This window comes from Gilliamella sp. B3023 (assembly GCF_026536845.1).
GTDB lineage: Bacteria > Pseudomonadota > Gammaproteobacteria > Enterobacterales > Orbaceae > Gilliamella > Gilliamella apicola_E.
Window position 1 is genome coordinate 1 of the sequence record NZ_JAFNNH010000007.1, and the last position, 57,671, is coordinate 57,671.

Annotated in this window: 50 protein-coding genes, 1 pseudogene, 3 CRISPR repeat arrays and 1 riboswitch (1 of these 55 running past the window's edge); of the genes and pseudogenes, 22 read left to right on the forward strand and 29 right to left on the reverse strand. The window is 35.4% G+C overall.

Going from position 1 to position 57,671, the window contains the following annotated elements; all coding sequences use genetic code 11:
• Positions 1 to 200 precede the first annotated feature (200 nt).
• Positions 201 to 1,511, reverse strand: a complete 1,311-nt coding sequence (locus tag J3U16_RS05660; protein ID WP_267338948.1) for a hypothetical protein — start codon at positions 1,509 to 1,511, stop codon at positions 201 to 203.
• Between the two features lie 635 nt (positions 1,512 to 2,146).
• Positions 2,147 to 2,654: direct repeats of the CRISPR family, unit length 28 nt; unit sequence TTTCTAAACTGCCTACTCGGCATGAACC.
• 281 nt (positions 2,655 to 2,935) lie between these two features.
• On the opposite strand from J3U16_RS05660, the gene J3U16_RS05665 reads away from it, so the two are divergent.
• The 3 genes from J3U16_RS05665 to J3U16_RS05675 are packed head-to-tail and all read left to right on the forward strand — an operon-like array spanning position 2,936 to position 4,667.
• On the forward strand, positions 2,936 to 3,292 hold the full coding sequence (locus tag J3U16_RS05665; RefSeq protein WP_267342614.1) for an ArsC family reductase: 357 nt from the start codon (positions 2,936 to 2,938) through the stop codon (positions 3,290 to 3,292).
• 13 nt (positions 3,293 to 3,305) lie between these two features.
• The gene (gene dapE, locus J3U16_RS05670) at positions 3,306 to 4,433 is read left to right on the forward strand and encodes a succinyl-diaminopimelate desuccinylase (protein WP_267342616.1); all 1,128 of its coding nucleotides are present in this window, start codon (positions 3,306 to 3,308) and stop codon (positions 4,431 to 4,433) included.
• A 48-nt stretch (positions 4,434 to 4,481) separates the two neighbouring features.
• Positions 4,482 to 4,667 (forward strand): YpfN family protein, encoded by a 186-nt coding sequence (locus J3U16_RS05675; RefSeq protein WP_065563328.1) that lies wholly within the window; start codon positions 4,482 to 4,484, stop codon positions 4,665 to 4,667.
• Between the two features lies 1 nt (position 4,668).
• Here the strand turns inward: J3U16_RS05675 and cysZ are convergent, their stop codons facing one another.
• From cysZ to J3U16_RS05710, 7 genes are all read right to left on the reverse strand, one after another.
• Positions 4,669 to 5,454, reverse strand: a complete 786-nt coding sequence (gene cysZ / locus J3U16_RS05680; protein ID WP_065563329.1) for a sulfate transporter CysZ — start codon at positions 5,452 to 5,454, stop codon at positions 4,669 to 4,671.
• 105 nt (positions 5,455 to 5,559) lie between these two features.
• The gene (locus tag J3U16_RS05685) at positions 5,560 to 7,425 is read right to left on the reverse strand and encodes a tRNA(Met) cytidine acetyltransferase TmcA domain-containing protein (RefSeq protein WP_267342617.1); all 1,866 of its coding nucleotides are present in this window, start codon (positions 7,423 to 7,425) and stop codon (positions 5,560 to 5,562) included.
• 3 nt (positions 7,426 to 7,428) lie between these two features.
• Positions 7,429 to 7,884, reverse strand: coding sequence for a DUF441 domain-containing protein (locus tag J3U16_RS05690; RefSeq protein WP_065563331.1), 456 nt, complete (start codon positions 7,882 to 7,884; stop codon positions 7,429 to 7,431).
• Positions 7,884 to 8,594, reverse strand: a complete 711-nt coding sequence (gene purC, locus J3U16_RS05695; RefSeq protein ID WP_065733895.1) for a phosphoribosylaminoimidazolesuccinocarboxamide synthase — start codon at positions 8,592 to 8,594, stop codon at positions 7,884 to 7,886. Before purC ends, J3U16_RS05690 begins: the two co-directional genes overlap by 1 nt.
• A gap of 251 nt (positions 8,595 to 8,845) precedes the next feature.
• The gene (bamC, locus tag J3U16_RS05700) at positions 8,846 to 9,595 is read right to left on the reverse strand and encodes an outer membrane protein assembly factor BamC (protein WP_267342618.1); all 750 of its coding nucleotides are present in this window, start codon (positions 9,593 to 9,595) and stop codon (positions 8,846 to 8,848) included.
• A gap of 34 nt (positions 9,596 to 9,629) precedes the next feature.
• Positions 9,630 to 10,508: a 4-hydroxy-tetrahydrodipicolinate synthase gene (gene dapA, locus J3U16_RS05705; protein ID WP_065563334.1), complete on the reverse strand. Its 879-nt coding sequence runs from the start codon at positions 10,506 to 10,508 to the stop codon at positions 9,630 to 9,632.
• 96 nt (positions 10,509 to 10,604) lie between these two features.
• Complete coding sequence (locus J3U16_RS05710; protein WP_267339319.1) at positions 10,605 to 11,363, reverse strand: Nif3-like dinuclear metal center hexameric protein; 759 nt, start codon at positions 11,361 to 11,363, stop codon at positions 10,605 to 10,607.
• Between the two features lie 426 nt (positions 11,364 to 11,789).
• Between J3U16_RS05710 and rnt the strand changes: the two genes are divergently transcribed.
• Entirely contained in the window at positions 11,790 to 12,437 is a 648-nt protein-coding gene (rnt, locus tag J3U16_RS05715) for a ribonuclease T (protein WP_065563336.1), read from the forward strand.
• Between the two features lie 56 nt (positions 12,438 to 12,493).
• On the opposite strand, the gene J3U16_RS05720 is transcribed toward rnt, so the two are convergent.
• Together J3U16_RS05720 and J3U16_RS05725 are read right to left on the reverse strand one after the other, a co-directional pair.
• Positions 12,494 to 12,817: a Grx4 family monothiol glutaredoxin gene (locus J3U16_RS05720; RefSeq protein WP_416380745.1), complete on the reverse strand. Its 324-nt coding sequence runs from the start codon at positions 12,815 to 12,817 to the stop codon at positions 12,494 to 12,496.
• Between the two features lie 246 nt (positions 12,818 to 13,063).
• Positions 13,064 to 13,331: a CRISPR direct-repeat array (repeat unit 28 nt; unit sequence TTTCTAAACTGCCTACACGGCATAAACC).
• A gap of 357 nt (positions 13,332 to 13,688) precedes the next feature.
• Positions 13,689 to 14,894: a hypothetical protein gene (locus J3U16_RS05725; protein WP_267342620.1), complete on the reverse strand. Its 1,206-nt coding sequence runs from the start codon at positions 14,892 to 14,894 to the stop codon at positions 13,689 to 13,691.
• A gap of 702 nt (positions 14,895 to 15,596) precedes the next feature.
• A CRISPR array of direct repeats spans positions 15,597 to 15,924; the repeat unit is 28 nt; unit sequence TTTCTAAACTGCCTACACGGCATAAACC.
• Between the two features lie 312 nt (positions 15,925 to 16,236).
• Here J3U16_RS05725 and J3U16_RS05730 point away from each other — a divergent pair.
• From J3U16_RS05730 to J3U16_RS05750, 5 genes are read left to right on the forward strand one after another with little or no spacing between them, the layout of a single operon-like run.
• Entirely contained in the window at positions 16,237 to 17,412 is a 1,176-nt protein-coding gene (locus tag J3U16_RS05730; protein WP_267342621.1) for a pyridoxal phosphate-dependent aminotransferase, read from the forward strand.
• The gene (locus tag J3U16_RS05735) at positions 17,397 to 18,209 is read left to right on the forward strand and encodes a MetQ/NlpA family ABC transporter substrate-binding protein (protein WP_065733890.1); all 813 of its coding nucleotides are present in this window, start codon (positions 17,397 to 17,399) and stop codon (positions 18,207 to 18,209) included. Before J3U16_RS05730 ends, J3U16_RS05735 begins: the two co-directional genes overlap by 16 nt.
• A 2-nt stretch (positions 18,210 to 18,211) precedes the next feature.
• Complete coding sequence (locus J3U16_RS05740; protein WP_267342622.1) at positions 18,212 to 19,225, forward strand: methionine ABC transporter ATP-binding protein; 1,014 nt, start codon at positions 18,212 to 18,214, stop codon at positions 19,223 to 19,225.
• Positions 19,225 to 19,896: a methionine ABC transporter permease gene (locus J3U16_RS05745; protein ID WP_065562588.1), complete on the forward strand. Its 672-nt coding sequence runs from the start codon at positions 19,225 to 19,227 to the stop codon at positions 19,894 to 19,896. The genes J3U16_RS05740 and J3U16_RS05745 overlap by 1 nt, the downstream gene beginning before the upstream one ends.
• Before the next feature lie 13 nt (positions 19,897 to 19,909).
• On the forward strand, positions 19,910 to 21,262 hold the full coding sequence (locus J3U16_RS05750; protein ID WP_267342623.1) for an FAD-binding oxidoreductase: 1,353 nt from the start codon (positions 19,910 to 19,912) through the stop codon (positions 21,260 to 21,262).
• Between the two features lie 116 nt (positions 21,263 to 21,378).
• On the opposite strand, the gene J3U16_RS05755 is transcribed toward J3U16_RS05750, so the two are convergent.
• Entirely contained in the window at positions 21,379 to 22,176 is a 798-nt protein-coding gene (locus J3U16_RS05755) for a Cof-type HAD-IIB family hydrolase (RefSeq protein WP_065733887.1), read from the reverse strand.
• Between the two features lie 467 nt (positions 22,177 to 22,643).
• Complete coding sequence (clpB, locus tag J3U16_RS05760; protein WP_065562591.1) at positions 22,644 to 25,214, reverse strand: ATP-dependent chaperone ClpB; 2,571 nt, start codon at positions 25,212 to 25,214, stop codon at positions 22,644 to 22,646.
• Positions 25,215 to 25,483: 269 nt separating this feature from the next.
• Positions 25,484 to 25,529: riboswitch (PreQ1 riboswitch) on the forward strand.
• Between the two features lie 2 nt (positions 25,530 to 25,531).
• Between clpB and queD the strand changes: the two genes are divergently transcribed.
• Together queD and J3U16_RS05770 are read left to right on the forward strand one after the other, a co-directional pair.
• A complete protein-coding gene (gene queD, locus J3U16_RS05765) occupies positions 25,532 to 25,960 on the forward strand; it encodes a 6-carboxytetrahydropterin synthase QueD (RefSeq protein WP_065733885.1) in 429 nt (142 codons plus the stop codon).
• The gene (locus tag J3U16_RS05770) at positions 25,957 to 26,571 is read left to right on the forward strand and encodes a 7-carboxy-7-deazaguanine synthase QueE (RefSeq protein WP_267338917.1); all 615 of its coding nucleotides are present in this window, start codon (positions 25,957 to 25,959) and stop codon (positions 26,569 to 26,571) included. The genes queD and J3U16_RS05770 overlap by 4 nt, the downstream gene beginning before the upstream one ends.
• A gap of 33 nt (positions 26,572 to 26,604) precedes the next feature.
• Here J3U16_RS05770 and pgeF read toward each other — a convergent pair whose 3' ends face one another.
• Positions 26,605 to 27,354, reverse strand: coding sequence for a peptidoglycan editing factor PgeF (gene pgeF, locus J3U16_RS05775; RefSeq protein ID WP_416380746.1), 750 nt, complete (start codon positions 27,352 to 27,354; stop codon positions 26,605 to 26,607).
• Between the two features lie 9 nt (positions 27,355 to 27,363).
• A complete protein-coding gene (gene rluD / locus J3U16_RS05780; RefSeq protein ID WP_267337387.1) occupies positions 27,364 to 28,338 on the reverse strand; it encodes a 23S rRNA pseudouridine(1911/1915/1917) synthase RluD in 975 nt (324 codons plus the stop codon).
• Between the two features lie 92 nt (positions 28,339 to 28,430).
• Between rluD and bamD the strand changes: the two are divergent.
• Positions 28,431 to 29,153 (forward strand): annotated as a pseudogene (bamD, locus tag J3U16_RS05785) (outer membrane protein assembly factor BamD); the annotation flags it as partial.
• 161 nt (positions 29,154 to 29,314) lie between these two features.
• Here the strand turns inward: bamD and J3U16_RS05790 are convergent.
• Positions 29,315 to 29,935, reverse strand: a complete 621-nt coding sequence (locus J3U16_RS05790; RefSeq protein WP_267342626.1) for a hypothetical protein — start codon at positions 29,933 to 29,935, stop codon at positions 29,315 to 29,317.
• Between the two features lie 235 nt (positions 29,936 to 30,170).
• Here J3U16_RS05790 and leuS point away from each other — a divergent pair, with 235 nt between their 5' ends.
• The 5 genes from leuS (at position 30,171) to infA (ending at position 35,378) form a co-directional block, all read left to right on the forward strand.
• Positions 30,171 to 32,753, forward strand: a complete 2,583-nt coding sequence (gene leuS / locus J3U16_RS05795; RefSeq protein ID WP_267342627.1) for a leucine--tRNA ligase — start codon at positions 30,171 to 30,173, stop codon at positions 32,751 to 32,753.
• A gap of 36 nt (positions 32,754 to 32,789) precedes the next feature.
• Positions 32,790 to 33,284, forward strand: a complete 495-nt coding sequence (gene lptE, locus J3U16_RS05800; RefSeq protein WP_065562599.1) for an LPS assembly lipoprotein LptE — start codon at positions 32,790 to 32,792, stop codon at positions 33,282 to 33,284.
• Positions 33,285 to 33,286: 2 nt separating this feature from the next.
• Positions 33,287 to 34,291 carry a DNA polymerase III subunit delta gene (holA, locus tag J3U16_RS05805; RefSeq protein WP_267331648.1) on the forward strand — a complete coding sequence of 335 codons (1,005 nt, stop codon included), beginning with the start codon at positions 33,287 to 33,289 and terminating at the stop codon, positions 34,289 to 34,291.
• Positions 34,285 to 34,941: a nicotinate-nucleotide adenylyltransferase gene (nadD, locus tag J3U16_RS05810; RefSeq protein ID WP_267331649.1), complete on the forward strand. Its 657-nt coding sequence runs from the start codon at positions 34,285 to 34,287 to the stop codon at positions 34,939 to 34,941. The genes holA and nadD overlap by 7 nt, the downstream gene beginning before the upstream one ends.
• Positions 34,942 to 35,159: 218 nt before the next feature.
• Positions 35,160 to 35,378: a translation initiation factor IF-1 gene (gene infA, locus J3U16_RS05815; RefSeq protein ID WP_025315083.1), complete on the forward strand. Its 219-nt coding sequence runs from the start codon at positions 35,160 to 35,162 to the stop codon at positions 35,376 to 35,378.
• 121 nt (positions 35,379 to 35,499) lie between these two features.
• On the opposite strand, the gene J3U16_RS05820 is transcribed toward infA, so the two are convergent.
• Positions 35,500 to 36,963 carry an amino acid permease gene (locus J3U16_RS05820; RefSeq protein WP_267330679.1) on the reverse strand — a complete coding sequence of 488 codons (1,464 nt, stop codon included), beginning with the start codon at positions 36,961 to 36,963 and terminating at the stop codon, positions 35,500 to 35,502.
• 177 nt (positions 36,964 to 37,140) lie between these two features.
• Positions 37,141 to 37,407 (reverse strand): YkgJ family cysteine cluster protein, encoded by a 267-nt coding sequence (locus J3U16_RS05825; RefSeq protein WP_065562604.1) that lies wholly within the window; start codon positions 37,405 to 37,407, stop codon positions 37,141 to 37,143.
• Positions 37,408 to 37,505: 98 nt separating this feature from the next.
• Between J3U16_RS05825 and yeiP the strand changes: the two genes are divergently transcribed.
• From yeiP to J3U16_RS05845, 4 genes are all read left to right on the forward strand, one after another.
• A complete protein-coding gene (gene yeiP / locus J3U16_RS05830; RefSeq protein ID WP_065562605.1) occupies positions 37,506 to 38,078 on the forward strand; it encodes an elongation factor P-like protein YeiP in 573 nt (190 codons plus the stop codon).
• A gap of 14 nt (positions 38,079 to 38,092) precedes the next feature.
• Positions 38,093 to 38,989 carry a tRNA 2-thiocytidine(32) synthetase TtcA gene (ttcA, locus tag J3U16_RS05835; protein ID WP_267331651.1) on the forward strand — a complete coding sequence of 299 codons (897 nt, stop codon included), beginning with the start codon at positions 38,093 to 38,095 and terminating at the stop codon, positions 38,987 to 38,989.
• Positions 38,990 to 39,218: 229 nt separating this feature from the next.
• Positions 39,219 to 40,046 (forward strand): MBL fold metallo-hydrolase, encoded by an 828-nt coding sequence (locus tag J3U16_RS05840; RefSeq protein ID WP_065733871.1) that lies wholly within the window; start codon positions 39,219 to 39,221, stop codon positions 40,044 to 40,046.
• Positions 40,047 to 40,059: 13 nt separating this feature from the next.
• Positions 40,060 to 41,286, forward strand: a complete 1,227-nt coding sequence (locus J3U16_RS05845; protein WP_267330606.1) for an MFS transporter — start codon at positions 40,060 to 40,062, stop codon at positions 41,284 to 41,286.
• Positions 41,287 to 41,317: 31 nt separating this feature from the next.
• Here the strand turns inward: J3U16_RS05845 and J3U16_RS05850 are convergent, their stop codons facing one another.
• From J3U16_RS05850 to rplM, 8 genes are all read right to left on the reverse strand, one after another.
• The gene (locus J3U16_RS05850; RefSeq protein ID WP_267342628.1) at positions 41,318 to 43,486 is read right to left on the reverse strand and encodes an extracellular solute-binding protein; all 2,169 of its coding nucleotides are present in this window, start codon (positions 43,484 to 43,486) and stop codon (positions 41,318 to 41,320) included.
• A 75-nt stretch (positions 43,487 to 43,561) separates the two neighbouring features.
• Complete coding sequence (gene glnE / locus J3U16_RS05855; RefSeq protein WP_267342629.1) at positions 43,562 to 46,402, reverse strand: bifunctional [glutamate--ammonia ligase]-adenylyl-L-tyrosine phosphorylase/[glutamate--ammonia-ligase] adenylyltransferase; 2,841 nt, start codon at positions 46,400 to 46,402, stop codon at positions 43,562 to 43,564.
• A gap of 254 nt (positions 46,403 to 46,656) precedes the next feature.
• Complete coding sequence (locus tag J3U16_RS05860; protein ID WP_267337396.1) at positions 46,657 to 49,113, reverse strand: autotransporter outer membrane beta-barrel domain-containing protein; 2,457 nt, start codon at positions 49,111 to 49,113, stop codon at positions 46,657 to 46,659.
• A 1,359-nt stretch (positions 49,114 to 50,472) separates the two neighbouring features.
• On the reverse strand, positions 50,473 to 51,390 hold the full coding sequence (locus tag J3U16_RS05865) for an inorganic triphosphatase (protein WP_267342630.1): 918 nt from the start codon (positions 51,388 to 51,390) through the stop codon (positions 50,473 to 50,475).
• 371 nt (positions 51,391 to 51,761) lie between these two features.
• Positions 51,762 to 52,166 carry a ClpXP protease specificity-enhancing factor gene (locus J3U16_RS05870; RefSeq protein WP_267337398.1) on the reverse strand — a complete coding sequence of 135 codons (405 nt, stop codon included), beginning with the start codon at positions 52,164 to 52,166 and terminating at the stop codon, positions 51,762 to 51,764.
• 48 nt (positions 52,167 to 52,214) lie between these two features.
• Complete coding sequence (locus tag J3U16_RS05875; RefSeq protein WP_065562614.1) at positions 52,215 to 52,847, reverse strand: glutathione S-transferase N-terminal domain-containing protein; 633 nt, start codon at positions 52,845 to 52,847, stop codon at positions 52,215 to 52,217.
• Positions 52,848 to 53,149: 302 nt separating this feature from the next.
• Positions 53,150 to 53,542 carry a 30S ribosomal protein S9 gene (gene rpsI, locus J3U16_RS05880; RefSeq protein WP_065561853.1) on the reverse strand — a complete coding sequence of 131 codons (393 nt, stop codon included), beginning with the start codon at positions 53,540 to 53,542 and terminating at the stop codon, positions 53,150 to 53,152.
• An 11-nt stretch (positions 53,543 to 53,553) separates the two neighbouring features.
• Positions 53,554 to 53,982, reverse strand: coding sequence for a 50S ribosomal protein L13 (gene rplM / locus J3U16_RS05885; protein WP_034901369.1), 429 nt, complete (start codon positions 53,980 to 53,982; stop codon positions 53,554 to 53,556).
• Between the two features lie 275 nt (positions 53,983 to 54,257).
• On the opposite strand from rplM, the gene J3U16_RS05890 reads away from it, so the two are divergent.
• A complete protein-coding gene (locus J3U16_RS05890) occupies positions 54,258 to 54,878 on the forward strand; it encodes a YrbL family protein (protein WP_065733865.1) in 621 nt (206 codons plus the stop codon).
• Here the strand turns inward: J3U16_RS05890 and pmrB are convergent.
• From pmrB to J3U16_RS05910, 4 genes are all read right to left on the reverse strand, one after another.
• The gene (pmrB, locus tag J3U16_RS05895) at positions 54,850 to 55,947 is read right to left on the reverse strand and encodes a two-component system sensor histidine kinase PmrB (RefSeq protein ID WP_267337399.1); all 1,098 of its coding nucleotides are present in this window, start codon (positions 55,945 to 55,947) and stop codon (positions 54,850 to 54,852) included. The two genes, J3U16_RS05890 and pmrB, sit on opposite strands and share 29 nt — an antisense overlap.
• A gap of 33 nt (positions 55,948 to 55,980) precedes the next feature.
• A complete protein-coding gene (gene pmrA / locus J3U16_RS05900) occupies positions 55,981 to 56,643 on the reverse strand; it encodes a two-component system response regulator PmrA (RefSeq protein ID WP_220225855.1) in 663 nt (220 codons plus the stop codon).
• A gap of 122 nt (positions 56,644 to 56,765) precedes the next feature.
• Positions 56,766 to 57,290, reverse strand: a complete 525-nt coding sequence (locus J3U16_RS05905; RefSeq protein ID WP_176701500.1) for a phosphatase PAP2 family protein — start codon at positions 57,288 to 57,290, stop codon at positions 56,766 to 56,768.
• Between the two features lie 105 nt (positions 57,291 to 57,395).
• Positions 57,396 to 57,671: the final stretch of an amino acid ABC transporter permease gene (locus J3U16_RS05910; RefSeq protein ID WP_267342632.1), read on the reverse strand. The gene runs 417 nt beyond the window's last position; only the last 276 of its 693 coding nucleotides appear in the window; the start codon falls outside the window, past its right edge; the stop codon is at positions 57,396 to 57,398.

Here is a 57,671-nt window from a genome sequence, read left to right on the forward strand (position 1 = left end):
CCTCAAAAACCCCGCTCCTCAACTTTTTTTGCGATAAAATCGCCTCAAAAATAAACCCGCCGAGGCGGGTAATTGAAGTCTCGCTAAGTCACAAAATCGATTTTTTATAGCTCAGCAACATTGAAAGTCAGCTTACTTTTAGTAACTTAATATTATCTTTCCCCACCCTACCCTAAGAATTAAGGTCGAAGAAATAAATACTAAGGATAGGCACAAAGCCCGTAGTCGTTGTTGCTCGACCTCGCATCACCGTAGATTGTACGCACGCTAAACTGGTGACCACTATTATACTGGTCGCTAGTCAAGTAATAACCATCGAGGAAGCCAGCACCAGAATACTGGGGCATAGTGCCCCACTCCGTAAAAAAGCCAGAACCTATATGACGCATAATATGATTACCAGGTGAGGAAGGAGTGGCGCCAGGGATAACTACACTAGATGAAAGAGAAGCGTTGGTTAAATCCTTTACCTTAACAAGACGATAACCAATACTATCACACCAAGATAAAATATTAGAATAATTGTCCCTCTTCGCACCACGATGAACAAACCACTGCTTCAAAGTAAAACCATATTTAATAACTGGATTACCATTATTGTCACGACCAACCAACTCGAATGTCTGAGGCAGAGAAGGAGTAGAAACACTGTCAGGACTAGATGAACTATGCTGGGATGTAGTAGCGTAAGGACCAATTAAAGTAACGCGTACGCTTGTAGCAGTAGAATTAGTCATGGTAGCAGTGATACCACCACGAGAAACAAGAGACCAATACAAAGGTTGATTAACACCACCAATGAGTAAATCAAAGTACAGATTGTTAGCACCAGTAGTAGGAAAGTTTCTACCGTAAGAGGATGGACCAGTTGACTGAGGAATAAAACCATCATAAGGGTCCCACATCGAGGCCGGCCCAGCATAAGGACCTGAAGCGAACACCGTATTAGGTCTGGCAAAACAAACTACAGGTGTAACCTTAGGATTAATGTAATAAGTCACAATACTGGCACTGAAATTACTACGATTAGGAACTCCGTAACGAGTAGATAATGTGCCGTCAGTACTGGATAATGTAACACGATAAGGTGCGTTACAAACTGTTAGCACACTACTACGTGATACAGCTTGATTGTATTTATCAACGATAGATAAACTTAAAGAACCTGTAGCTGTAACACCAGAATCACCATCATCATCCCCCCAATAATTATAAGGAGGACCGATAAGAGAACTTAAAGCGACTGAATTAGTATCAGTGGGAACCAGCATACCAATATCAGCAAAACTCTCACCGGCAGTAGACAACTCAATTGGTCTTGAAGAAGATGAAGTATTGTTTGAAGGTGTGTATCTTGAGCCATTAGATAAAGTAATCCCAAGCAGATCGTTAGTATTAACCACACGAGTACGACCACCGTCGAAAGTCAAATACGGCGCACTACCCTCAATATGATTTTTTGTCGTCTGTGAAGTCAATGCATGACAGGAAAAAGAAAGAAAAAACACCACGAATAGATCTAAATGGATCCGTCGGGATAATTGTAGAAGATATAAGGATCTAAAAAACCATCGAGAAAAGGATCGCGCGAAAATTCGCAGAATTTCACTTGATTGATTAGAAAAATAAGCGTCAGTGAAAAATTTAAGTTGGGAGCTGGACTTAGACGAATTTAAATTATAGGTTGGCCATGTTGCCTGTTGCCTGTTGCCTGTTGAAAATTATAATGCATTTTAGACTGCCCTGTCAAGTAATTTTTTGATTTATTTGCACTTTTGTACTTTTTTATCAAATTTTAGCTTCTTTGCTAAAATTGTTAAAAAAGTATAGTGATTGGAAAAACACGATGCAACACTTTTTTTCACTCAATTGCGTTAACTTTCGTAAAGATGATCTAAAAAGGATCTAGGCGACATTTAGTTAATTACTGTTTTAATTAAATATATTATCATTACAAATCTTTAAAAAATTAAGGTTATTGATCCTCAAAAATTTTATTTTAGTGTTTAAAATCGTGATTGTGATCATTTAAACGTTTTTAAGTAAAATTTAGAACCTCAAAAACCCCACTCCTCAACTTTTTAAGAAACGGGATATTATCTGCACTGAATAAACTGACTGGCATTGATTGATTCGAAAATTATATTTTATTAACTACCTACTCGGCATGAACCATGTGATGCGACTTCGTTTGGTTGGGCTTTTATTTCTAAACTGCCTACTCGGCATGAACCAAACAGCAATCGAACAGAGAACTTGTTATCATTTTCTAAACTGCCTACTCGGCATGAACCTAATTATTTTTGATTTGGTACTTTACATTTTATTTCTAAACTGCCTACTCGGCATGAACCTTTATCTTGTTTCGCTTGCATATTTTTCAAAGTTTCTAAACTGCCTACTCGGCATGAACCAAAACTGTTGCAATCAGCTAATGAAATACGATTTTCTAAACTGCCTACTCGGCATGAACCATAAATATAAATTGGCGGTACCCGGGCCGCGTTTTCTAAACTGCCTACTCGGCATGAACCGATGACGCAATGAATGGTGCATTATCGCCATTTTTCTAAACTGCCTACTCGGCATGAACCCGATCCAAGAAAAGCGGCCAGATCACTATATTTTTCTAAACTGCCTACTCGGCATGAACCTAGAACAAGATATACTATAATCATTGTTTGCAAAAAGGCAAAGGGCATTTGGAGTTTTAAAAACCCTTTTTTTTGATATCTTTTTAACATTATGATTTTTAATTATTTTATTTTTTGATTAAAAAAAGGGTTATAAAAATAATATTTTTTGGGGTTTAGAAAACCCCGCTCCTCAACTTTTTTATCAAAAAATCATCCATTTTACAAAACCCGCTTTCCCTTTGTTTGCTGTTTTTTAGCTGTTATAATCGATTTATCTTTTCATTTTAGGGCAAATAGTTATGTATATTATTTATGGAATTAAGAATTGTGATACCATGAAAAAAGCATTTACGTGGCTCAATGATCATCAAGTCAATTACCAATTTCATAATTATAAAACCGATGGTTTGTCGGTTGAGTTGTTAAGTGATTTATTAAAACTTGTTGATTGGCAGAGTTTGTTAAATACTCGTGGTACGACTTGGCGTAAGCTTGACGAGACAGTACGTAATCAAGTTGATAATCAAGATGCCGCTATCAAGATTATGTTAGCTAATCCTTCTATTTTAAAGCGTCCACTACTTGTTGATGGTAAGAGGGCTTTGTTGGGATTTTCTGACGAGAGCTATTCGCAATTTGTTAAACCTAAATCATAAGATCGAGATCACCATGACTGAACCTGTTATTGCACTAACCAAAGCATTGATTGCTGAAAGATCAATAAGCCCCGATGATAAGAACTGCCAGCAGATGATTATCGATCGTCTAAAGCCGTTAGGCTTTGTGATTGAAGAGGTCAATATTGGTAAGACGAAAAACCTTTGGGCTTACCATGGTAGTGGTAAAACCTTGATGTTTGCCGGCCATACTGATGTGGTGCCAGCCGGTGATGAGAGTAAATGGTGTTACCCGCCTTTTGAACCAACTATTGATGAAAACGGTATCTTGTACGGTCGTGGCGCTGCCGATATGAAAAGTGGCGTAGCGGCTATGGTTTGTGCCGCTGAGACATTTGTTAAAAAATATCCTGACCATACTGGTCGGATCGCGTTTTTGCTGACTTCCGATGAGGAAGCAGATGCAACCGATGGCACGGTAAAAGTGGTTGATTTGCTGATTAAACGTCAAGAACAGATCGATTACTGTATTGTTGGTGAGCCTTCAAGTGATAGTGTTCTTGGTGATCAGATTAAGAATGGTCGTCGTGGCTCTTTGACAGCCAATTTAGTGGTACATGGTATTCAGGGACATGTTGCTTATCCTCATCTTGCTGATAATCCGGTGCATAAATTTGCGCCTGCTTTAAATGAACTGGTAACGACGGTTTGGGATAATGGTAATGAATATTTTCCACAAACGACAATGCAAATAGCCAATATTAATGGTGGTACCGGCGCTGAAAATGTGGTTCCTGGTGATTTGTCAGTGCAATTTAATTTTCGTTATAGCAGTGAGTTAACCGATGAGATGATTAAAGCAAAAGTCGAGGCGATTTTGCAAAAACATCATTTAAACTATACGTTAAATTGGCGTTTGTCCGGCCATCCATTTTTAACACCACAAGGCGAGCTAACTGATGCAGCAGCAAGTGCAATTAAGGCCTTTACACAAATTGATACCAAATTATCAACCAGTGGCGGAACATCCGACGGGCGTTTTATTGCTAAGTTAGGTTGTCAGGTAATTGAGCTTGGTGTGTTAAATAAAACTATTCATAAAGTGAATGAAAATGTAAATTGCCAAGATGTCATTACATTACAAGCTATCTATATCGATATTTTAGAAAAGTTACTATAGATTTTAATATGAGATCATGCTTTGTGCTAAAAACTCAAGGGGATTTAAATGGAGTGGCTTAAAGATTATTGGTGGGTGATTCTTATTATTTTGGTGGGGATCTTTATTAATACAATTAAAGCACTGAATAAACTAAGCTATAAGCACTATTTAGAAAAAAAGAAAGGGATAAAACCTATCCCTTATTCTGATGATGAGGACGACGATTGGCCAAGTCGTCCTAAGCAAAAATAAATTATCGAAAGTCCTGACTTTTACTTGCAAAAATAGCTTGGTGACGATAGCGATCAACCCACATCGCTGTCGCGCCACAAACCGCAATTGGCATAATAATTAAATTCAATAATGGCACCATGGTAAAGAAGCTGATTAACATACCAAATAGCAGATTGTCAGCGCGATCTTGTCTTAATAATTGGCGCATACGCTCAAAAGAGATTTTGTGGTTATCAAAGGCATAATCCGCATATTGGATGTTAATCTGCCAAGCGGTAAATAAAAACCACACTATCGGAGTAACCGATTGCCCGATGATGGGAATCAAGTAGGTTAGCAATATCGGAATCGCCCATAATAAATAATAGCCAAATTTTTGTAACTCGCGCTTTAAGATGCGAGGTAAGTCTTTTATTAAACTCAACCAAGAGGTATCAGGCGCAGGTACACCGGTGAGCTGTGCTTCTACCTGTTCGGCCAGCAGACCATTGAAAGGCGCAGCTATAACGTTGGTTATCGTACTGAAAAAATAACAAAATAAAATTGTTAAAGTTAAAATGACAATAGCACTAATGATGTAGCCCAACCAGTGCAACCAACTTGGCATAAACGATAAGCCCCAATCCACCATGCCAGTGATTGAAACAAAAAACCAATAAAATAGCGCTGACATAATAACGATATTAGCCAGCAACGGTAAAAATACAAAGCGTTTTAAACCAGGACTAAATGCTAAAGACCAGCCTTGGAAAAAGTATTCTATACCTGATTTAGAATTGGAATGTTGTGATTTATTTTCTAACACAATAGGATCCTTTTATTTAAAATCGGCGTCATTTTAAACGTAGTTTTCATCTGACGGCAACTGACTTTTCATTTTTTGATCGTAAATTAGCTGATCTTTATTTGGTCAGTTTGATAATTTTTCAAGCCATGTTTTTACTTCTTGTTTGATAGCTTGGATCATCTCATTTCGACTTGGTAGTTTATTTATCGATTCACTACTTTGTAATAATAGTGAAGGTATTTTACCATTTGTTGCCTGTTTTAGACGACACAGTGCCGGATAAGTTGCTTCAAACGGTCGATGATAATTACAAAATCCTTGCAGATCCTGAAGATCTTGATGAGTTAACGCCTGCTGATCATCAATGGTGATAAGTTGACTGAAAGGTAAATCGATAATGGCATTAAGCCAATAGCTATTACGCCTTAAATTTTCCGCTAAACGTTGGCTTAGTTCATAACCTTGCTGAGTGATGGGTTTGATTGCCATCATTGAATAACTACCAGAATTGGCTTGTTTATGGCTGGCAATATGGACTAAGGTAAAGCCACAATTATGCCAAAATTGATAATTAACGGCGCTGTAAGCAAAACTGACAGAGACAAAATCGTTGTGATTTTTCATTGCTTGTTGATAGATATGTTCGACCAACTTCAGGGCAATATGTTGACGTCGATAAGGCTCTATAACCGCAATACGGTTAATTCTGACCGATTTTAGTTTTGCCGCTAGTTTATCACCAGCATGTGCAACCAATGATTGCGCGACAAGATTGCCTTTTGGTCGGCGTGTGCCTTTCCAAACGGCATCGATTAAGTCATCAGTCAAATTACCTTCATCAATCGTAATTGCGCCAGCAATAAGTTGATCACCTTTTTTGGCCTGCCAAACAGCTAAGTTTTGTGCATCAAATAGTCGTCTTAAATCAACTAAGGTTGTTTGATAATGAGCCGTTTTTAATAAATTGTAGATAGACTTAAGTAGGTCGATATCTGTTCTTTCGTTAAGCGAATAGACCGTAGCCTGCTCATTGGTTTGCGATTTTATCACGCCATTAAGCAATAAGTTATCGCAAAGTTGTTCGAGTTGATCGTTATCTTGCCAACGAATAGGCGAATTAAGATAAAATCGCTGGCAAATTTGCCTGTCCAGTAATTTTAATAAAAACCCCTGCCCTGTTCCTTCGTAACCTTCTACCGTTGTGATCAATAGGATTTTAGTCGATGGTGACAGCTTTAGCAGTTGCTCCAACATTGGCAATGGGATCATCGCCGCTTCATCAATGATCAACCACTCAGGAAATGGATGATCGACCATTTCAATTAGTTGATCTGGCGCATAAAACGGTGTTCCTGGTTTAGCAAACTGAAAAAAAGTCGTTAGCGCACTTTTATTCGGTGCTGTTACCCAGCATTCATGATAATGAGTAAATTGCCCAGCTAATGCTGATTTACCGCGCCCTCGTTTAGCCATTAAGATATTTAAACGACTATTGCTTTTTAGGAGTTGGTTCAGCACTAACTGTTGCTCGGTTAAATCCTTTTGCCCATCATCCTGCTGCGTAAACTCTGGTGGCTTTTCTGTGGCAAATTTTGATAAGGTTTGTTGTAAATGTTGAACAAAATTGGGCACACGAATCGGCTTTGTAGATTCATTCCAACGCAAACTATCTTGGTCCATCCAATTGGTCAAATCATCTGGCAGTAATAAAATTAGCACACTACCTTTGATTAAAGTGCCGGCTAGCATCGCAAAAGCATCTAAATTAAAACCTTCTGTGGCATCGAAAATAGCATGTTTAAACTCTTTGCCAAGTAATGATTTGGTTTGATTGGGATGAATATGATGGCTAATCGCTTCGGGCAAATCTGTTTTTGTGGTAACTGTAAGCCAATCGCCCGGGTGCTGTTGAATAATAGCGCTGACTTGATTAAATAATTGGGGATGCGAACCGTTTAACACCCATAGCTTTCTGGTGCTATTAATCATTGATTAACTTTTTCCAATCAATAAGGATAAAATTCCTGCTGCAATCAATGGACCAACCGGTATCCCTTTGAAAAAGGCAACACCAATAAGTGTACCAATAATTAAGCCATTAATTATAGTTGGATGAGCACCAATTAAGGATATGCCACGCGTACCTAACCATGAGACTAATATGCCAACTAAAATAGCCAGTAACGATTGCCAGGTGGTGAATGATTTTACAATATCGGTAATTTTTAACGAGCCATCCGCTAAAGGCACCATCATAGCCGCCGTTAAAATGACAATGCCAATGGTTAATCCATATTGATTTAAGAACGGAAAATAGGTTGCTAGCGGTGTTAATTTGAATAACAACAGTAGCAATACTGCAAAGGTCACTGTGTTATTATGCGTGATATAACACAGTGCAGCTAAACCTAATAATAAAAAAAAGGAGATATCAAATTGGGCAAACATTAAAGTGGAACACCAATACGTTTGGCTACCTCTTCGTAGGCCTCAATCACACCACCTAAACCTTGACGGAAGCGATCTTTATCCATTTTTTTCAAGGTCTCTTTTTCCCATAAACGGCAACCATCTGGTGAAAACTCATCGCCTAATGTGATTTCGCCATGAAATAGACCAAACTCTAATTTATAATCAACTAAAATTAATCCGGCTTTATCAAAAAGCTCCGTTAGCACGGTATTGATTTTAAAGCTAAGTTCCTTCATTGTTGCTAACTGCTCATCCGTTGCCCAGCCAAATGCTTTACAGTGTGACTCATTGACCATAGGGTCATGCAGAGCATCATTTTTTAAGAAAAGTTCAAATGTTGGAGGATTAAGGATTTTGCCTTCTTCAACGCCTAAACGTTTTACTAATGAACCAGCAGCTCGATTACGAACGACGCATTCAACTGGCACCATATCAAGTTTTTTAACTAAAACTTCATTATCTGATAATAGGGCTTCAACTTGAGTTGGAATACCTGCTTCACGTAACTTGGTCATAATAAAATAGTTAAATTTATTATTGACCATCCCCTTTCGATCTAACTGCTCAATGCGCAGTCCATCAAATGCCGAGGTGTCGTTACGAAATTCAAGGATTAATAGATCTGGGTTGTCAGTGGTGTAAACCGTTTTTGCTTTACCACGATAAAGCTCAGCCAACTTTTTCATGTTTATAACCTTATATCAAATTGCCAATAAATAATTAAGGAGCTATTCGCCCCTTAATTTCAAATCAAGTACCTTGCTGTTATAAGTGTTCGCTATAAACCGTATTTATAAACTGTAGTCATAAACTTTAGTTATAAACTGTAATTATAAACATTCATTTATATAGCAAAGGTAAGTTACTCCGCTATTGGGTTAAAATCGGCTTTACGCGGTTTTAACTCATTTAGATGAAAGATTATCTAATCGTTAAATTAGCGATCATTTCTGATGCTATCTCTGATACTGTCTTTAAGATCTTCTTTCAGCTCTTTATTTGTATCTGACTCTTTTTCATCTGTTTTAACCGGCACAGTTCGTAGCGATTCAGGTGCGACATCATCCATTATTTGATTAAATAATCCAACTACATAACGCTGAACTTCGATCGGTTGTGACATAAGATTTTCACCACTACGCGTTAATGAACTTAATACGATAGTGATAGTTTCTGTTGCGCCTAAATTTTGGCGGGTAAAGACAAAAGAAGCCTCAACCGGTTGTTGTTCATCTTGGCGGGAAATAATTGCATTATTTGTTTTAATGGTTTTACTATCGCTTGAACTAACCAGTATATTTTGTTTATTCAACGTATTTGGAATATTATTCCATACACCATAACTAACTGGCACGTTAAAGGTAACAGTGTTTTGTTCATGATGTACAAAAGATTCTGGGATAGTTGCAATAGCTAATGTTGGTGGACGAATATCAAGTTGTTTACCAACGGCACCATCAATTTTGTTGTTGTCCACATAAAAATCACCAGATTCAACTGGAACAGAAACACCTTCAGGAATAATTAACGCTTTTAAAGCGGGCGAATTGAGGTAATCTTCATTGCCATCAACCTCTCGTTTATAACTTTGATCGCTACTACATCCAACCATAAACATCGATGTAATAACCGATAAAACAGCTAGTTTTTTAAAGGCATTGCTTTTCAATTCAGTTTTATTCAACATAGATTTCTGCTTTTAAGTAAGGTTATAGTCAATTTTAAATTAATTTAGCATCTTTTAATGCTTGTTCAACTACAGGAATAGAAGCATCACTCAATGGCACTAATGGTAAACGTATAGTACCGTTTGCCATTAAACCTAAACGAGTACACGCCCATTTTGCTGGCGTTGGGTTTGGTTCAATAAATAGATGAGTATGAAGACCCATTAAAGTATCGTTTAACGTGCGTGCTTGTTGGATTTGGTTATTAAATGCCAATTCACAAACGGTTGCAACTTGTTTCGCTGCTACGTTAGCGGTTACCGAGATAACACCATCACCACCTAAAATGATAAAGTCTAAGAAAGTCGCATCATCACCACTTAATAGCTTAAAATCTTCGCCAACTAATTTACGAGTTTTGTAAACGCGAGACAGATCACCCGTTGCATCTTTTAACGCAACAATGTTTTTAATTTTAGCTAATCGACCGACAGTTTCTGGTTTAATGTCACTGCAAGTACGACCAGGAACATTATAAATAATTTGAGGTAATGGAGAACTTTCTGCAATAGCTTTGAAGTGTTGGTATAAACCTTCTTGCGTTGGTTTATTGTAGTAAGGCGCTACCGTTAAGCAACCTACTACACCGATATTTTCAACTTGACGAGTTAATTCGATCGCTTCTTTGGTGGCATTTGAACCTGTGCCAGCAATAATATCAATTCGACCATCTGCATAATCAATAGTGCGTTTAATAACATCAATGTGCTCATGATGATCAAGCGTTGCTGATTCGCCAGTAGTTCCTACTGATACAATAGCAGATGTGCCATTTTCAATATGATATTCGACCATTTTTTTTAGGCTTACATGGTCCACATTTCCTTTCGTATCCATTGGAGTAACAAGTGCGACCAGACTTCCTGTAAACATAAAGCGACCTCTCATATTCTGTGTTTATAAAACAACTTAAAGATTAAAAAAACTGCGAATAAGTATGCGATATTTCTTATTTAAATTCAACTTTTGTTATGCAGGATTATCAATATCGATAAAAATAGTTTCTAAGCCATGGTTAGTCGATAACCATTCTCCTAATGTTTTTATACCATATCGCTCTGTGGCATGATGTCCGCAAGCATAAAAATTGATACCGTATTCACGGGCAATGTGAATGGTTCGTTCTGATACTTCTCCAGTAAAAAAAGCATCAAAGCCTTGCTGAGCAGCCGTTTCAATATAATCCTGACCACCACCACTACACCATGCAACTCGCTTAATCACTGCTGGGGCATTATCACCACAAAATAAAACTGAATGGCGACCATTATGTAGCTTCTGTTCAAGTAGCTGTTTAAATTCAATTGCGGTTAACGGATTCGCTAACGTGCCTTTAAAAAGCAAATCGGTAATATCATCACGCGCATCAACCGTAATATCAAACATTTGCCCAAGCAACACATTATTACCCAATACTGGATGACCATCTAATGGAAGATGATAACTATATAAATTGATATCATGGCTAAGTAACGTCTTCATTCGATGATACTTTATGCCAGTAATTGTCTCTGGCTCATTTTTCCAAAAATAGCCATGATGAACAAGAATCGCATCAGCATTTAGCTCGACCGCTTTATCTAACAATAACTGACAAGCCGTTACCCCTGTCACAATTTTGCTAATCTCCGGTCGACCTTGAACTTGCAAACCATTTGGCGCATAGTCACGATATCGTGTCACTTGCAGATGTGTATCAATGATGTGTTGAAGTTCGAAATTATGCACAATGCCCTCGCAAACCTTAGAATTAAACTAAAACAGTCTTAACAAAATGCTTAAGATAAAAACTTTTCGCCCTTTTGTTTGGCGCTAATTATAGTCGCTTTCTCGCAATATCTCACCCGATATTATGATTAATTAAACAATTATTTTAAGTTTTTTACCATCCTGCTTATTCAAGATTAAGTCTCAAATTTAATCACTTACTTGACTAGTTTAGATTTCGGGACAACATGCTTAATATAGATTTAACGCACAGTAGTAAAATTTGTAGCAAAGCAAAATAGGATAAGTAAGAGGCAAATAACGTCTATAGAGAATAAAACTTAAGAGGATTACCTCGTCATACTAAGTTAAAAACTTAATTGATTTAAGTAGGTAAAACTAGGCGAAAAAAGTAAAAACTGGCATAATACCTCTCATTTTAGATAGATAAGACTAACTATTGTGCCAAAACTTTGTGAACGCTTTCGAGGATTTTATCCCGTGGTTATCGATATAGAAACCTCCGGATTTGATCCAAAACTCAATGCTATTTTAGAAATCGCAGCCATTACGCTTAAAATGACAGATGACGGCTGGCTCGAGCCTGATAAAACATTGCAATTTAATGTCAATCCCTTTGCCGATGCTATTTTAGAGCCAACAGCGTTAGCTTTTAACGGCATTGATCCCAATAATCCGTTACGAGGCGCGGTTGATGAGAAAGAGGCAATTGAGGCAATCTTTAAATTAGTTCGCACCGGAATCAAAGCCAATGACTGTACCCGTGCTGTAATAGTGGCACATAATGCGCATTTTGATCACAGTTTTTTGATGACTGCGGCTGAAAGAGTGGGTATTAAACGCAACCCTTTCCACCCTTTTGCGACTTTTGATACGGCATCACTTTGTGGTTTAGTCTTTGGGCAAACAGTTCTGGCTAAAGCCTGCGAAACGGCAAATATCCCGTTCGATCATAAACAAGCACATTCAGCTCTTTATGATACCGAAAAGACGGCTATTTTATTTTGTGAAATCGTTAACCGTTTTAAACGATTAGGTGGCTGGCCTTTAGTCGAGCCGAAAACAGAAGAATAGTCAAAATATAAAAAATATAAAAAAAAGAGAGCTTAGCGCTCTCTTTCTCAACATTATTATTTATGATTTTCTGCCGTCTCTTTGATCAAGGTTTGTAGTTCACCTGTTTGAAACATCTCTAACATAATATCACAACCACCAATCAACTCCCCTTCAACCCAAAGTTGTGGAAAGGTCGGCCAGTTAGCAAATTTTGGCAATTCAGCACGAATATCTGGATTTTGTAAAATATCAACATACGCAAACGGCACACCACATTGCGATAACACCTGCACAGCTTGAGCTGAAAAACCACAACTTGGCAATTTTGGCGAACCTTTCATATAAAGAATAATCGGATTTTCGGCAATTTGGCGTTTAATCTTATCAAGCGTTGTCAATTCGGTTGTCATTAGGTTTGTCCTTTAATTTGCGATAAAAAATAAAGTTAGTTATTTTAACGTAGAAAGTTAACTAGGTTATATAGATTTCAGCTTTCACTCTAATAGATAAATTAGATATTTCAGATTGAGGGGGATTTTTAATAAAAATGATAATTCAAAAACCCCGCTCCTCAACTTTTTAAGAAACGGGATATTATCTGCACTGAATAAACGGACTGGTATTGATTGATTCGAAAATTTTATTTTATAAACTGCCTACACGGCATGAACCGTTTATCAGTTGGAAACAACGGACCCGGTAATTTTCTAAACTGCCTACACGGCATAAACCCCTTACCATTTGTTAGTTCTGATATGAAAGATTTTCTAAACTGCCTACACGGCATAAACCAGGGTGTTGGTACGGTTTCTTCGAATGGCACATTTCTAAACTGCCTACACGGCATAAACCTTACATTACATCCACTTCCTGCCCTCATTTGATTTCTAAACTGCCTACACGGCATAAACCTAGAACAAGACATACTATAATCATTGTTTGCAAAAAGGCAAAGGGCATTTGGAGTTTTAAAAAACCTTTTTTTAAATATTTTTTTAACGTTATGATTTTTAATTATTTTATTTTTTGATTAAAAAAAGGGTTATAAAAATAATATTTTTGGGGGCTTAGAAAACCCCGTTCCTCAACTTTTTTGCGATAAAACACCTCAAAAATAAACCCGCCTAAGCGGGTTATTCAAACGTCGCTAAGCCACAAAATCGCTTTTTATGGCTAAACGACGTTGACTCGTAGCTTACTTTTAATCACTTAATACTATTTTTATCACTCCAACCCCCGACCTAAAGATTAAGGATGAAGAAATAAGAACTAAGGATAAGTACAAAGTCCGCCGTTATTTGCGTCATTTTGGTACGAATTCACATAACCGTTGAGTGCGTACACAATAAAATTGCGATTAGCATCCAGATCACTAGTCCAATAGTAAGCACTTATGAAGTCAGCTCCTGAGTAATCGTCCATTTTGCCCCACTCCGTGAAAAAACCTGAACCAATGCGACGCTGATAATGATTGCCCGATGACGAAGGGATTGCGCCCATACGATGATTTGAATTAGTTAAATCACTTACGCGTGATACGCGATAACCTAAATTGTTACACCAAAAGGCAAGATCAGGATAAAAGTCCTCATAGCCAGTACCACGGTTAACGAACCACTGCTTTAGCGTAAAACCATATTTAACAATTGCATTACCTTGACTATCGCGACCGACTAATTCAAAGGTCAGAGGTAAAGGTGGCTTAGGTATTGGACCTGGAAAGCCAGAATCTTGTTGGGACTCAGTGGCGAAAGGACCTGTTAATGTAACTCGAACACCTGTACTTGTGGAATTGCTCATAGTAGCGGTTATCCCTCCCTGAGAAACAGGAGACCAAGACAATACCTGATTACTATCCGAAATGACTAAATCGAAGTACAAACCATGAGCACCAGTAGTCGGAAAGTTTAAACCGTAAGATGATTGAGGAAGAAAACCATTATCCGGGTCCCAAATCGAAGAAGGACCGCTAAAATCTAGTGGCCAATTATTCTCCTTGTTCTTACCATACAATAGGTTAGGCCTTGCAAAACAAACCGTTGGCGATGGATTAGGATTGATATAATAGGTCACATTACTTGCACTAAAGCTACTATGACTTGGAAGACCATAACGTGTGCTTAATATACCATCTGTATTGGTTAATTTTACTTGATAAGGTGCATTACAGATTTTTGGTACTGCATTACGTGATACTGATTGCCCATTTTTATCGACGATAGATAAATTTAAAGAGCCGGTCGCACTGATATCTCCATCACCATCATCATCTCCCCAATAATTATAAGGCGGACCGATAAGAGAACTTAAAGCGACTGAATTAGTATCAGTAGGAACCAACATACCTATATCGGCAAAACTCTGACCTGCAACGGGCAAGACGATTGGTGCTGAAGTAGATGAAGGATTGGTTGAAGGCGTATATTGTGTACCGTTAGATAATGTAATACCAAGCAGACCGTCAGTGTTTGTCACTCTTGTATAACCACCATCAAACGTTAAATACGGAGCATTTCCGTGAATCAGATTTGAGGTTTTAGAGGTTAATGCATAGCTGGAATAAAAAGGTATTAACAAAAAGCTTAGCGGTAAAAAGATCAGTCGGAATAATTTAGATCCGAGAGATGATCGGATTGATCCAAATGGCGATCGAAGTAACGATAGACGCAACGATCGACTACGCGATCTTAAATTTTCGTCGATTAATAAACTGGAGTGAAAAAAAAGAGGTTGAGAGTTTAAATTAGGCGAATTTAAATTATAGGTTGGCCAAGTTGCCTGTTGCCTGTTGAAAATTATAATGCATTTAGACTACCTTGTCAATTAAATTTATGATTTATTTGCAATTTTATATTTATTGCTGATTTTTAGCTACTCAGCTAAAATGATCTCAAAGTATAGTGACCCGAAAAATATAACGCAATATTTTTTGCGTTTAAGATCGTTAATCTTTGTAAAGAGGATCAGGAAAGATCTAAAGATAATCATTAGATAAACTATTTGCTATTTGATCAATATCAAATTTATCACTCACTAAAAACCCTCATTTTTAACCCTATAAAAGTTTTATTTAGGGCGGATTTAACCCCCCAAAAACCCGTTCCTCAACTTTTTAAGAAACGGGATATTATCTGCATTGAATAAACTGACTTGAGTTGATTGATTCGAAAATTATATTTTATTAACTGCCTACACGGCATAAACCCATAAAAATATTTATTTTCCCGAGGCAGAACTTTTCTAAACTGCCTACACGGCATAAACCTAAAATTGACTAGTTCACCTACCTCATAAATATTTCTAAACTGCCTACACGGCATAAACCCGATCAAACGTTGTTTAGGTGTGCCAACGATATTTCTAAACTGCCTACACGGCATAAACCTTTTCCGCGCGTACCTTTGTGCGTACCTCTTTTTTCTAAACTGCCTACACGGCATAAACCCAGGTCGTTCACCTAATGGACGCAATGCAAATTTTCTAAACTGCCTACACGGCATAAACCTAGAACAAGACATACTATAATCGTTGTTTGCAAAAAGGCAAAGGGCATTTGGAGTTTTAAAAACCCTTTTTTTTAATACCTTTTTAATATTATGATTTTTAATTATTTTATTTTTGATTAAAAAAAGAGTTATAAAAATAATATTTTTTGGAGATTAAAAAACCCCGCTCCTCAACTTTTTTAAAATCTAGTCGCTATTTTCGACTGCGTTATAAGAAAAAAGTATAACTATATATAAATATATTATTTAACCGTCATAGAAAGATTTTATATTATAATCTCCAACTTCATAATTTTAATATATAAAAAACAATGCATAAACTAGCCAATCGACTCGATCACTTTTCCGATTCGGTTATCCGTCGGATGACTCGGATCGCTAATCAATATCAAGCTATCAATTTGTCACAGGGGTTTCCAGATTTTGATCCGCCGAAACCTTTAATCGATGCGTTAAAACAAGCTGCCGATTGTGGTCCTCATCAATATGAGATCACTTGGGGTTCGGCTGAGTTTCGGCGTCTGTTAGCTAAAAAGCAACAAAAGTTAATGCAAATTGATATCAACCCAGAGGAAAACGTGTTGGTAACTTGTGGTAGTACCGAGGCGATGATGTGTGCGGTAATGACGGTTTGTAATCCAAAAGATAAAGTTATTATCTTTTCGCCGTTTTATGAGAATTACGGAGCGGACGCCATTCTTTCTGATGCCACCCCAATTTATGTACCTTTGATCCCGCCGACATTTGAATTTGATAAACAGCAACTTCGTGAAGCGTTTGAGCAAGGCGCTAAGGCGCTGATTTTATGTAATCCTAGCAATCCTTGTGGCAAGGTATTTACTAAGGATGAGCTTGATTATATAAGTCAATTGGCGATTGAGTTTGATGCCTACCTTATTACCGATGAAGTGTATGAGCATATGGTTTATGCTCCGCATAAACATCTTTATTTGGCAAGTTTTCCAAATATGAAAGAGCGGACTATTTGTTGTAGCTCGTTGTCGAAAACCTATTCGATAACCGGTTGGCGCCTTGGTTATATTATTGCTGATAAAAGGATTATAAATGGTTGTAAGATGATCCATGATTTTCTTACCGTTGGTGCTGCTGCTCCACTACAAAAAGCAGCTTGTGCTGGATTAGCTTTAGGGGATGATTATTATCAACAATTGACCGAAACTTACACTGCTAAGCGCCGTTTATTTTTGAACGGATTAGATGAGTTGGGCCTTGCTTATTATGAGCCTCAAGGTGCGTATTATGTTTTAGTAGATATTTCGGCGTTTAATCCATTTAAGACCGATTTTGAATTTTGCGAATGGTTAATTAAAGAAGTCGGCGTAGCGGCTGTACCGGGGTCGGCCTTTTTTAAACATCCTGAATATCGTTATATTCGTTTCCATTTTGCTAAACAAGAACCAACGCTGATTGCAGCTTTAGAAAGATTATCCAAACTTAAGGAAAAATTATTATGTTTAAAAAATTAATTGTGGCAAGTTTAGTCATTTTAACTTCAGTATTAACTGGCTGTGATAATGCTAAAAAAGAGAATCAAATTACAGTTGGTGTTGCAGCTGGTCCTTATGGCGACATGTTTAAACAAGCTATTGCGCCTGGATTAGAAAAGAAAGGTTACCATATCGAAATTCGTGAATTTAGCGATTATGTTCAACCAAACTTAGCATTAGCAAATAGAGATATTGATGTTAATTTATTTCAACATTTAACTTATCTTAATAATTTTAAGCAAGCGCGTAATTTAGATATTATGGCGATTGGTTTTGTACCAACAGCTGGCGCAGGAATTTATTCAAATAAAATTACTGACTTTTCGCAATTAAAACAAGGCGATCAAGTGACTATTTCAAGTGATGTGACTAACGAAGCTCGCGCTTTACGCATTTTAGAAGCAGCTGGGTTGATTAAGCTTGATCCAAATGTAGATAAAAACAATTTAACCCCTAAAAATATTATCGAAAACCGTTATGGTTTAGAGATTGTGCCAATTGAAGCACCACAAACTCCACGTTCGCTTGACAATGTTGCATTGTCAGTGGTTAATGGTAATTATGCAATTGGTGCGGGTTTAGATCTTTCTAAGGCGCTTTATCATGAAGTGTTAGATAAAGATCATAAAAATGTTATTGCGATTCGCACTGAATCAAAAGATACATTAGGTAAAGACATTATCGACGTGCTTAAATCACCAGAATTTGCTCAAGTAATTAATGATAAAAACGGTATTTTCTATACCTTCCAAAAACCTGATTATCAGTTATTTTAATTATGCAGACTTTAATTCAAGTAAAAGATGTTTCTGTAAGATTTAAAGCCAAAGATCAAGTTGTTGAAGCGGTTAAAAAGGTCTCGTTTGATGTCAATCAAGGCGAGATCTTCGGGATCATTGGTTCGAGCGGTGCGGGAAAAAGTACTTTAGTAAGAACGCTTAATCGGCTTGCTGAACCTTCGTCCGGGCAAGTTATTATTAATGGTGTTGATATTCAAACCTTACGTGGGCGTGAATTGCAAGCGTTTCGTTTTCATGTTGGGATGATTTTTCAGAACTTTAATTTAGCATCATCAAAAACCGTTTATGAAAATATTGCTTTTGTGCTTAAAGCCGCTGGTAAAAAAGGCGATGCGGTTAAAAATAGAGTCAACGAATTGCTTGCTTTAGTTGGGTTAAGTGATAAAGCGAATACCTACCCTGCTGAACTCAGTGGTGGGCAAAAACAACGAGTCGGTATTGCCAGAGCGCTGGCTAATGATGCCAAAATTTTGTTGTGTGATGAAGCCACCAGTGCTTTAGATCCAACTACTACCAGCGCGATTCTTGATTTGTTAAAACAGCTTAATCAAAAATTTGGTTTAACTATTGTTTTAATCACCCATGAAATTGATGTGGTTAAAAAAATCTGCCACCGAGTTGCGGTAATGTCACAAGGTGAAATTGTCGAAATGAATACCACGTTTAACCTTTTTGCCTGCCCTAAACAGCCATTCACACAAGAATTTCTTAATATCGATGAAAATACCCATTTGCCAGATATTATAAAGCAAAATGTGAAAGGTAAATTGGTTCGTTTGCGTTACATTAACGAAAACACTACCCAGCCAATTCTGTATCAATCAGCGATTGAAACCGGTGTGTCATTTAATATTTTGCATGGGTTTATTGAATATTTCGACAATCAAGCTTTAGGTAATTTGGTGATCGAGCTGATTGGTGAATCGACTAATATCCAAAATTTAATCACCAAATTGGCCGATCAAGAAGTCATTATTGAGGAAATAAACTAATGATTAAACTCACCATTAACGAAATAGCGCAAATGTTATGGAAAGCCGCTTACGAGACATTCATTATGGTAAGTTGGTCATTATTAGCTGGTTTGATCTTCGGCACATTAATCGGATTATTGCTGTTTTTAATGTCAAATCAATTCTTCTTTAAAAATAGAATCATAAACAGTATTGCGAATTTTATCGTCAATGCAACCCGTTCAATTCCATTTTTAATTCTGATGGTTACGGTGTTACCTTTAGGCGCGCTGTTGGTTGATACCGCAGTGGGTCCTAAAGCGGTAATTTTACCGCTTTCACTTGCCGCTATTGCATTTTATGCACGGTTAGCCGAAAACGCTTTTAGCCAAATTGATAAAGGCGTGATCGAAGCTGCGGTAGCAAGTGGTGCATCACATATGCGTATTATTTTTGGGATATTGTTTCCTGAGGCAATGGCGCAATTAATACGACACGCAACGGTTACAACTATTTCACTTATCAGCTTTAGCTCAATGGCTGGGGTTGTTGGTGGCGGTGGTATTGGTGATTTGGCGATCAGTTATGGTTATCAACGCTATGTAACCGAGGTGCTTATTTTGTGTATTGTTATTCTTATTTTTATTGTGATGGTGATTCAATACCTCGGTGACAAGTTAGCCAATCACTTTGATAGAAGCTATAAATAGTGAGTAATTTAGTATGAACAATCTTATCATTAAAGATTCAAAACGCATTGTTTTGGCAGATGCCATCCCACAATCCTACTTGACCGATGGTTTAAAGCTTAAATATGGGCAGGCTGATATATTAGTTTATCCTAAAACGACCGAAGAAGTAGCGGATGTGGTTAAATTTGCCAATGCCAATAATCTGAATATTACCACTCGCGGTGCTGGGACGAATTTAGTGGGTTCAACCATTCCTAATGGTGGCATTATTCTTGATTTATCATTGATGAATGAGATTGTTGAGTTAGACAAGGAAACTTTCACTATTACGGTACAGCCCGGCATTTTATTGCAGGATTTACAACAGTTTGTTGAGCAGTATGATCTTTTTTATCCACCTGATCCGGGTGCTAAATCCTCCACTATTGGCGGAAATATCAGTACTAATGCAGGAGGGATGCGTGCGGTAAAATACGGTGTAACTCGTGACTATGTGCAAGCACTTGAGGTGGTGATGGCAGATGGGAGTGTGTTAAATATTGGCAGTAAAAATGTTAAGGACAATACTGGGCTTGCTTTAAAGCATCTGTTTATTGGCAGTGAAGGTACTTTAGGCATCATTACCCAATGTACATTAAAACTGATCGCCAAGCCGAAAATATCTCAAACATTTGTTGTTGGTTTTAATACTATTGAGCAGGCTATTGCCAGTATCACAACCATTTTACATACCCTAACGCCAACCGCGCTAGAGTTTGTGGAACGTAAAGTTGCACAATGGGGCGAGAAGTATTCAGGATTTCAATTCCCACTACCTCATAGCCAAGCTTATTTGATTATTATGCTTGATGGATCAGATCAACAATCCATCGAACAGCAACGAAAGCAATTATTAGCGAATTTAGGTGACTGTGACTATTTTGTTGCTGAAGATAGCAATCAAGCTAGTCAAATTTGGACGATTCGCGGTTCATTAGTGCGAGCGGTTGAGGCAGTGACCGAACAAGATCCGATTGATATTGTGGTTCCAATAAATCGTATTGCCGATTTTATTCACTTCACCAAACAGCTTGAAGCAAAAACCAAGGTACGCATGTTAGCCTTTGGTCACGCTGGTGATGGAAATATTCATCTATGCATTTTGCGTGATGATCGTGATGATAAACAGTGGGATACCGATCTACAGCAAGTTCATCAAGCTCTTTATCAAAAATGCCTTGAACTTGGTGGATTACCTTCGGCAGAACATGGCATTGGTACAGCGAAAGTGAGCTATTATAATGATGCTATTCCCAAAGCCAATCGCCAACTTATGCACGCTATCAAGCAGCAGTTTGATCCTAAAAATTTACTCAATAATCAGGTTTATATGACGATGATTTAATCCGAGCAGTATTTTAATGATTGCTTTTAGATGAGATAAATCAGTGGCAAATTGAGAATAAATAAAGTTGAGGAGCGGGGTTTTTGAAGTCTTAAAAACCCCGCTCCTCAATTTTTTTATTGAAGCGCTAACATAAGTTGTATTGTTGTCATTACAGCACTTTCATTATTTGAACCAGTAATAAATTTTGCTACTGCTTTAGTTTCGTCGAAAGCATTACGCATTGCGAAGCTGTAATTGGCTTGTTCGAGCAGTTCTATGTCGTTGAGCCCATCACCAAATGCCATTGTTTCCTGGTAGGTGATATTTAAGATTTGTTGTAGTTTTTTGATGGTGTTGCCTTTGTGGACGTTGTGTTCAGTAATATCTATCCAAGCGGCTTCTGATACGACGATGTAAACGTCATTATCATACGGTGTTAAATGCTTGCGTGTTTGTGGGCATTGTTCTTTTTCGTCATACACGGTAATTTTGATAAAGTCGTCAGCGACAGTTTTAAAATCATCCACTTCGATGATTGTTGCATACGATCCTCGGACTTTTTGTTTTAGGTGTGCAGGCAAATTAGATTTGATTACTGCACCTTTTGCAGTACATGCAATGATGACATGCTCTTGACTGGCTTGTTCAAGGGTTTTGATGATACGTTGCCCAAGTTGATTTTCGATAAAAGAGCGATAGATAAATTCACCTTTATGTTTGATTGTGGTGGCACTATCGCCTACTATCCAAATTTTATCGAGATAATCGGCAAAGAGTTCTTCTACTCGTTCACACTGTTTTCCAGTACATGCAACAAATTGGACGTTTTGTTTTGCCATAAGGTCATAGACTTGAGTGAATAATGTTCGGTCATAGTCGCCTTGGCTATTTAAGAATGTTCCATCTAAATCAGTGATGATTAACTTGATCATATTTGCATCCTTTAGAATGAATTAACTGGCTCTTTATTCATTTTGCCAAATTCTCTATAGAGAAACAATATGATAAAGCCGAAATAGAGATGAACATTTAATTCCACCTTTTTTTATTAATTGAAAGGATTAAACCCAAAATATTACCAATTTTTATAGTCAATAAGGCGGTTATTTAGGTGTTAAATTTAGGTTATAAATTTAAGACAAGAATTTTTTCTGATTAGTTGAACTGTCAATTTTAAGTTTTAAGATTTTCTACAAAAAAGTCTGACAAGAAGCTTTCAGGATTTTTATTTTCTAATTATTCCTGCAATTAACACCTCAAAAACCCCGCTCCTCAACTTTTTTTTATTTAATTGAGATGTGCATGGCGCAATTTTAGTGATAAAAAAGCCTGAAAATTTCTTTTCAGGCTTTTTGGCTTATTTATATTGTTGCCTATTCGACGCAATAAGTAAGTAACCTTATTGTTTTGCAACAATATTTCCATCATCTACGTCTAGATGAATCTTTTTACCAGGCACTAATTTACCCGATAAAATTTGTTGAGCTAGTGGGTTTTCAATCTCTTGCTGTATTGCACGTTTCAATGGTCTTGCACCATAAATTGGGTCGAAGCCAACTTTGGCAAGTTGTTCTAGTGCACTATCAGAGATATCCATTTCATATCCACGTTCTTCTAGGCGTTTTTCAACATGAGCGAGTTGTATTTTTGCAATTGCTTTAATGTTTTCTTGACCTAGTGGGTGGAATACCACTGTTTCATCAATTCGGTTAATAAATTCCGGTCTGAAATGTTGGGTTACCACTGTCATAACTAAAGCTTTCATTTCGTCATAACTTAGTTCGACGTGACCTTGAATTAGGTCTGAACCTAAGTTAGATGTCATGATAATGACTGTGTTTCTAAAATCCACAGTTCTGCCTTGTCCATCAGTTAATCGGCCATCATCAAGCACTTGTAATAAAATATTAAATACATCTGGGTGCGCTTTTTCAACTTCATCAAGTAGGATGACGGAGTATGGTCGACGTCTTACTGCTTCAGTTAAATAGCCACCTTCTTCATAACCAACATATCCAGGAGGCGCACCGATTAATCGAGCCACGGAATGTTTTTCCATGAATTCGGACATGTCAATTCGAACCATTGCATCTTCACTGTCAAACATGAAGTTAGCTAAGGCTTTACAAAGTTCAGTTTTACCTACCCCTGTTGGTCCTAAAAATAGGAATGATCCAATTGGTTTGTTAGGGTCAGATAGCCCTGCTCGACTGCGACGAATCGCATTAGCAACGGCAACAACCGCTTCGTCTTGACCGATTACACGTTTGTGTAAGGCTTCTTCCATGTGAAGTAGTTTATCTTTTTCGCTTTCAAGCATTCTTGATACAGGAATACCCGTTGCTTTAGATAGTACTTCGGCAATTTCGTTATCGGTGACTTTGTTACGCAATAACTTCATGGTTTTGCCTTCTAATTGCGTTGCAGAAGCCAGTTTCTTTTCTAACTCTGGAATTTTGCCATATTGTAATTCGGACATTTTGTTCAAGTCACCCATTCGGCGAGCTTGTTCTATCTCGGTACGCGCTTTTTCCAGCTCCGCCTTGATATTTTGAGTGCCCGAAAGTGCAGCCTTCTCTGACTTCCACTCTTCTTCAAGTGATGCATAATCCTTTTCTTTTTCAGCAAGTTCATCGTTTAACATCTCTAGTCGTTTTTTACTTGCATCATCAGACTCTTTCTTGAGCGCTTGTTGTTCAAGTTTGAGTTGGATAATACGTCTTTCAAGTCGATCCAATGATTCTGGTTTTGAATCCATTTGCATACGGATGCTTGATGCTGCTTCGTCGATTAAGTCGATCGCTTTATCGGGTAACATTCGATCAGAGATGTAACGATGCGATAAAGTTGCAGCAGCAACAATGGCTGGATCAGTAATTTGTACGTGGTGATGCAGTTCATAGCGCTCTTTTAAGCCACGTAAGATTGCGATCGTGTCTTCAACTGTTGGTTCTGCTACATAGACTTTTTGGAATCGACGTTCTAATGCTGGATCTTTTTCTATGTATTGACGATATTCATCAAGTGTAGTTGCTCCTACGCAGTGTAGTTCACCTCGAGCTAATGCTGGTTTTAACATGTTTCCAGCGTCCATCGCCCCGTCACTTTTACCTGCACCAACCATGGTGTGAATTTCATCAATAAATAAAATTATGCTGCCTTCCGCTTTGGCAATATCTTTTAATACCGCTTTTAAGCGTTCTTCAAATTCACCACGATATTTAGCACCAGCAATTAATGCGCCCATATCTAATGATAATACGCGTTTGTTACGTAATCCTTCTGGTACTTCTCGGTTAACAATTCGTTGTGCAAGTCCTTCAACAATAGCGGTTTTACCAACACCTGGTTCACCAATGAGTACTGGGTTGTTTTTAGTTCTACGTTGTAATACTTGTATTGTGCGACGAATTTCTTCATCACGACCGATTACTGGGTCAAGTTTTCCTTGTTCTGCGCGTTCAGTTAGGTCAATGGTGTATTTTTTTAATGCACCACGTTGATCTTCAGCATTAGGATCGTTCACGTTATCACTTCCTCTCACTTGGTTAACAGCTTGGCTAAATTTTTCTTTAGTAACGCCTGCTTTTTTTAAGATATCTGCTAGGCTTCCTTTTTCATCTAATGCCGCTAATATAAATAGTTCAGACGAGATGTAGCTATCGCCATTTTTTTGGGATAATTTATCGCATAAATTTAAGATTTTAATAAATTCTTGTGATGGTATAACTTCACCACCGATACCTTGAACTTGTGGTAAGCGTTCGATTGCTTGATTTAGTTCTTGTTGTAATGTCGCAACATTCGCGCCTGAAGCAGCGAGTAATGGATTTATACTGCTTCCTTCTTGGTTTAACATGGCTGATAGCACATGTATAGGCTCTATGTATTGATTGTCTTTACCTAATGCCATTGATTGAGCATCAGCTAAAGCTTGTTGAAACTTGTTTGTGAGTTTATCTAACCTCATATTATTTATCTCCTAAGCAATAGATTTGGTTTAAATGTTTAAAACATTCAATCCATTTGCATATTCACTAAATAAGTGTGGAAGAATAAATTTCAAGAGCTGATTAACAATATTTTTGACGATTTTTTGAAACAAAGCTGTATATATATTACTCGTTTCTTTGCGAAAGATAAAGTAGCTTGAAAAATCATCGATTAATCAATAAGGTTGAGAAAATTTGGGTGACACATGGGTTTTTATCCTTTATATTAGCCTCGCTTTTAAGTTAGCCAACCGTGGTTCGTGATCCATCCCACGTAAAAAAACTAGGAAATTATATGTTTAAAATTGCTAAAGAGTTTCAATTCGATGCTTGTCATATGCTTGATGGGCATAATGGAAAATGTCATAACCTTCATGGTCATACCTACCGTTTGTTAGTCGAGATCAGCGATGATCTTATTTCCAGTGGATCCAGCGCTGATATGGTAATGGATTATGCTGATCTTAAGTTGATTGTAAAACAGCAGATTGTTGATCAATTGGATCATGCTTATCTTTATCATCAAGATAATGCTAATGAACGCCAAATAGCTATGCTTTTAGAACAAATGGAGCGTAAAGTTTTTGCTTTTCCTTGCCGTACTACAGCGGAAGGAATGAGCCAATTTATTTTCGAACGTTTGTCTCAGTTTTTGCCGGTGTCGATGATTAAGCTTTGGGAAACCCCCTCTTCTTATTGTGAGTATCATCGGAGCGAAAAATGATTGAGTATCGCATTGTTGAAATCTTCGAATCTTTACAGGGCGAAGGTTATAATACGGGTATGCCTGCTATTTTTATTCGTTTTGCTGGTTGTAATTTGAATTGTAGTTGGTGCGATACTAATTTTCGTCATTTTAAGCGCTTTTCGTTAGAGCAATTACTGGCGATGGTCGGGCAATATAAGAGTTCTAATATTATTATCACTGGCGGTGAGCCTACTATGGTTAGAGATTTACCTATATTGTTGTCCCATTTGAAGCAGGCTGGTTATTATATTGCTATTGAGAGTAATGGGCTGGGTAAGGTTGATCCATTAATTGATTATGTTGCACTGAGTCCTAAATTTTGTTATCAAAGTCGTTACCAAAACATTCTGCAATCAACTGCCAATGAAGTTCGAATCGTCGCTGAAAAACAAGCTGGCTTTATCGATTTTTGTCACTTCATTGAGCAGCATATTGAAGCTAAGCGTTACTATTTGTCTCCTTGCGAGATAAATGGTGAGATGAATATGTTTGATACCATTGAGTTGTTAGGTCAGATTAACCATAATCGTATCGATAACAAATGGCTGTTAAGTTTGCAGACTCATAAGTTTGCTAATATTGAGTAGTTTTTTATTAACTGCCATTAAACTAGTGGTTTATCACTTTTCTTCAAACCATATCATTGTCGCCATTCTTCCCGTTTTGTTTTCTCTTCGATAGGAGTAAAACAGATCGCGCTCAGTATACGTGCAATAATTACCACCATAAATTTGAGTAATTCCGATCGCGTTTAATCGCTGTTTAGCTATCATGTAAAGGTCGGCCAGATATTTTTTGCCTTCGATAAATTTGAATGCATGGTGAGCATTTTTGTCATACTCTTCAAATTGTTCTTTAACTTCAATACCTACTTCAAATTTTTGTGCACTGATTGCTGGTCCTAGCCAAACGAGAATTTCATTGGTGTTGCATTGAAATTTTTTTGCGGTTTCTTCTAAAATACCATGGCATAGTCCTCGCCAACCCGCATGAGCAGCAGCAACTTGATCGCCTTTAACTGAGCAAAATAGTACCGGCATACAATCAGCAGTTAAAACTACACTGACTTGATTAGCTTGCTTAGTGTAGGAGCCATCAGCTTCAAATCGTGTCGCATTGATTGCTGGTTTTACTTTTGTGATATCTAGGACAGTTGTACTATGCGTTTGATTTAACCAGTAAGGTTCACTTGGCACTTTTTCCGCTTGTATTAAGCGATTTCTATTTTCTACGATATTATTTAAGTCATCCCCTGTTCGACTACCTAAATTTAAGCTGTCAAAAGGTGGAAGGCTTCCCCCTCCAATGCGAGTGGAGGTGAAAGCGTGAACATTACTCGGTGCAGGCCAATAAGGATATATTGATTTAATCATTTTTATTTACCAATCAAGTTCATCTTTATGAAGTTCTGTATCTTCTTGTAACGCATGAATTAATGTTAACATATCATCCGGTATTGGCGCATGCCATTCCATAAGTTCACCTGTAATTGGATGATATAAACGTAGCATTGTTGCATGTAAAGCTTGACGATCAAATTCGCGTAGCGTTTGGATAAAGGATTCACTCGCGCCTTTTGGCGGTCTTGGTCGTCCACCATATAGTGGGTCACCCACGAGGGGGTGCGCGATATGAGCCATATGCACGCGAATTTGGTGAGTTCGGCCAGTTTCTAGCCTTAGCCGTAGTCGAGTATGAAGTCGATATTTTTCCATGACTCGATAATGGGTAACCGCTGGCTTTCCTGTCGGGAATACGGCCATATGCGTTCGTTTAGTAGGATGGCGAGTGATCGGCTGGTCGATTGTGCCACCTGCTGTAATTATTCCCATCGCTACCGCTTCATATTCACGTGTGATTTCACGATGTTGTAGCGATTCAACTAGGTGGGTTTGTGCCTCGATGGTTTTAGCAACGACCATTAGCCCTGTTGTGTCTTTATCTAAGCGATGAACGATACCCGCTCTTGGTACTCTTGAAATATCAGGATAGTGATAAAGCAATGCGTTTAGCACTGTACCATTTGGGTTACCTGCGCCGGGGTGAACAACAAGATCTCGAGGTTTGTTGATAACCAAGATATCATCATCTTCATAAACAATATTGAGTTCGATATTTTCAGGTTGGTGATATGTTTCTTCTTCGATTTCAACGTCTATAGTAATTTTTTCTCCACCGAGAACTTTTTCTTTGGGTTTATTTACAATATTATTATTAACTAACACGTGATTATTGACGATCCATTCTTTAATTCTAGATCTTGAGTAATCAGGGAAAAGCTCCGATAAAGCTTGATCCAGACGCATTCCAAGTTGTGTTGGCTCTATTTCTGATGAAAGTTTTAACTTGTGCATGTGTAATTTATCTATTTTAAGCTGTTATGATTTAGAGTATTATATACTAATCATTGCCTTTAATGTTTAATTATATTTTGGATTAAAACTGAATGAAACTTCGTTTAAATACTTTGTTAGCCATCGCTTTAAGTAGCGCGCTAATTGGTTGTACGAGTACAAAGCCTGATGTCGAAAATGTATCAGAAATTGAGTTACACAATAAAGCCAAAACTGAGCTTGAAGGTGGGAATTTAAAATCGAGTATTACTGTCTTAGAAACGATTGATAAAAATTATCCTTTTGGACCTTATTCACAACAAGTCCAACTCGATTTGATTTATGCTTATTATAAAAATGCGGATTATCCTATGGCCATTGCGTCAATTGACCGCTTTTTAAAATTAAATCCAACCCATCCGAATATCGATTGGGTGATTTATATGCGCGGTATTAACAATATGGCGCAAAATGATAATACTATTCAGGGTTGGTTTAATGTTGATCGTTCAGATCGTGATCCTGAATTTGCGATGGCAGCATTTAAAGATTTTACTTATTTGGTTTCTAGTTTTCCAACTAGTAGTTATGCCGCTGATGCAAAAAAACGTTTAGTATATTTAAAGAACCGTATCGCTCGCTATGAGTTAAAAGTGGCTCAATATTATACTAACCGTGGCGCTTATGTTGCCGTGGTAAATCGAGTCATTCAAATGTTAGCGTTATTTCCTGATACTGATTCAACAAAAACAGCATTATCGTTATTGAGTAATGCTTATAATGAATTAGGTTTGACTGACGAAAGCCAAAAAGTCGATAAACTGATACAAGCTAATCTTGAAAATATGCCTGTTGAAGAGAAGAAATCTTACTTTTCTCGCTTCTTAAGTGTATTTAATGGTGGTTAATTTAGTTCAGATCTAAAAAATAATGGCTATTTAAATATTTAAATAGCCATTTTTTTATCAGTAATTTATAAACAATATATGCCCATGAGTTACTTTCTAACATATAAATAACGGTATTCTCCATGATCATAATTTGTATTTGTTAATGCTTTTGTTAGTTCTTGGGTAAGTTTAGTTGATAACGTTGTATCCGATGAGGATAATGTAAAATCTGGTTTTATAATTTGTTCATCGACATATTGTATAAATTGAAGAAATTGATCAATATCTTTTTTGGATAAATATATACTTTTTGCCACCATCATATTAATAAGCTTATTATCAAACTCCAAAATAATCGTGTGATATAGCACTACGGTACTTTTAAGCATTATTACTGTTTGTAATGCTGACCATTGAAACGTTTGATTCAATTTTTTATGGTCATCAATACTAATCGAATATGAATTGACATTGATCGTCATTTTTTTACGGAACAAGCGAGCAATACATATAGCAAATAGAAAGACAGAAAATAATTCCGGAACAAGGAGTCCAACAATAAAAATAACCTCAAAGTATTGGTTGGGAATCATCAGCATGATCGCATCAGAGAAAAATAAATACATGAGACAACCAAGGACTAAAACACCAAAGCAACAAATGAGTATCATTAAACTTATAAATGAGCGCCGAGTGAAACAGCGAAATTCAAATGTACGATTTTCCATAAACTATTCCTGATATTTTTTAGAAATATATCTTAAGTTTTTTTAATATATACTGGGAAGCAAAGATTTATTTCTTTTTTTATTTTTATTGTTAACTTTATTGATTTTAATTCATATCAATATTGGTATCAAATCATCCTCCTTGTTTCATATATCGTTTGTAAAACGTGCCAATAACCAATACAATTAGCAAATTATTTTTTATTAGCAATAATAGATAGGACATTAATTCGTCATGCAAGAACAATATCGCCCAGATGAAATTGAAGCCAAAGTACAAAAACATTGGCAAGAAGAGAAAACTTTCCACGTTACTGAAGATCCATCTAAAGAGAAGTATTACTGTTTGTCAATGCTTCCTTATCCTTCAGGTCGTTTGCATCTTGGTCATGTCCGTAATTATACAATCGGTGATACGATCTCACGTTATCAACGCTTAAACGGCAAGAATGTTTTACAGCCAATCGGTTGGGATGCATTTGGTTTGCCAGCAGAAGGCGCAGCCGTTAAAAATAATACTGCACCAGCTAAATGGACTTATGAAAATATTGCTTATATGAAGAAGCAGTTGCAATTACTTGGTTTTGGTTATGATTGGGACCGTGAGGTTACTACTTGTCGTCCTGAGTATTACAAATGGGAGCAATGGTTTTTTACTAAATTATTTGAGAAAGGTTTAGTTTATAAAAAGACTTCAGCTGTTAACTGGTGCCCTAACGATCAAACTGTTCTAGCTAATGAGCAAGTAGTTGAAGGTTGTTGTTGGCGTTGTAATACTCCGGTTGAGCGTAAAGAGATTCCACAATGGTTTATTAAAATCACTGATTATGCCGATGAGTTATTGAATGATTTAGATACTCTTGAGAGTTGGCCAGAACAAGTTAAGACCATGCAACGTAACTGGATTGGTCGTTCTGAAGGGGTGGAATTTGACTTTGCTGTTGAAAATTATAGCGATAAGTTACGCGTTTATACTACTCGCCCTGATACGTTAATGGGTGTGAGTTTTGTATCTGTGGCGGCTGAGCATCCTCTTGCTCAATTAGCTGCGCAAAACAATCCTAAAATTGCTGAGTTTATTGCTGAATGTAAAACCACGAAAACCGCTGAAGCTGATATGGCTACAATGGAAAAGAAAGGTATGGCGACTGGATTTTTTGCCATCCATCCATTAACCGGTAATAAGGTTCCAGTTTGGATCGCTAATTTTGTATTAATTGAATATGGTACTGGTGCTGTGATGGCTGTACCGGGTCACGATGAACGCGATTATGAATTTGCATCAAAATATAATTTACCAATTAAACCAGTTATCTTAAATCAAGATGGGCAAGCTCCTGACGTTTCTGAGCAAGCTTATACTGAGCACGGTAAATTATTTAATTCAGGTGAGTTTGATGGTCTTGATTTTGATCAAGCTTTCAATGCTATCGCCGATAAACTTATTGCGTTAGGTATTGGTAACCGTAAAGTGAATTACCGTTTACGCGATTGGGGTGTTTCTCGCCAACGTTATTGGGGGGCACCGATTCCAATGGTGACGCTTGAAGATGGTACAACGATCCCAACACCTGAAGATCAACTTCCCGTCATTTTACCTGAAAATGTTGAAATGAATGGAATAACCAGTCCTATTAAAGCCGATCCCGAGTGGGCAAAAACAACTGTTAATGGTCAACCAGCCCTTCGAGAAACAGATACTTTTGATACCTTTATGGAGTCATCTTGGTATTATGCTCGCTATACTTGCCCGCATTATGACAAAGGTATGTTAGATGAAAAAGCAGCTAATTATTGGTTACCTGTTGATCAGTATGTTGGTGGTATCGAACATGCGATTATGCATTTACTTTATTTCCGATTCTTCCATAAATTGATGCGTGATTTCGGTTTGGTTAAATCAGATGAGCCTGCTAAACGTTTACTTTGCCAAGGTATGGTTTTAGCTGATGCTTTTTATTATACCAGCCCAACTAACGAGCGTATTTGGGTTTCACCAACCGAGGTGACCATTGAACGTGATGATAAAGGCCGTATTGCTAAAGCAATAGATAGTAAAGGCAATGAACTTGTTCATGCTGGTATGACTAAGATGTCAAAATCGAAAAACAACGGTATTGATCCACAAGAGATGGTAGAAAAATACGGAGCTGATACTGTTCGTTTATTTATGATGTTCGCATCCCCAGCTGATATGACGCTTGAATGGCAAGAATCCGGTGTTGAGGGCGCTAATCGATTTATTAAACGTGTTTGGCGTTTACTTTTCGAGCATTCTCAACTTGGTAAAACTGCTGCGCTCGATATCGCTAAATTGAATGCTGATCAGAAAGCTTTACGTCGTGAATTACATAAAACAATTGCTAAAGTGAGTGATGATATTGGTCGTCGTCAAACTTTCAATACAGCTATTGCTGCGGTGATGGAGTTTATGAATCGCTTACAAAAAGCACCACAAGACACTGATCAAGATCGCGCATTGATGGATGAGTCTTTAAATGCAGTAGTTCGATTACTTTATCCTATGATGCCACACGCTTGTTTTGTTATGTGGCAAGCATTAGGTCATAGTGAAACAATTGATAATGCTTCATGGCCAGTTGCTGATGAGTCAGCTATGGTTGAAGACGAAAAATTAATTGTTGTGCAAATCAATGGTAAAGTGCGTGGTAAATTCACTGTACCTGCTGATGCTCAGCAAGATTATGTTGTAGAGCAAGCTAAACAAGAGCCAAATATTGAAAAATACTTAGCTGATGCCACAATTCGCAAAGTGATTTATGTACCAGGTAAATTATTGAATCTGGTTGTAAGTTAATATTGTTGGATAACTTGGATATAGGTGGTAATACCAATGAAAAAATATTTAGCTTTACTGATGTTATTGGCGATATCGCTAACGGGATGTGGATTTCATTTGCAATATGAAACTGAAGTCCCTGCTCGATTTAAAACGCTTTCATATGTTAGTGGTGATCCTTATGGTCGTTTATCGAGAAATATTAAAGAGTTGCTACGCGATAATAAAGTAACTTTGGCTAATATTAATGATCCAGCCAATTACCCATCACTCAGAATAGTGGGTGATTCATTGAGTAAAAGCACCATATCCATTTATCAAGATGGTAAAGCAGCAGAATATCAATTAGTACTAACGATTCAAGCTCAAGTAGTAATTGCGGGTGAACAAATTCATCCAATTAATGTTCGTGTTTTCCGTACGTTCTTTGATAATCCAGCCGCAGCTCTTGCGAAAACAGTCGAGCAAAATCTAATTGAAGACGAAATGTATAAGCAGGCTGCAAAACAGATCATCCGTAAATTAAAATCGGTTGATACCCCTAATTAACGATGAAAAAAATTAGTGCAGAAAAAATCATCCATCAGTTAGGATCACCCTATTATTTAATTTTAGGTAGTGATCCTTACTTGCAACATTATGCGCAAACTGAGTTACGTAAAGCTTTTAAACAAGCTGGATATGACGAGCAACTTTCTTTCACGATAAACGCTCAAACTGATTGGCCGGCAATGTATGACAGTTGTCAGGCAATGAATTTGTTTTCTAATAAAACCTTGCTCTGTTTAGAAATTGGTGAAGGTGTGCTTAATGTTTCAGTTGCTACAAAATTAAATACGTTATGTGAAATGTTAACCCCTGATATCGGGTTGATAATCAGCTTAGTTAAGATTACCAAGACTCAAGAAAATTCAGCATGGTATAAGGCCTTGTCTGATAATTTAGTGGTTGTGAATTGTTCAACGCCAGAAGTAGCACAATTACCATCATGGATAAAAACCTATTTGCAACAAATGCAAATGACAATTGAGCAACCTGGAATTGAATTGCTTAGTTATTATTATGAAGGTAATTTGTTGGCTTTAACGCAAATTATTGAGCAATTAAAGTTACTTTACCCTAATCAGACTATTAATTATGAGCAAGTAGAATCAAATATTAATGATTCAGCAATATTCTCGCCTTATCATTGGGTTGATGCAATGGTTTACAATAAATCTAAGCGGGCAATGCATGTGTTACACCAGCTTAAAATGAATGATTTCGAGCCATTGATATTATTGCGTATTATTCAACGTGAGTTGATTTTGTTGATCAATTTAAAATTGGCTTTAGCAGAAAAATCCCCGCGCCAAGTTTTTGACGAATATCGAATTTGGCAAAATAAAAGAAAGATGTATAGTGATTATTTAAGTCGATTCGATATCAAGCATCTATTTGCTCTATTGGCCACTTTAACTGAAATCGAGATTAGCTTAAAACATAATAATGATTTACCTATTTGGGATGCTCTGTTGAATTTAACTATGCAGTTTATGGGATTAGATAATTGTTAACGGCACTCTTTGGTGGCACCTTTGATCCAATCCATTATGGGCATTTGCGCCCTGCTCTAGCCTTAGCCAAAGAGGTTGGATTGAATAATATTAGTTTATTGCCAAATCGAATTCCTGCTCATAAACCACAGCCAGAAGCCACAACAGAACAACGTTTAGCTATGTTAAAATTAGCTATATCTGATTATTCGCTTTTTTCCATCGATACACGAGAATTAGAACCACAGCTAATCAATCAACCCTCTTTTACTGTTGATACGCTTAGGGCATGGCGTGAACAAAATGGTACCCTATCAGGCTTGGCTTTTATTATAGGGCAAGACTCTTTGCTTAATTTACCCACTTGGAAAGAGTGGCAAAAGTTGCTTGATTATTGTCATTTGCTTATTTGTAAAAGGCCAGGTTATCCCCAAACCACCGATGATAGCAATTTGCAAGCATGGATTAATCAACATCAAACAAAAGATAGCCAAGCGTTACATCATTATCCAAATGGTTATATCTATTTTGCTAATACACCACTTGAATCGATTTCAGCGACAGAAATAAGGCTAAATATCGATAATCAACAATGCTGTGAAAAGTTGTTACCGAGCAAAGTTTGGCACTACATACATGAACATGGAATTTATAATTCAAAGAAATGTTAGAAATGACTTTACATCTGTGAGTTTTTTCGGCATTATTTTGCCGCTATATTTAGATAATCTGATTATAGCTGTTCTGTGTCTATACTCATATTCAATGAATTTGCACACACCAAAAATTGGTGTTTTAGTTGATAAATTCGCTTTTCTAATTAAACATAAAGAAAATCGGAATATTGATTTGAGTATATTTAATTTGTATTTAATTTTAAGAGGCCCCAATGGCAAAAGAAGATAACATTGAAATGCAAGGTACTATTCTTGATACTCTTCCGAATACGATGTTCCGAGTTGAACTTGAAAACGGTCATGTTGTTACTGCACATATTTCTGGAAAGATGAGAAAGAACTATATTCGTATTCTTACTGGCGATAAAGTAACTGTTGAAATGACACCTTACGATCTTTCAAAAGCACGTATCATATTCCGTAGTCGCTAATATCGTTATCGCACTTGTTGTTTTTGTATTATTAACCAGTTTATTGGTTATTTTCTCTTTCTTAATACAATTCCGTCGACAGATGTCGACGGAAGTGCAATCTAATCTAGATGTGACTTGTTTAGTCCATTTGAGAAAAATCCATCTGATCGTATTTTATCCATTTTGTCTTTTTAACAATCTTATAACCAAAATAAATTGAAAGAAATAATGGGATACCTATATAAGTTGCAATAACGCCATTCCAATCAATGGTATCTTGTAAAAATGCTTCATAATTTTGACCGAGTGTAATAATCAAACAAAGCACAAAAGCAAAAATAGGACCAAATGGGAAACAACTTGATCGGTAAGGTAATTTATTGAGATCTCGTCCTTGTGTGAGGTAACCTATTCTAAAACGATAGTGGCTAATTGCAATACCAAGCCATGCAATAAATCCTGTCATACCTGACATATTTAGTAGCCATAAATAGACCTCTTGATCTTTGTATAATGACGTTAAGAAACAGAGCATAGCCACTAATGTAGTTGCGAATAACGCCATATCAGGCACGCCTGTTGAAGATAATCGACTGAAAATCTTAGGCGCTTTACCTTCTTTTGCTAATGCATATAACATACGTGTTGAAGCATATAAGCCAGAGTTACCAGCAGAAAGAACCGATGTTAAAATTACCGCATTCATGATAGCTGCTGCGGATAATAATCCTGCATGTTGGAAAACTAAGGTAAATGGACTAACGCTGATATCTGTTTCATCATTACGAAGTAAGTTAGGATCAGTGTATGGAATAATTAAACTAATTACTAAGATGGCAAAGATATAAAATAGCAGTATTCGCCAAAAAACTTGTTTCATTGCTTTTGGTATATTTTTTTCTGGATCTTTAGATTCTCCCGCCGCAATACCAATTAGCTCAGTACCTTGGAATGAGAATCCAACAACCATCGCCACACCGATCATTGATGAGAATCCGCCGACAAATGGTGCACCCTCTATTTTCCAATTTTGCCAACCAGCATTTTCAGCACCTTTTAAAATGCCAATTATCATCAATAAGCCAACAACAATAAATAAAATAACAGTAACCACTTTGATTAATGAAAACCAAAATTCTGCTTCACCAAACCCTTTTACAGAAATGTAGTTTAAGCCGAAAATAATGCTTAGGAACAATAAACTCCATAACCAACTATAGGCACCAGCATCAAACCAATAGGAAATAACTAATTGTGCCGCAACTAAATCAACAGCAACAGTAATTGCCCAGTTATACCAATAGTTCCAACCAATGGCAAAACCAAATGCTTCATCTACATAACGTGCTCCATAAGTTGCAAAGGTTCCCGAAACGGGAAGATAAGCAGCTAGCTCTCCAAGGCTAGTCATTAAAAAATAAACCATTATGCCGATAATAGCATAAGATACTAATGCGCCTCCTGGACCTGCTTGTGCAACTGTTGCACCAGAAGCGACAAATAGCCCAGTACCAATTGAACCACCAATAGCGATCATTGCTAAATGGCGAGCTTTCAAATCACGCTTTAATTTTTTCGTCATATCAATTTTCTTCTTGTTAATTAAACTTACTAATTATTTTAACTACACTTAATATGATGTAGCTTAGTAACTGATTTAAGCTAATTTATTTAAATATTTATCATTAGCTAATTAAAGTGCGTGAAGTGTATCAAAAAAATTTATGTGCGAGATAAATAATTCTAATAATACAGCCGATATGTTAAATATTAGCAATACTTAGTTGCTAGTAAGCTGTTCTAATTGAGTTAAATAATCTAATGCCTGGTTACGATTTGTTCCACACATTTCATAACATGGTCTTAGGTGACTACAAACTTGGGGTCTGGTTGATTGGCCAAATAATTTGCATAATAAATTTTCATCCAAATGGATACATGCAACACCTGCTGGTTTTCCCTTAGGCATACCAGGCATAGCAGATGAGATCGACGGTGCAATACAACATGCCCCACAGTTTCTTCGACATTGGAATGATTCAGTCATGAGATTAGATTGTTTTATAAATTTTATTGGTGACAATAGCAAGTTAAGGGTAAAATAGCGAGCTAATTTTTAACTCTATTTAATATGAAGAATCTATTATGGCTAAAGCTAATGAAATTAAACGTGGTGATGCTGTCACCTATAACGGTAAGTTGTTACTTGTAAAAGAAATTGATGTACAAAGCCCTAGTGCTCGTGGTGCAAGTACACTTTATAAAATGCGTTTTACCGATGTTAAATCTGGAGGTAAAGTTGAAGAACGTTTTAAGGGTGATGATGTTTTAGACACTATCGAACTATTTCGACGTCCTGTAAGCTTTTCTTATATTGATGGGGATGAATATGTATTCATGGATAATGAAGACTATACTCCGTTTATTTTTAAGAAAGATCAAATAGAAGAAGAACTTCTTTTTATCCCAGAAGGCGGTATGGATGGAATTCAAGTTTTGATGGCTGAAAATGAAGTTGTCGCTTTAGAATTACCACAAACAGTTGAACTTGAAATTATTGAAACCTCGCCAAGTATAAAAGGTGCTTCGGCAAGCGCACGTACTAAACCTGCAACATTGTCTACTGGCCTTGTCATTCAAGTACCTGAATATATTGATAACCACGAAAAAGTTAAAATTCATATTGCTGAACGCCGATATATGAGCCGAGCGGAATAATCTATTAAATCGTGATGAATACATACAATCAAAATAAATTACATAAACGATTGCGTCGCCTAACAGGCGAAGCAATCGCTGATTTCAATATGATTGAAGAAGGCGATCGTATAATGGTCTGTCTATCTGGCGGTAAAGATAGTTATACATTGCTAGACATTTTAATTAATTTAAAAATCAGTGCACCAGTGCAATTTGAATTAGTTGCAGTCAATTTAGATCAAAAGCAGCCAGGATTTCCTGAACATGTTTTACCTGAGTACCTCGAATCTTTAGGTATTGAGTATAAAATTGTTCAAGAAAATACCTATGGTATTGTTAAAGAAAAGATCCCTGAAGGCAAGACCACGTGTTCACTCTGTTCTAGGCTTCGACGAGGTATTTTATATCGCACAGCAACTGAGCTCGGTGCGACAAAAATTGCGCTTGGGCATCATCGTGATGATATTTTGGAAACATTATTTTTAAATATGTTTTATGGCGGAAAACTTAAAGCGATGCCTCCAAAATTAATGAATGATTCAGGTGAACATATTATTATTCGACCGCTTGCGTACTGCAAAGAAAAGGATATTGCAAAATATGCTGAAATTAAGCAATTCCCTATCATTCCATGTAATCTTTGTGGTTCACAACCTAATTTACAACGTCAAGTGATCAAAGAGATGTTAAATGATTGGGATAAGAAGTTTCCTGGTCGTATAGAAACTATGTTCAGAGCCACGCAGAATATTACCCTTTCTCATTTATGTGATACCAATTTATATGATTTCAAAGGTATTAAGAAAGGTGATATTGATGTTAATGGTGGTGATTTGGCATTTGATCATGAAGAGTTACCAGCTATGGTCGGATTTGATACATCGGAACTAGATGATAAAAATCTGATTCTTTGGAAAGAGGCCAACTAAAAAAACCCTTCAATTTAATTTCTTTTTTATCGGCGATAATCTATATCGTCGATAATCCTTTCTGATATTAAAACAATAATCGATTGTATATAAACTTTGATCTAGCTCACGAATTGACAAAAAAAAATCCATTTTTATTGTGGTTCTAATGACATTAAAATAAAATTGAAACGTTCCAATTTTCATAAAATAACGATGTATGAAAAATAAATAAACATAGGAGAACAATGTGAAAATACATTTTTTGGGTACTGCTGCATCAGAAGGTATCCCAAATCCTTTTTGTAAATGTCAGATTTGTGAAAAATCTCGTATTCAAAAAGGTAAAAATATAAGAACTCGAAGTTCGATTCTTATTGATGATATTGTGCAAATCGATTTTGCTCCGGAATATAGCTATCAAGCAATGAGAGAAAACATTGATGTTACTAAAATAAAGGACTTATTATTTACTCATACTCATCCTGACCATTTTAATGTGGGCGATCTATTTAGCCGTATGGTGGATTATGGTTTTAATATCGACCACCCTCTTTACGTTTATGGAAATGATATTGCCATAAATGGTTGTTTGAATGTAGTACCTGGTTATAGTCCTGAACGTTTTGTATTTAATTTATTAGTTCCATTTCAAACTGTTGTAACCTCAGCTGGTTATACCGTTACAGCTTTGTTAGCTAATCATGCTAAATGGGAATTTTGCTTTATTTACTTGATTGAGAAAGATGGAAAAACATTTCTACACGGACATGACTCTGGCTATTTTCCTGAACTCACTTGGCAATGGTTAAAAGATAGTGGCAAAAAAATTGATATGGCTATTTTTGAGTGTACTTACGGATATAAACAAAATGATAAGACTAATAATCATATGAGTATTGAAACTGTTATCGCTACTCAAAAGCGCATGTTGGATGATGGTATTTTTAGCTCAAGCACTCAACTTATCACGTCTCACCACTCTCATAGCAGTGGTTTTATGCATGATGAATTAGTTGAAATATTCAAACCTTACAATATTGAAGTAGCCTATGATGGCTTGACGAAGACGATTTAATACGGAGCTTTATATGTTTAAAATACCACGTTTATTGGTAATGATGTTTTTACAATATTTTGTGCAAGGTGCATGGAATATGGTTATTGGGGCAGTACTTGCTGCTTATGGATTGAAAGAAATTGTTGGTTCGACTTATTCAGTTTTAGGAATCGCAACTATTATCTCTCCACTTTTCATTGGAATGATCGCTGATAGGTTCATTGCATCACAAAAAGTGATGGGCATATTACATATTCTCAATGCAGTTGTTTTATTTATCATTCCTAATTTTGTTGAAAGTGGCAATATTGCTGGCTTTTTAATCATGATTTTTATCGTTGGTTTATTATTTTATCCAACAACAGCATTAGCTAATAGCGTTAGTTTTAGGCATATAGATGGTGTGCGCTGGTTCCCAATTATTCGTGTATTTGGCACCATTGGTTTTATGATTGTAGGATTAATTCTTGGTTATACTGGTTTTTCAAGCTCCATTAACTCATTTTTACTTGCTTCTGGTGCATCTGTGGTTTATGGGATTTATTGTTTTACTTTACCTAACACACCACCTACAAGTCGAAATAAGAAATTCTCAATCCGTGATGCAATGTGTTTAGATGCATTATCACTTTTCAAAGATAAGTATTTCACTATTTTTATGCTGTCTACTTTTGTCCTAATGATAACTAAAACTGCATATAGTGCTTATTTACCAGTATATTTACCTGTATTAGATTTAGAGCCTGCTTCAATGATGCAAATTGCTATCGCTACAGAAGTGTTATTTATGTTCCTTCTATCTTTCTTATTAGGTCGTTTTGGTTTCAAAAAAATCATTTTATTCGGCGCAATTTGTTGGGTAATTCGTAGCATGATGTTATCACTGGCCGCAACATCAGAAAGTAATATGTTCTTCTATATTATTGGTACGCTATTGTTACAAGGTATTTGTTGGGACTTCTTCTTTACTGCTGGTGATATCTATGTTGATAAGAAAGCAGGTCCAGAAATTAAAGCGCAAGCTCAAGGGTTACGTTTTATTGTTTCTAATGGCTTTGGTGTATTTATGGCGGCGTCAGTATGTGGCTTTATCAATAACCGCGTTGTTACAGAGAAGACATTACCTAATGCTGGTCCACAATGGCAAGAGTTCTGGATCTATCCTGCGGTAGTTGCTGCAATTGTTGCTGTAGGTTTCTGGTATTTCTTTAAAGATAAAGATGTCATCATGGCACCTAAAAAAGTAGAATCAGATTAATTTCTTACTCTTACTTTAATATGGCTAATAATTATTTATTAGCCATACTTTTTTCTATCTCACTATTAATCATCTCTATGACTTGTTTTGAACTATATTGGTTAGTTATCCACTGTGTTAAATACTTTCCAATAATATTTTCAATCAGTCTTAAATTAATAGCACTACCTGTCATGCTATTTTCTCGAATGCCATTGGCATATTGTTGTTGCGCCACTGGTAACCATGGATAACTATTTATAATTCGATGATTTTGGAAAATAGTGTTTTGTGCGGTTGCTCCACCAAGTAATGCTATTTGTTCGCTGATTTCGTTGGAGTAAAGCCAATTAAAAAAGGTTTTTACTTGTTCATTTTTTTGACTATATTTTGACATACCAAGGGAACCTCCACCAAATAGTGATTTTTTTCCCGGTACTTTAGCGTATCCAACCAAAGGCAATATATTACGATGATTAATATAGCCAAATAAATTCATATAAACAATTAACATAGCTAGCTTGCCTTGTTCAAATAAATTTACCGATTCTTGCCACCAAGCTGATTGTATATTTTTGGCAACGCTAATGTATGATTGCAAATGATTTAAAGTAGTTATAGCAATTGTGGTATTTAAACCAAATTTATTGCCATTAATTAGTTTTCCTCCTTGAGAATAATAGCGAACTAAAAATTCAGATGCGATAAGTTCATAATTACCGAGCGTAATACAACTACCGAACTCTACTGGGGATTCCGTATTTTGCTGTTGATCAAAAAAGGTCGCAATTTGATCAAACTCTTTGAAGTTTTTAGGGACATTAAGATGTTGTCGATATGCTTCAAAATAAGCACGCTTAATTAATGGATCATTAAATAAGTCTTTGCGATAAAAGAGCATTTGAACACTAGGATCAAAAGGAATAGCATAAGCAGAATTATCTACATAGCTAAAGCGTTCTACAATTTCTTGTGGATATTTTGCAAACAGTTGATTCAAGTTAATATCTAATTCTGATAAAGGTTTGAATATCGATGGTGCAAACCAAGGTAATCCAGCCATATCAATTCGTATAATATCAATTTGCTGATGTTGTTCAAATTGATTAAGAATATGATATATTTCGTCGAAAGGTTTTATAATTAAATTTACATCAATACCGCTCGTCTTTTGGAAATGTGGTAATAGTTTTTTTACCGCTTGCGTTGATGGGCTGGGTAAGATTAAAAAGTTAATAGTTTCTGAAGATTTAGTTATGTTTTCTGAATTCAAATCAGGCAATAATGAAAAACCTTTATTATCAAGATTGGTTGTGTTTTTGCCTTCTACTAGTTTGATAATTTGTTCACTTAATATGCCATAGTTCATATGGTATTGATAAATGTTATCTTCATAAAAAAAACTGTTATTGGTTAATGTATAAATGGGTGGGCAAGATTTTAAACTTCCAAAATAATTAGCATTACGAATAAAATGTGCTCGCTCCATATCCATGGTAATTAGCGCATCATAATTAACCTGTTCATCTTCAAAAAAACTAAAAGCTAAATTGTAGGTACCATTAGAAGGTTTAGATGCAATACTATTCAATGTCACATCATAATGATGCTTTTTGAACGTGCTAAGTAAACCTTTTTTGAAGTTTTTAGTATGAGTATGATGCTCTGAATTACTAAATAAGCCAATTCTTCGATACGTTTTTTTGATTAATTCATTAGCAATATCTCGTCCAGCTTTCTCATAATCAAGAGATATGAATTGCAATGCTGAGATAGGCTTTCGATAGACAAAGATAATTTTTTCTTTTGGTAATTTAATTTTTTGGTAATAGGAGTTAGCATCTGATAATGAACTAACAACGATAACTGCATGATCACGTTTTACAGCTACCTTTTGGATTAATTGTAATTCTAGTTCTTTAGAGTCATAAGTTAAATAAAGCGAAAGCTCATAACCAAGTCGGTTGGATTGACTAAACAGGCCATCATATAAATTAGTATATTGTTCGGAAGTGATATTTGGTAGTATAACCGAAATAGACTTATTTGAACCTTCTTTTAAAATTTTGGCAGATAAATTGATTTGATAACCTAATTGTTGAATCGCTTGTTCAACTAATTTGATTTTTTTTAAACTGACATTACCACGATCATTGAGTACATTTGAGACAGTACCATGAGATACACCAGCAAGTTTTGCTATGTCTTTGATCGTCGCCATTTGGTATTACACTCCATAAATTTTCACTTCAATCAAACCAACTTTATTAAACAATTATAAGTATATTAGAACTAATTAGTCTTTAAGCCATTTTAGCCAGCTTTGATTCACGATCTCTTTTTCTGATTTGAAACATGAGTCATCAACAATGCTCGGTAAGAGTTGCAACGATAATTGATGGATTTCATTTCGCATATCAATATAAGCTTTAGTGAGTTGCTGGGCTTCTAGGTTGTCCATAATTTGATAGTTAGCTGCAAGCTCCAAGATCCGTACGTTGTCACTCCATGTGGTCATTTTAGGATATTGATGTGCATAGTTGAGTACTAGATATTGTGATAAGAATTCAATATCACCAATACCACCTGCATCTATTTTTAAATTAAATTGATGTGGCGCTGTTGTGCCTAAATGTGCCCGCATCTTTTCACGCATCTCTCGAACTTCAGTTTTTAATACTCTTTCTTCACGGTTTTTACATAAAATAGTATGCCTAATTTCGTTAAAGCGTTTAATAAGTTCAATCTCACCATAAACGGCTCTTGCTCTAACTAATGCTTGATGTTCCCAAGTCCATGCCTCATTCATTTGGTAGTCATAAAATGCACTCAAACTACAAGCTAATAGTCCTGCATCCCCTTGTGGACGTAAGCGAACATCAACTTCATAAAGAATACCAAAGCTAGTACGTACATTGAATAAATGAATTATTCGTTGTACCAGTCGTAAATAAAACTGGCGGCTATCAATTTGTTTATCACCATCGGTTATACTATCAACAGGGCAGTCATGAAGAAATACGAGATCTAAATCTGATCCATATCCTAATTCCCAACCACCTAATTTACCATAAGCAATAATAACTAACCCTTTTTGATTATCGGTTAAATGTGCCGGCTTTCCATAACGAGCAATCATCTGATTCCACGCCATTTGAACAACAAAATCGAGAAGCGATTCTGCAACATATGTTAAATGATCACTTACTTTCATGGTATTTAATACATGTTCAACATCAGCAGCGGCTATATGTAGGAGTTGCATTTGTTTGAATTGTCTTAATGCCTCAAGTTGTTGTTCTTCATCATCAACCTGAATTCGAAGTAAGTATTGATAAAGTTCACTTTTATATTCATTAGGGGCAACAGTTTGATAAAGTGAGTGAATATCAATAAGCTCATCTAATAAGATTGGATAATGTGCAAGTTGCTCACTAATCATTGGTGAGGCACTACATAATCGAATTAGTTGTTTTAATGCCGTTGGGTATTCAAGCAGTAACTCTAAATAAGTTGTTCGGCTAACAATATTGACTAGTAACGGTAAAATTCGTGATAGTATTATTAATGCATGCTTATCATTACAAATTAATTCTAATAATTTTGGCATTAGCTGATCGAGGATTTCACGCCCTCTAACACCAATGGTCCGTTTACTGATATCATCACGAAATTGACAAAGCATTTGATAAAGCTGTTTGGCATCATCAGGTGAATAGTTCAATAGTACTGAAGTAACATCACTTAATTGTAAATCAGGCACCCAAAGGTCATTATAGTGATCGTTGTTCGTATTTTGTGTTGATTCAGTTGATTCATCACCAATAAGTTGATTAAATATTTGCCGAGTAAATTGCATTCTTTTAGTAAGTTCAGATACAAATTCATTCCAGCTTCTAAAATTCATGCCTATTGCTATACGTATTTGGTCTAATTCATCTTCTGGTAGTGTTTGTGTTTGTTCATCATGTATAGCCTGTAATAGGTTCTCACAACGACGTAGGAAGAAGTAATTTTCACGTAGAGCATCTACTTCATTAGCATTAAGTAGGGATTCTTGTTCTATCACTTGTAAAGCAGTCAATAAGGAACGTGTTTGTAGGCCAATCACACGTCCACCACGTATAAGTTGAAATACTTGTACGATGAATTCTATTTCTCGAATACCACCTGCACCAAGTTTAATATTGTTGGTTAGACCTCGACGACGAACTTCACGTTCAATCATGCCTTTCATGTTTCGCAATGATTGTAAGACACTAAAATCAATATAACGGCGGTATACAAATGGTTTTAACATTTGGTAAAGCTCTTTAGTGTATAAATCTTGTTGATCACCGAGTATTTTCGCTTTTACCATGGCGTAACGTTCCCAGTCTCTTCCTTGCTCTTGGTAGTAGTCTTCCATCGCTGAAAAACTTAAAACAAGTGGACCGCCATCACCTAGAGGACGTAAACGCATGTCAACTCGGTAGACAAAACCATCTTCAGTAATTTGATCTAAAGCTTTAATTAAACGCTGTCCTAAACGTGTGAAAAAGACGGCATTATCTAATTCGCGACGACCACCTTGTGTTTGCCCATGTTCAGGATAAGTAAAAATAAGGTCAATATCAGATGAAAAATTAAGTTCTCCTCCACCGAGTTTCCCCATCCCTAGAATAAGTAAAGGTTGCGCCTCTCCTTGCAAATTACAAGGGGTTCCCCACTCTTTACAACTAAGCTCATATAGCCAATCTCGTGCAGTGACAATAATCACCTCAGCTAGCTCAGTAAGTTGTAATAAAATTTGTTCATCGCTACTTGTTTGCGTTAATTGTGACCATTCAAGCCTTACTAAAATGTAGCGTCTGAATAATCTTAAAGTTTTCATTAGTTCCAACTCATCAAATACCGATGCTAACTTTTCATTTAACCATTGTTGATAGTAACTTCTTTCATCAGCTTGAGGAGGATTGTTAATAATGTCTGTCAACCAATCTGGAAACCGATAAAAAGCATCAACAATAAAATCACTTTGTACCAAAATATCAAGATTATTTTGTACTGCAATTGAATCACATTGTGATAATTGTGATGTGATTTTCTGTTTTTGCTCTGCAATTAATGGTGAAACTAGCGATATAGGCTGAGACATAATAAGCACTCACTTAAACTTGTTGATAAAATCACCTAATTAACTATTATAAATGACTTTTTAACTTCACATATCTTTTTATTAAACAAATTGTAAAAAAGAATATTGATATCATTTCAATAGTTGATTAGCTGATAATTAATGAAAACGATTTGAAAGACGAGTTGAGACTTGTTTATTGAATAAAGTGACTACGCAGAGTAGTCACTTTAAGTTAATGTCTATTTTTTAAATTAATAGATAGTCTCTAATTATTAGAAACTATAACGGTAACCTAAGTTAACTTGTTTTTGGTCAAATTTATTACCGAATGAATAAACAACATCTGTATAGATATGGTGTTGTTTGTTAAACTGAACATCTACACCAATACCGTTATCCCACCAATTGCCACCGAAATCATATTTTTCTTTTGCAACATGGTTAAAGACATAAGATGTTTCACCATCAAACTCTTTCACATAACCAGTTTTTAGGTATACATCAACTATATTATCATCTTGGGTAAAGCTGTTGCCTAGGACAATACTTGCTCTACCAAGTAATGAATTATAACTGTCCAATTTAGTTCTTAATCCATTGGTCGCATTGATGACTGCACTTCCTTGATGAGAATAAGTTAATTGAGCTTGAGGTTCAAAATACCAACCTTGATTTGGTAATGAATTGAAATAGAATCGTTGACCTAGTTCAGTCCCTATTGAAAAACCATTAGTATTACCATCACCTTTTACGAAATAACCCCCACCGGTACGAGTATTAAATTTATTCGACATTCTCATATATTTAATTAAACCGTCGATATAAAACCCTGATTGGTTTAGGTATGTGCCGTAAAGTGCTGCATAGTAGCCTTTAGTGTTTCCATCACCTACATGATGATCTATATTTCCTCGGCTTAAACCACCCATGATACCATAATAGATATCACCATTTGTATTTTCAACTTTTCGATCCACACCAAGTTGTAAGCCATAATAATCCATATCAAAATTCGATAAACGTTTATCGTTGAATGAACTTAATTTACCACCATAAATACGACCCCAAGCATCACCATCAGATGTTTCGCCTTGACGAAGTTTACCCATTCTTTGCATTAAAGTTTGTGTTTCAATGTAACTAATCAAGTAACTGGAGTTTAGAATATTTGCCGCATTTTGAGCTGTATTGGTTAAATTAGGCTTAGTTGGATTTACTGTTTTCTTTTGAGCTGATAATACCCAATCTTCTGAACCACTATTACGTTCATCAGTGACTTTAGTTAGAGTATTAAATTGGTATGCACCAATATCAACTGATGGTGAAGTCAAATTAAAATTAGCACCACCACCTTCAGTTTCAACTAAAGTAAGTTTTTCATTACCAGTAACTGCTGCTGAACCATTGTTGTCATCTCTAATTGAGATATTGTGATTACCAGTTGCTTGTGAAAAGCCAGTAATTTTGAGTAAATCATTAGCAAAACCACTACCGATGGAAGTGCGCAATTCAAATAGCCCATTTCCAGATAATGAATTTGCCGTTAAAGTCATGTTATTTGAACCATCAAGTATCGTATTTGATGTTGCATAATCATGACCAAAACTTACTTTGGCATAATTAGTTAACGTAAGGGAATCAACAGATGAACTATTAGTCATATTCCATTGGCTTTGACTACCATCTATCTTAACATTGATAGTACCTTTATTCGCAGATGAAGATGTATTATCAATTGAAGTTAATAATGTCGAGCCATCAGTTAAATCAAGATTAATCTGTCCTGAACTGGCTGCATAAATATCACCCTTAATATTCGATTTACCATTAACAGCTATTTCACCAGCAGTCGACTGTATTGCGTTATAATTGTTATAACTAGTTGAAACAATGTTATTAACATTTGAGCCACTATTAATGAATAATTTTCCTGCTTTTTGGTCCATGTAGACAGCGGTTCCATTAGCCGTTGTTACATCTAATCCATTATTAAATTTAATAACACTGTCTGCATTTGGGTTAGCACCAGCATATTCCTGGAACGCAACACCAGTCGAATTATTGCCACTCATATTAATCGTTACTTTTTCGTTAAAGTTTAGATTTATACCAAGTGAATCTGGTGCGTTATTCAGTAAGGATAAAATACCATAACTACCATTTCCTACTGACTGTATGTTAACTTCACCATTGAAGTTGCCTTCAGTTTTTGATGAATTTGAACCGTTATAAGCTCGAATTCCAATGAAACTGCCATTTGATGTACCGGTCCCTATTATAGTTACCTTTTTATCAAAATCAGCTTTCCCCCTATTAGCAAAATAAATACCGGTACCATCTTTAACATTTAGGCGAATGTCACTTAAAGCATTGACTTTCCCATTTGAAAGAACATGGATGTTACTTATTTTATTATAATTACCTGTTGCATTAGTTTGAATTACAAATTCATCCGTTCCGGTATCAATGGTTAAAGTTTTACCATTATATCCTGATTTAATACCGTAATCTTGGTTGCTAGTAATGTTGATATGAGGCGCAGCAACACCTGTTATATTTTGAATAATGATATCATCGGTTGAAGAAACGGCAATACCGCTATTAGTATGAGTTCCAATATTAGATGCATCAATAATAGTTAAAGCACTTGCAAGATGAGGTGTAACTAGACAAGTACCTAGTGTTAATTTGATCAAGAGATCAATTTTATTTAAATTACTTTTGAACACATAAACTCCATTTATTTGGTATTTACTAATCATTACATTGATTAACTTAAATCTTAACAAACCTAACAAAAGTTAACTTGTTGTTATTATTTATAAAATTTACCTAAAATAACAAAGTATCAAAAAAAATAGTTAATGTCTATATCGGTTATTTAATGATTTAACTAAATGTTCTTTTATTGTCTGACAATAAAAATTGTCGAATATAAATTTCGATAAAGTGTTAGTTTTTTTACTTTGAAATGAGGAGTTTTTGATTTGAGTTTGAAAGGCATAGATCTTGAATAAGTTTTCAAAATGATTATGTATTGGAAGCTAATTTATAAATCGCTTTACCAATACATATATACAACTTGTACTATTGTGTGATATTGATTCTATTTTTTTCTGAATAAAATAGCAGTTTGGTCATAATTCTAACCATTATAGAGCTTAGAATAAACACGATTCCTATAATGGTCCATGTATAACATAATGAAAAATTATTGGATAATCTATAATATATTTCTAAATATTCATGAAGAGAAACTGATACCATAATAATTATTGTTACCAATATGCAGTTGAAGATGAATATACTTATCGTACTAAATATAAGCTTTTTTAAGTTTAAAACTTCTGTTACACCTGTAAAACATTTTCTTAACAAAAAATAGCCGATCAAATTAGTAATTAATAAAAATATAGCTAATCCAACTATATTAATAATAATACCTGTAAAACTGAAATGTACACCATCAAATAAAATAATGGGAAAAAACAGGCTGTTAAAATAACAATTATAAAGCGAAATGAATACTCCAAGATGTAACCGCTGACTCTCTGATTGAGTTAATTCGTTACTGTCATGAATAAAATTTCTATTCAACAATCTAATACTAAAATAAGTCCATAGTGTTACAAAAATATAAATAGTTATTATCTTAATAAAATTAATAAGCTCATTATGTAGAGAAAAATAACTATCCATGAAAAGGTAATTAATTTTAGATTCAACCCATGAATTAATACTGTTGTAAAGAAACCATCGCCCTGCAATATCCATTGATGTAATTAATATAGCAACAAGTAACGTATTAGTAATATTTCTCGAATTGACCTGATTAATTGAATATTTATAAAATAATACTATGGAAAATACAAATACAACAATTGAGCTTGGTATTTGGTAATAGAAGTTGATTAATACTTGCTTAGTTAAATTTTTAATAAGTTGATTACTTGTCATATTTGACAGTAAAAAATAATCATCAAATCCAGTGAAATAGACAACAATATATAAAATATTAAATAACCAATAAAATAAAACTAATAATAGTGGTAATTTAAAAAAAGTCCTTTCCAATTTCATTTTTATACCTATATTTTATTTATTTCTGAAATTAGCCTAAGTTTGAATTTTGTGTTTACCTCGCTATAAGCAAAATTTTTAATCGAGTTAATACATTGCATTGCCATTTGCCACTGCTGAAATTCTGGCTCAATTTCAAAATTCTTATTTATTAATATTTCATTTATTTGAATAAGTAGCTGTTTATAATAAGTTAAATCGTTATTTTCTAAAGCATATTCTTCATTTTGTTGCCAAAAGTTTAGTAGGCTTGGCAAATCCTGCTCTATTTGTGGAGAATAAACGCTAGGAGTAAGAGGTACATTGAGAAATAAGCGATATCCTCGCGAAGCCTTACTCTGAGAAAACAGATGTAAGCTAAAGCGACTTAATTCAATCGCAAAGTTGATCAAATCTTGTTTATTACCCTGTTTTATCTCGAGCTCAACTTCTTGTATTGGTTTAGATTGTCCGTTTGAGGTAATGTTGCCTATATCTAAAGCAACTTCTATTTCACTATTGGCAAATGATATCAACCAAGTTTGACGTTTAAAATTAGTCGTAAAAAGTGGATTTAACTGGATTAAACCATCAGGTAATGCCTCTTTGGGCAGCACACTTAAATCTAATTTGTCATTAGGTAAAGGCCGATTAATTTCAATTCGTTCGTGTAAGCCACTCACAGAATTACCCTTTGATTTGACGGTAATTTCATAACACTTATTTTGGCCATCTTCAGTACTTCGAATACGCAAACCACAACCATTTTGTCTCAATAAATGATCTTCGGTATCATAATAAGTATTAGTTAATTTTAGTTGATTGGTTAAATTTTTTTGTGATGAAAATTCTGCTTCATCACAATAAACCCATTGATTTAAATAACTTTGTAAGTGTTCTATATCACTTTGATTGATTTGAAACTTTAATTCAATTTCGTTACTCATTTGTCTGTTTTCATTATTTATTTTGCCATATGATATACCGATTAGGCTAACAAATATAGGCTATCATCAACTATAATATGATTAAAGCTATAGCGACATTCGGGATGATAAATAAACAAGATAAAATAATTAATACTTTATAGGTAAAAGTGTATAGAAAAAGCAGTAGAAAAGTGGAATTATATAAATTAATTAACTAAACACTTTTTTATAAAACTTATTCTTAATTTTAAACATCACAAGATAACAATCTTGTTTAAATTGTGTGATTTAGGTTAGCTAGTTTTAGCATGGGTATTCCAATAGGTAGGAAGATATCCTATTTATTAGCTAAATTTTAAATAGGATAATAAAAAAATAATTAAGAATAGCTATTTAACAACCCTAAAAGGATTTGCTGGTTTAACATTTTCGGATTGCTTAGTTGCACTTTGTCTTAAGGCTTTGTAGTATGGTTCATCTTCAAACCCCATCCCTACTCCGTTTTCACGAGCATAAATAGCTTCAATAGCAGCCATTGGCACAACAATATGTTGAGGAACACCAGAAAATCTAGCATTAAATTCAATTTGATCATTATTGGCCAAATACTGTCCTACCGATTGGGGTGCAATATTGAGTACTATCTGATTATCCTTCACAAACTCTTGTGGAACTAATACACCATCAATAGACGTATTCACCACAACATAAGGAGTTAAATCATTATCTAAAATCCAGTCATAAAATGCCCTAAATATATAAGGGCGTCGAGGAGTCATGTCATCAAGTTCCATAACGGCTACCTTGTTTAATTGCTAATCTGTCATTAGATAAAATAAATTTTAAGCTCTAATCTTTCTTTCATCTTCAGTTAAAGAATTTATAAAAGCAGGTCGTTCAAATACACGTGCCATATAAGAAAGATAGTTTTTCTCTGCAACTTTTGGCAATTCAATACCAATCAATGGTAAACGCCATAGTAAAGGAGCAAAATAGCAATCACACAAAGTAAAATCATCACTCATAAAGTAATCTTTTTCTTTGAACATGACAGAAATAGAAACTAAGTCATCAAGTAAGTTTTTACGAGCCTCTTTAGCTTTACTACTATCAGGATCTTTTAAGATCGTTTCGTAGGCGCTATACCATTCTTTTTTAATGCGATACATTGTTAAGCGGGAATTAGCTCTAACAATTGGGTATACCGGCATTAATGGCGGGTGAGGAAAACGTTCATCTAAATACTCTAATGCAATATGTGTTTCATAAAGAGTTAGATCACGATCGATTAAGGTAGGGATTGAACCATACGGATTAAGATCCAATAATTCTTGAGGTAAAGTATTTGATGTAACAAACTCGATCTCAGCTGTTACCCCTTTTTCTGCCAGCACAAAACGAATCTGATGGCCGTAAATGTCAGTTGTATCACAAAATAATGTCATCACAGAACGTTTATTAACAGCAACAACCATGTTCACTCCAAATATGCGAAATTTTAATTAAGTTTTAATATGGTTACTATTCTAGCAAATTGGATAACAAATTTGTTAAAAAAAATATATTTTCTTTTTGTTTTTTCGACAAATTGTCATTTTTGAATGTTTATTAATTTCAATAAAGTAAGAGCAAGATAACAAAGATTATTATTATCCATTTGAATTAATTATAATTTAATAAAAATAGAATAAATATTATTACAGCTTGTTTAAAATTATATAGCGATAAAAAAAACCCAGCATAGGCTGGGTTTCGAAACAAATTTGTAACGTTGCAATTAACGTTTGCTGAATTGTGGACGACGACGTGCTTTGCGTAGACCCACTTTTTTACGTTCAACTTGACGTGCATCACGAGTAACAAAGCCCGCTTGACGTAATGAAGAGCGTAAAGTTTCATCATATTCCATTAATGCACGAGTAATACCGTGACGAATCGCACCCGCTTGACCTGAAATACCACCACCTTTAACTGTGATGTAAAGATCAAGTTTGTCAGTCATTTCAACTAACTCTAAAGGTTGCATAACAACCATACGAGCAGTATCACGACCAAAGTATTGCTCTAATGAACGTTTGTTAATAATGATATTTCCACTACCTGGTTTAATAAACACGCGAGCAGCAGAACTTTTGCGGCGACCTGTACCGTAATATTGATTATCAGCCATCTTCTATCCCCTTAAATATCTAATACTTGCGGTTGTTGTGCCGCATGATTGTGCTCACTACCAGCATAAACTTTTAGTTTACGGTACATTGCACGACCAAGAGGACCTTTCGGTAACATGCCTTTTACAGCAATTTCGATGACTTGTTCAGGATGACGTTCAATCATTTCTTTAAAAGTCGCTTCTTTAAGTCCACCGATGTAACCAGTATGACGATAATAGATTTTATCAGTGCGTTTTTTGCCTGTTACAGCAACTTTTTCTGCATTGATAACGATAATATAGTCACCTGTATCAACATGTGGTGTATATTCTGCTTTGTGTTTACCACGCAAACGGCTTGCGATTTCAGTAGCTAAACGACCTAACGTTTTACCTGCTGCATCTACAACATACCAGTCGCGTTTAACTGTTTCTGGTTTAGCTGAAAAAGTACTCATTTGTATTTATCCAAATTTTAATTAATCTCACGTTAATAAATCATTTGATTTATTTACACTTTTTGATTGCAACTATTAACTAACTAACCCCTTCGAGTCGTTATACTAATACTGACAACCGAAAACAGCGTTGGGAAAAACACTGTTGTAACGTGGGTGGCAATATTATACAGAAATATTAAAAAAGCGCTAGGATTTATGATAAAAAAAGCGTAGCGAGAAAAAACAGTAACTGCTACACTTTTAACTAATATTAAATAACACGATAAAAATTGATGGAAAACTTAATTCAACTTGCTGAAAAAGATTATATAAGTAAAGGTTTACACCGCAAATGTTATCATCACCCCGATGATCCTAATAAATGTATCAAAGTCAATTATAATGAAGGAGCAGAAGAAGAAACAAACCGTGAAATTGCCTATTATAAGCACCTTATAAATCGCAATATCTCATGGGATGTGCTAGCAAAATATTATGGTCCTGTAATGACTAATTTTGGTCAAGGTCATGTTTTTGAACTTATTCGTGACTATGATGGAAAAATTTCTATTCCATTAGAAAAATATCTGTTCGACGAACAAGCAACTAATCAAAATTATGATGCGTTAGTTGTATCACTCAAAGCATTAAAAACAGCCTTGCTGAAAGATAGAATCATTACTATGACAATCAAGAGTAAAAATATTTTATTTCAGCATTTGTCACCAGAGGAAAATCGCTTAATTATTATTGATAACATTGGTAATTCGACATTTATTCCTATCGCTAACTATGTAGGCTTTTTTGCAAAAGCCAAAATTGAACGCACATGGCAACGATTTTTATCATCACTAATTCGAGAAAATAAGCATAATTCATTAATCACTAAGTTAATTGATGATGTGAATCATTAAGTCTGACTTCGGCAATCGTACCCTTTTGGTCTTGCCGATTTCTTAATGTAAATTGGCCATGATGTAATTTAGTAATACGATTAACAATACTCAAGCCGAGCCCTATTCCATCATGTTTACGATCCATTCTGAAAAAAGCTTGGGTTAACTTTTCTGTTTTTGACTCGTCAATACCGTTCCCTTCATCTTTAACGGCTATCACAATTTCTTCAGCATCTTTATAAAAACTAATAGTAATTTTACTTTCATTTGGACTATACCGATAACTGTTTTCAACCAAATTACGAATCAGTAAACGAATCAAAGTCGCATCACCATTAAAAATTATATTATTACTTGTAATTTCCCAATCAATACTTTGTTGTTTCTGTACTGTTAACTCTGTCAATTCATCAAAAAGGGGAATTTGAATATCATCTAGAAAATTAATTTTTTGATACTGACCTAGAGTAAATTTTTGACTTGCTCGAGCAAGCATCAACAGTTGTTCTACGGTATTTACTAAACGATCTATTCGTTCAATTAACTCATGGCAATCTATTTTATCTTTACTTTCTAATAATTCTAGATGTAATCGAATACCTGCTAAAGGTGTTCTCATCTCGTGAGCTACATCTGCTGTAAATAAACGTTCTTGAGATAATGTATTATTAAGCCTTTCAAATAAATTATTTAATACCGTAGTAATTGACTTAATTTCACGCATATTACTGATTGGTTTTATTGGCTTAAGATTATCTTCAGTTCTTTTATTTAAATCTTTTTCAAGTATCTCAAGGGGTTTAGTAATCCATTTAATCGCCTTATAGGCCAAAAATAAAGTTACAACCATCATGGAAAATGCTGAGCAAAATAATGCAAAAATTGCTTCTAATTCTTCATGTTCAACCACTTCATCTATTTTATTTTGACTTAACGTTAAGTTAACTAAAACATCAATTTGCTCTTTACTCTCATGCCATAACCAAAATACTGTAATAATTTGGCAAATTAGCATTATTGCACCCAAAGTAAAAAATAGATTCCAACGGATACTATGTCGAATATTATTCAAAGACTGTTCAATCATAAATTTGCCATTCAATTAATTTTAAAATAATAACTAATTATTAATATTGAGTTGATAGCCATACCCACGCACAGTCTTAATTAAATCTTTTCCTAATTTATTCCTTAAGGCGTGAATATAAACTTCAAGCACATTTGAACTTGGATCACTCTGCCAATCATATAGATCATTTTGTAATAAACTTCGATGCACTTTTTCACCGGCTTTCAACATCAATCTAGATAGTAAAATAAATTCTTTTGGCGTCAATATCACTTCTTGATTATTTAAAGTAGCTTTTTGAAGTTTAATATCTATTGAAATAGGACCATAGTTAACAATATTATCGGCAGTTCCTTGATTTCGACGAATTAACGCTCTTATTCTGGCTAGCAATTCGGTTAAGGCGAAGGGTTTTATTAAATAATCATCTGCACCAAGATCTAAACCTTCAACTCTATCTTCGATAGTATCGCGAGCGGTTAAAATTAGTACAGGAATATCGATATTTTTTTTGCGCCATCGGGTGAGTAACTCTAAGCCATCACAATCAGGCAAACCTAAATCAAGAATAATTAAACTAAACTGTGCAAACTCAATAAGATCCTCAGCTTGCTTGCCATTAGATGCGACTTCACAAACATAGCCATTAGACGTTATCGCGTCATATAAACCTTTTTGTAATAAACTATCATCTTCTACTATAAGAATTTTCATTATAGTGTTACCTAATTTTGATTTAAGAAATGTAACATTTACAACTATTATACGCTTTACTATTTATTTCCCAATGCTTTAAAAATTTAAGTTCATTTTGATAGTTATAATTTAGCGAATAATTATTTAAAACTTTTTGAACGTATAAACCATATCTTTTTGACTAAATAAACAGAGATAAAACTTAACAACATACCCACCAGAATATCCAGTGGCCAATGAACACCTAAGTAGATTCGACTCCAACAAACAAGTAATGCAACAATCGTACATAGATAAGTTAATGCTTTAAATTGCTTTTTATAATTTAGATAAAGTGAGAAGCAAATAGTCCAAATAAAAACAGCGTGCTGACTAGGAAGAGAACTCGTTTTATCGTGATTCAAATAGTTGGTACCAATATTAAGAACAAATGGTCGTGGAGAATAAAATAGATGTCGAATAACAAAGGTTACAAATAAGGCTACAGCCAAACCTAAAGCAATTTTTATGATTAATTGTCTATAAACAGGTTTGAATAAAAAACATATTCCCAATATGACTATAGGAACAAAGATTAAATAATTTGCACAAAATATGGCAAAAAGAATAAATAATTTGGAGGCTTGTTCTTGAGCATTAATTAATAAAAAAAGATGAGTGTTCATATCAAGCAACATACAACGACCTATAAAAACAATATTTAGTTGTAATTTAATCAATAAAGCTTAAAAGAACCTTAAAAAGGATTTTGAACATTTAATAAATGATATTTATCGTTTATTTTTTCGAGTAATCAAATGGTATTTCGGCAATAAAGTGACGGTAAAATCAAGTGCAGCGCAAATGATAAAATAAACAACAATCACAAACAAAAAGATTTCAGTAGGATAAACCATACTACGATTATTAATTTGGGTAGCAATGAATGTAAATTCTGCAACACCCACTATATAAGCTAAAGACGTATCTTTAATTAATGATACCCATTGATTTACAAATGAAGGCAGCATCATTTTTAATGCTTGAGGAAGAATAACAAAAAAGAT

Bases quoted from the DNA above. Each gene is read 5' to 3' on its own strand.
- J3U16_RS05665 (WP_267342614.1), top strand. From the start codon at position 2,936: ATGTATATTATTTATGGAATTAAGAATTGTGATACCATGAAAAAAGCA.
- dapE (WP_267342616.1), top strand. From the start codon at position 3,306: ATGACTGAACCTGTTATTGCACTAACCAAAGCATTGATTGCTGAAAGA.
- J3U16_RS05675 (WP_065563328.1), top strand. From the start codon at position 4,482: ATGGAGTGGCTTAAAGATTATTGGTGGGTGATTCTTATTATTTTGGTG.
- J3U16_RS05685 (WP_267342617.1), bottom strand. From the start codon at position 7,425: ATGATTAATAGCACCAGAAAGCTATGGGTGTTAAACGGTTCGCATCCC.
- J3U16_RS05690 (WP_065563331.1), bottom strand. From the start codon at position 7,884: ATGTTTGCCCAATTTGATATCTCCTTTTTTTTATTATTAGGTTTAGCT.
- purC (WP_065733895.1), bottom strand. From the start codon at position 8,594: ATGAAAAAGTTGGCTGAGCTTTATCGTGGTAAAGCAAAAACGGTTTAC.
- bamC (WP_267342618.1), bottom strand. From the start codon at position 9,595: ATGTTGAATAAAACTGAATTGAAAAGCAATGCCTTTAAAAAACTAGCT.
- dapA (WP_065563334.1), bottom strand. From the start codon at position 10,508: ATGTTTACAGGAAGTCTGGTCGCACTTGTTACTCCAATGGATACGAAA.
- J3U16_RS05730 (WP_267342621.1), top strand. From the start codon at position 16,237: ATGCATAAACTAGCCAATCGACTCGATCACTTTTCCGATTCGGTTATC.
- J3U16_RS05735 (WP_065733890.1), top strand. From the start codon at position 17,397: ATGTTTAAAAAATTAATTGTGGCAAGTTTAGTCATTTTAACTTCAGTA.
- J3U16_RS05740 (WP_267342622.1), top strand. From the start codon at position 18,212: ATGCAGACTTTAATTCAAGTAAAAGATGTTTCTGTAAGATTTAAAGCC.
- J3U16_RS05745 (WP_065562588.1), top strand. From the start codon at position 19,225: ATGATTAAACTCACCATTAACGAAATAGCGCAAATGTTATGGAAAGCC.
- J3U16_RS05750 (WP_267342623.1), top strand. From the start codon at position 19,910: ATGAACAATCTTATCATTAAAGATTCAAAACGCATTGTTTTGGCAGAT.
- J3U16_RS05755 (WP_065733887.1), bottom strand. From the start codon at position 22,176: ATGATCAAGTTAATCATCACTGATTTAGATGGAACATTCTTAAATAGC.
- clpB (WP_065562591.1), bottom strand. From the start codon at position 25,214: ATGAGGTTAGATAAACTCACAAACAAGTTTCAACAAGCTTTAGCTGAT.
- queD (WP_065733885.1), top strand. From the start codon at position 25,532: ATGTTTAAAATTGCTAAAGAGTTTCAATTCGATGCTTGTCATATGCTT.
- J3U16_RS05770 (WP_267338917.1), top strand. From the start codon at position 25,957: ATGATTGAGTATCGCATTGTTGAAATCTTCGAATCTTTACAGGGCGAA.
- rluD (WP_267337387.1), bottom strand. From the start codon at position 28,338: ATGCACAAGTTAAAACTTTCATCAGAAATAGAGCCAACACAACTTGGA.
- J3U16_RS05790 (WP_267342626.1), bottom strand. From the start codon at position 29,935: ATGGAAAATCGTACATTTGAATTTCGCTGTTTCACTCGGCGCTCATTT.
- leuS (WP_267342627.1), top strand. From the start codon at position 30,171: ATGCAAGAACAATATCGCCCAGATGAAATTGAAGCCAAAGTACAAAAA.
- lptE (WP_065562599.1), top strand. From the start codon at position 32,790: ATGAAAAAATATTTAGCTTTACTGATGTTATTGGCGATATCGCTAACG.
- holA (WP_267331648.1), top strand. From the start codon at position 33,287: ATGAAAAAAATTAGTGCAGAAAAAATCATCCATCAGTTAGGATCACCC.
- infA (WP_025315083.1), top strand. From the start codon at position 35,160: ATGGCAAAAGAAGATAACATTGAAATGCAAGGTACTATTCTTGATACT.
- J3U16_RS05825 (WP_065562604.1), bottom strand. From the start codon at position 37,407: ATGACTGAATCATTCCAATGTCGAAGAAACTGTGGGGCATGTTGTATT.
- yeiP (WP_065562605.1), top strand. From the start codon at position 37,506: ATGGCTAAAGCTAATGAAATTAAACGTGGTGATGCTGTCACCTATAAC.
- ttcA (WP_267331651.1), top strand. From the start codon at position 38,093: ATGAATACATACAATCAAAATAAATTACATAAACGATTGCGTCGCCTA.
- J3U16_RS05845 (WP_267330606.1), top strand. From the start codon at position 40,060: ATGTTTAAAATACCACGTTTATTGGTAATGATGTTTTTACAATATTTT.
- J3U16_RS05850 (WP_267342628.1), bottom strand. From the start codon at position 43,486: ATGGCGACGATCAAAGACATAGCAAAACTTGCTGGTGTATCTCATGGT.
- glnE (WP_267342629.1), bottom strand. From the start codon at position 46,402: ATGTCTCAGCCTATATCGCTAGTTTCACCATTAATTGCAGAGCAAAAA.
- J3U16_RS05865 (WP_267342630.1), bottom strand. From the start codon at position 51,390: ATGAGTAACGAAATTGAATTAAAGTTTCAAATCAATCAAAGTGATATA.
- J3U16_RS05870 (WP_267337398.1), bottom strand. From the start codon at position 52,166: ATGGAACTTGATGACATGACTCCTCGACGCCCTTATATATTTAGGGCA.
- J3U16_RS05875 (WP_065562614.1), bottom strand. From the start codon at position 52,847: ATGGTTGTTGCTGTTAATAAACGTTCTGTGATGACATTATTTTGTGAT.
- rpsI (WP_065561853.1), bottom strand. From the start codon at position 53,542: ATGGCTGATAATCAATATTACGGTACAGGTCGCCGCAAAAGTTCTGCT.
- rplM (WP_034901369.1), bottom strand. From the start codon at position 53,982: ATGAGTACTTTTTCAGCTAAACCAGAAACAGTTAAACGCGACTGGTAT.
- J3U16_RS05890 (WP_065733865.1), top strand. From the start codon at position 54,258: ATGGAAAACTTAATTCAACTTGCTGAAAAAGATTATATAAGTAAAGGT.
- pmrB (WP_267337399.1), bottom strand. From the start codon at position 55,947: ATGATTGAACAGTCTTTGAATAATATTCGACATAGTATCCGTTGGAAT.
- pmrA (WP_220225855.1), bottom strand. From the start codon at position 56,643: ATGAAAATTCTTATAGTAGAAGATGATAGTTTATTACAAAAAGGTTTA.
- J3U16_RS05905 (WP_176701500.1), bottom strand. From the start codon at position 57,290: ATGAACACTCATCTTTTTTTATTAATTAATGCTCAAGAACAAGCCTCC.